This window comes from Streptomyces sp. NRRL F-5122, from assembly GCF_001507435.1.
Taxonomy (GTDB): domain Bacteria; phylum Actinomycetota; class Actinomycetes; order Streptomycetales; family Streptomycetaceae; genus Streptomyces; species Streptomyces lannensis.
Window position 1 is genome coordinate 1 of the sequence record NZ_LMWH01000251.1, and the last position, 54,482, is coordinate 54,482.

56 protein-coding genes and 5 pseudogenes (1 of these 61 running past the window's edge) are annotated in these 54,482 nt (G+C 69.1%); 30 read left to right on the plus strand and 31 right to left on the minus strand.

All coding sequences use genetic code 11. The features are described 5' to 3' along the window. The 5 genes from ADL25_RS49250 to ADL25_RS31180 all read right to left on the minus strand — a co-directional run. The coding region (locus ADL25_RS49250) for a VOC family protein (protein ID WP_199839233.1) at positions 1-103 on the minus strand (103 nt) is incomplete at its 3' end. Positions 104-353: 250 nt separating this feature from the next. Then, positions 354-677, minus strand: coding sequence for an ANTAR domain-containing protein (locus ADL25_RS31165; protein ID WP_079050688.1), 324 nt, complete (start codon positions 675-677; stop codon positions 354-356). 218 nt (positions 678-895) lie between these two features. Continuing rightward, positions 896-1,747 carry an aldo/keto reductase gene (locus ADL25_RS31170; protein WP_059131229.1) on the minus strand — a complete coding sequence of 284 codons (852 nt, stop codon included), beginning with the start codon at positions 1,745-1,747 and terminating at the stop codon, positions 896-898. A gap of 17 nt (positions 1,748-1,764) precedes the next feature. After that, complete coding sequence (locus ADL25_RS31175; protein WP_059131230.1) at positions 1,765-2,232, minus strand: alcohol dehydrogenase catalytic domain-containing protein; 468 nt, start codon at positions 2,230-2,232, stop codon at positions 1,765-1,767. Positions 2,233-2,294: 62 nt separating this feature from the next. Continuing rightward, positions 2,295-3,272, minus strand: coding sequence for an aldo/keto reductase (locus tag ADL25_RS31180; RefSeq protein WP_059131231.1), 978 nt, complete (start codon positions 3,270-3,272; stop codon positions 2,295-2,297). Between the two features lie 216 nt (positions 3,273-3,488). Here ADL25_RS31180 and ADL25_RS31185 point away from each other — a divergent pair, with 216 nt between their 5' ends. Then, on the plus strand, positions 3,489-4,379 hold the full coding sequence (locus ADL25_RS31185) for a helix-turn-helix transcriptional regulator (protein WP_059131232.1): 891 nt from the start codon (positions 3,489-3,491) through the stop codon (positions 4,377-4,379). A 248-nt stretch (positions 4,380-4,627) separates the two neighbouring features. On the opposite strand, the gene phoU is transcribed toward ADL25_RS31185, so the two are convergent. From phoU to ADL25_RS31200, 3 genes are all read right to left on the minus strand, one after another. Beyond that, a complete protein-coding gene (gene phoU / locus ADL25_RS31190) occupies positions 4,628-5,296 on the minus strand; it encodes a phosphate signaling complex protein PhoU (protein ID WP_059131273.1) in 669 nt (222 codons plus the stop codon). 229 nt (positions 5,297-5,525) lie between these two features. Beyond that, complete coding sequence (locus tag ADL25_RS31195; protein ID WP_059131233.1) at positions 5,526-6,359, minus strand: cytochrome c oxidase assembly protein; 834 nt, start codon at positions 6,357-6,359, stop codon at positions 5,526-5,528. After that, the gene (locus tag ADL25_RS31200) at positions 6,359-6,925 is read right to left on the minus strand and encodes a DUF2243 domain-containing protein (RefSeq protein WP_059131234.1); all 567 of its coding nucleotides are present in this window, start codon (positions 6,923-6,925) and stop codon (positions 6,359-6,361) included. Before ADL25_RS31200 ends, ADL25_RS31195 begins: the two co-directional genes overlap by 1 nt. Before the next feature lie 494 nt (positions 6,926-7,419). Between ADL25_RS31200 and ADL25_RS50835 the strand changes: the two genes are divergently transcribed. Together ADL25_RS50835 and ADL25_RS31210 are read left to right on the plus strand one after the other, a co-directional pair. Further along, the gene (locus ADL25_RS50835) at positions 7,420-7,773 is read left to right on the plus strand and encodes a hypothetical protein (protein WP_234381106.1); all 354 of its coding nucleotides are present in this window, start codon (positions 7,420-7,422) and stop codon (positions 7,771-7,773) included. Between the two features lie 497 nt (positions 7,774-8,270). Further along, positions 8,271-10,700 carry a Pls/PosA family non-ribosomal peptide synthetase gene (locus ADL25_RS31210; RefSeq protein WP_059131236.1) on the plus strand — a complete coding sequence of 810 codons (2,430 nt, stop codon included), beginning with the start codon at positions 8,271-8,273 and terminating at the stop codon, positions 10,698-10,700. Positions 10,701-10,903: 203 nt separating this feature from the next. On the opposite strand, the gene ADL25_RS31215 is transcribed toward ADL25_RS31210, so the two are convergent. Further along, entirely contained in the window at positions 10,904-11,281 is a 378-nt protein-coding gene (locus ADL25_RS31215; RefSeq protein WP_059131237.1) for a hypothetical protein, read from the minus strand. Further along, complete coding sequence (locus ADL25_RS31220; protein WP_059131238.1) at positions 11,278-11,532, minus strand: hypothetical protein; 255 nt, start codon at positions 11,530-11,532, stop codon at positions 11,278-11,280. Before ADL25_RS31220 ends, ADL25_RS31215 begins: the two co-directional genes overlap by 4 nt. Positions 11,533-12,127: 595 nt before the next feature. Here ADL25_RS31220 and ADL25_RS31225 point away from each other — a divergent pair. The 5 genes and pseudogenes from ADL25_RS31225 to ADL25_RS31240 all read left to right on the plus strand — a co-directional run bounded on the left by ADL25_RS31225 (position 12,128) and on the right by ADL25_RS31240 (position 15,953). Continuing rightward, positions 12,128-12,880: an alpha/beta fold hydrolase gene (locus ADL25_RS31225; protein WP_059131239.1), complete on the plus strand. Its 753-nt coding sequence runs from the start codon at positions 12,128-12,130 to the stop codon at positions 12,878-12,880. Between the two features lie 195 nt (positions 12,881-13,075). Beyond that, a complete protein-coding gene (locus ADL25_RS31230) occupies positions 13,076-13,672 on the plus strand; it encodes a hypothetical protein (RefSeq protein WP_059131240.1) in 597 nt (198 codons plus the stop codon). Positions 13,673-13,749: 77 nt separating this feature from the next. Then, positions 13,750-13,963: pseudogene (locus tag ADL25_RS50840) on the plus strand (IS256 family transposase); the annotation flags it as partial. A 399-nt stretch (positions 13,964-14,362) separates the two neighbouring features. Next, on the plus strand, positions 14,363-15,133 hold the full coding sequence (locus ADL25_RS31235; protein WP_234381107.1) for a C45 family peptidase: 771 nt from the start codon (positions 14,363-14,365) through the stop codon (positions 15,131-15,133). 454 nt (positions 15,134-15,587) lie between these two features. Beyond that, positions 15,588-15,953 carry a hypothetical protein gene (locus ADL25_RS31240; protein ID WP_059131241.1) on the plus strand — a complete coding sequence of 122 codons (366 nt, stop codon included), beginning with the start codon at positions 15,588-15,590 and terminating at the stop codon, positions 15,951-15,953. Between the two features lie 130 nt (positions 15,954-16,083). Here ADL25_RS31240 and ADL25_RS52295 read toward each other — a convergent pair. Then, positions 16,084-16,467: pseudogene (locus tag ADL25_RS52295) on the minus strand (SUKH-3 domain-containing protein); the annotation flags it as partial. A gap of 141 nt (positions 16,468-16,608) precedes the next feature. On the opposite strand from ADL25_RS52295, the gene ADL25_RS31245 reads away from it, so the two are divergent. From ADL25_RS31245 to ADL25_RS31260, 4 genes are all read left to right on the plus strand, one after another. Continuing rightward, positions 16,609-17,208, plus strand: a complete 600-nt coding sequence (locus tag ADL25_RS31245; RefSeq protein ID WP_059131242.1) for a cation transporter — start codon at positions 16,609-16,611, stop codon at positions 17,206-17,208. Between the two features lie 347 nt (positions 17,209-17,555). Beyond that, positions 17,556-18,029 carry a carboxymuconolactone decarboxylase family protein gene (locus ADL25_RS31250; RefSeq protein ID WP_059131243.1) on the plus strand — a complete coding sequence of 158 codons (474 nt, stop codon included), beginning with the start codon at positions 17,556-17,558 and terminating at the stop codon, positions 18,027-18,029. A 161-nt stretch (positions 18,030-18,190) separates the two neighbouring features. After that, positions 18,191-19,114, plus strand: a complete 924-nt coding sequence (locus tag ADL25_RS31255) for an RNA polymerase sigma-70 factor (protein ID WP_059131244.1) — start codon at positions 18,191-18,193, stop codon at positions 19,112-19,114. Between the two features lie 224 nt (positions 19,115-19,338). Beyond that, a complete protein-coding gene (locus tag ADL25_RS31260; RefSeq protein WP_059131245.1) occupies positions 19,339-19,953 on the plus strand; it encodes an RraA family protein in 615 nt (204 codons plus the stop codon). Positions 19,954-20,231: 278 nt separating this feature from the next. On the opposite strand, the gene ADL25_RS31265 is transcribed toward ADL25_RS31260, so the two are convergent. Beyond that, the gene (locus tag ADL25_RS31265; protein WP_059131246.1) at positions 20,232-20,564 is read right to left on the minus strand and encodes a YciI family protein; all 333 of its coding nucleotides are present in this window, start codon (positions 20,562-20,564) and stop codon (positions 20,232-20,234) included. Positions 20,565-20,800: 236 nt separating this feature from the next. Between ADL25_RS31265 and ADL25_RS31270 the strand changes: the two genes are divergently transcribed. The 3 genes from ADL25_RS31270 to ADL25_RS49255 are packed head-to-tail and all read left to right on the plus strand — an operon-like array spanning position 20,801 to position 21,693. Next, positions 20,801-21,160, plus strand: a complete 360-nt coding sequence (locus tag ADL25_RS31270) for a hypothetical protein (RefSeq protein WP_059131247.1) — start codon at positions 20,801-20,803, stop codon at positions 21,158-21,160. 44 nt (positions 21,161-21,204) lie between these two features. Continuing rightward, positions 21,205-21,555, plus strand: coding sequence for a hypothetical protein (locus ADL25_RS31275; protein WP_147318091.1), 351 nt, complete (start codon positions 21,205-21,207; stop codon positions 21,553-21,555). Then, the gene (locus tag ADL25_RS49255) at positions 21,556-21,693 is read left to right on the plus strand and encodes a hypothetical protein (protein ID WP_159045045.1); all 138 of its coding nucleotides are present in this window, start codon (positions 21,556-21,558) and stop codon (positions 21,691-21,693) included. 84 nt (positions 21,694-21,777) lie between these two features. Here ADL25_RS49255 and ADL25_RS31280 read toward each other — a convergent pair whose 3' ends face one another. After that, positions 21,778-22,155: a winged helix-turn-helix transcriptional regulator gene (locus ADL25_RS31280; RefSeq protein ID WP_181923280.1), complete on the minus strand. Its 378-nt coding sequence runs from the start codon at positions 22,153-22,155 to the stop codon at positions 21,778-21,780. A 100-nt stretch (positions 22,156-22,255) separates the two neighbouring features. On the opposite strand from ADL25_RS31280, the gene ADL25_RS31285 reads away from it, so the two are divergent. Then, positions 22,256-22,903, plus strand: a complete 648-nt coding sequence (locus ADL25_RS31285) for an NADPH-dependent F420 reductase (protein ID WP_059131250.1) — start codon at positions 22,256-22,258, stop codon at positions 22,901-22,903. A gap of 237 nt (positions 22,904-23,140) precedes the next feature. Here ADL25_RS31285 and ADL25_RS31290 read toward each other — a convergent pair whose 3' ends face one another. After that, positions 23,141-23,809 (minus strand): histidine phosphatase family protein, encoded by a 669-nt coding sequence (locus ADL25_RS31290; protein ID WP_059131251.1) that lies wholly within the window; start codon positions 23,807-23,809, stop codon positions 23,141-23,143. Between the two features lie 183 nt (positions 23,810-23,992). Here ADL25_RS31290 and ADL25_RS31295 point away from each other — a divergent pair, with 183 nt between their 5' ends. Continuing rightward, on the plus strand, positions 23,993-25,012 hold the full coding sequence (locus ADL25_RS31295; protein WP_059131274.1) for a hypothetical protein: 1,020 nt from the start codon (positions 23,993-23,995) through the stop codon (positions 25,010-25,012). A 157-nt stretch (positions 25,013-25,169) separates the two neighbouring features. Here ADL25_RS31295 and ADL25_RS31300 read toward each other — a convergent pair whose 3' ends face one another. Together ADL25_RS31300 and ADL25_RS31305 are read right to left on the minus strand one after the other, a co-directional pair. Continuing rightward, positions 25,170-26,855: an LCP family protein gene (locus ADL25_RS31300; protein ID WP_063805779.1), complete on the minus strand. Its 1,686-nt coding sequence runs from the start codon at positions 26,853-26,855 to the stop codon at positions 25,170-25,172. Positions 26,856-27,492: 637 nt separating this feature from the next. Continuing rightward, positions 27,493-28,578 (minus strand): hypothetical protein, encoded by a 1,086-nt coding sequence (locus ADL25_RS31305; RefSeq protein WP_059131252.1) that lies wholly within the window; start codon positions 28,576-28,578, stop codon positions 27,493-27,495. Between the two features lie 665 nt (positions 28,579-29,243). Between ADL25_RS31305 and ADL25_RS31310 the strand changes: the two genes are divergently transcribed. Continuing rightward, positions 29,244-29,675 carry a DUF6896 domain-containing protein gene (locus ADL25_RS31310; RefSeq protein WP_059131253.1) on the plus strand — a complete coding sequence of 144 codons (432 nt, stop codon included), beginning with the start codon at positions 29,244-29,246 and terminating at the stop codon, positions 29,673-29,675. A 178-nt stretch (positions 29,676-29,853) separates the two neighbouring features. Here ADL25_RS31310 and ADL25_RS31315 read toward each other — a convergent pair whose 3' ends face one another. Next, entirely contained in the window at positions 29,854-30,249 is a 396-nt protein-coding gene (locus ADL25_RS31315; protein WP_059131254.1) for an HIT family protein, read from the minus strand. A 1,164-nt stretch (positions 30,250-31,413) separates the two neighbouring features. Between ADL25_RS31315 and ADL25_RS31320 the strand changes: the two genes are divergently transcribed. Beyond that, the gene (locus ADL25_RS31320) at positions 31,414-31,713 is read left to right on the plus strand and encodes an antibiotic biosynthesis monooxygenase (RefSeq protein ID WP_059131255.1); all 300 of its coding nucleotides are present in this window, start codon (positions 31,414-31,416) and stop codon (positions 31,711-31,713) included. 647 nt (positions 31,714-32,360) lie between these two features. Here ADL25_RS31320 and ADL25_RS31325 read toward each other — a convergent pair. After that, the gene (locus tag ADL25_RS31325; protein WP_079050690.1) at positions 32,361-33,230 is read right to left on the minus strand and encodes an SDR family oxidoreductase; all 870 of its coding nucleotides are present in this window, start codon (positions 33,228-33,230) and stop codon (positions 32,361-32,363) included. A 144-nt stretch (positions 33,231-33,374) separates the two neighbouring features. On the opposite strand from ADL25_RS31325, the gene ADL25_RS31330 reads away from it, so the two are divergent. Then, the gene (locus ADL25_RS31330) at positions 33,375-33,779 is read left to right on the plus strand and encodes a winged helix-turn-helix transcriptional regulator (protein ID WP_059131256.1); all 405 of its coding nucleotides are present in this window, start codon (positions 33,375-33,377) and stop codon (positions 33,777-33,779) included. 293 nt (positions 33,780-34,072) lie between these two features. Here ADL25_RS31330 and ADL25_RS50845 read toward each other — a convergent pair. The 4 genes and pseudogenes from ADL25_RS50845 to ADL25_RS31345 all read right to left on the minus strand — a co-directional run. Then, a pseudogene (locus ADL25_RS50845) lies at positions 34,073-34,213 on the minus strand (transcriptional regulator); the annotation flags it as partial. A gap of 74 nt (positions 34,214-34,287) precedes the next feature. Beyond that, on the minus strand, positions 34,288-34,947 hold the full coding sequence (locus ADL25_RS31335) for an MOSC domain-containing protein (protein WP_059131257.1): 660 nt from the start codon (positions 34,945-34,947) through the stop codon (positions 34,288-34,290). A gap of 365 nt (positions 34,948-35,312) precedes the next feature. Further along, positions 35,313-35,633 carry an NIPSNAP family protein gene (locus ADL25_RS31340; protein WP_059131258.1) on the minus strand — a complete coding sequence of 107 codons (321 nt, stop codon included), beginning with the start codon at positions 35,631-35,633 and terminating at the stop codon, positions 35,313-35,315. A 30-nt stretch (positions 35,634-35,663) separates the two neighbouring features. Next, complete coding sequence (locus ADL25_RS31345) at positions 35,664-36,629, minus strand: NADP-dependent oxidoreductase (RefSeq protein WP_059131277.1); 966 nt, start codon at positions 36,627-36,629, stop codon at positions 35,664-35,666. 128 nt (positions 36,630-36,757) lie between these two features. On the opposite strand from ADL25_RS31345, the gene ADL25_RS31350 reads away from it, so the two are divergent. Both ADL25_RS31350 and ADL25_RS50850 read left to right on the plus strand, forming a co-directional pair. Beyond that, positions 36,758-37,738, plus strand: a complete 981-nt coding sequence (locus ADL25_RS31350) for a GlxA family transcriptional regulator (protein WP_059131259.1) — start codon at positions 36,758-36,760, stop codon at positions 37,736-37,738. A gap of 97 nt (positions 37,739-37,835) precedes the next feature. Next, positions 37,836-37,910 (plus strand): annotated as a pseudogene (locus ADL25_RS50850) (integrase); the annotation flags it as partial. Positions 37,911-37,920: 10 nt separating this feature from the next. Here the strand turns inward: ADL25_RS50850 and ADL25_RS31355 are convergent. Then, positions 37,921-38,517, minus strand: a complete 597-nt coding sequence (locus ADL25_RS31355) for a TetR/AcrR family transcriptional regulator (RefSeq protein ID WP_059131260.1) — start codon at positions 38,515-38,517, stop codon at positions 37,921-37,923. Between the two features lie 335 nt (positions 38,518-38,852). Between ADL25_RS31355 and ADL25_RS31360 the strand changes: the two genes are divergently transcribed. The 5 genes from ADL25_RS31360 (at position 38,853) to ADL25_RS51640 (ending at position 42,237) form a co-directional block, all read left to right on the plus strand. Further along, positions 38,853-40,325: an MFS transporter gene (locus ADL25_RS31360; RefSeq protein ID WP_107116752.1), complete on the plus strand. Its 1,473-nt coding sequence runs from the start codon at positions 38,853-38,855 to the stop codon at positions 40,323-40,325. Between the two features lie 255 nt (positions 40,326-40,580). Then, positions 40,581-41,483, plus strand: coding sequence for an NmrA family NAD(P)-binding protein (locus ADL25_RS31365; RefSeq protein WP_059131262.1), 903 nt, complete (start codon positions 40,581-40,583; stop codon positions 41,481-41,483). A 212-nt stretch (positions 41,484-41,695) separates the two neighbouring features. Further along, the gene (locus ADL25_RS49260; protein WP_159045046.1) at positions 41,696-41,872 is read left to right on the plus strand and encodes a hypothetical protein; all 177 of its coding nucleotides are present in this window, start codon (positions 41,696-41,698) and stop codon (positions 41,870-41,872) included. A gap of 41 nt (positions 41,873-41,913) precedes the next feature. After that, the gene (locus tag ADL25_RS49265) at positions 41,914-42,072 is read left to right on the plus strand and encodes a hypothetical protein (protein WP_159045047.1); all 159 of its coding nucleotides are present in this window, start codon (positions 41,914-41,916) and stop codon (positions 42,070-42,072) included. 42 nt (positions 42,073-42,114) lie between these two features. Then, positions 42,115-42,237 (plus strand): hypothetical protein, encoded by a 123-nt coding sequence (locus ADL25_RS51640; RefSeq protein WP_267889286.1) that lies wholly within the window; start codon positions 42,115-42,117, stop codon positions 42,235-42,237. Between the two features lie 321 nt (positions 42,238-42,558). Here ADL25_RS51640 and ADL25_RS46735 read toward each other — a convergent pair whose 3' ends face one another. From ADL25_RS46735 to ADL25_RS31390, 4 genes are all read right to left on the minus strand, one after another. Beyond that, positions 42,559-44,568, minus strand: a complete 2,010-nt coding sequence (locus ADL25_RS46735; protein WP_079050692.1) for a SpoIIE family protein phosphatase — start codon at positions 44,566-44,568, stop codon at positions 42,559-42,561. Between the two features lie 156 nt (positions 44,569-44,724). Further along, positions 44,725-47,040, minus strand: a complete 2,316-nt coding sequence (locus tag ADL25_RS31380) for a bifunctional polysaccharide deacetylase/glycosyltransferase family 2 protein (protein WP_059131264.1) — start codon at positions 47,038-47,040, stop codon at positions 44,725-44,727. Between the two features lie 13 nt (positions 47,041-47,053). Next, complete coding sequence (locus ADL25_RS31385) at positions 47,054-47,863, minus strand: hypothetical protein (RefSeq protein ID WP_059131265.1); 810 nt, start codon at positions 47,861-47,863, stop codon at positions 47,054-47,056. Positions 47,864-48,230: 367 nt separating this feature from the next. Then, positions 48,231-48,794: a TetR/AcrR family transcriptional regulator gene (locus ADL25_RS31390; RefSeq protein WP_059131266.1), complete on the minus strand. Its 564-nt coding sequence runs from the start codon at positions 48,792-48,794 to the stop codon at positions 48,231-48,233. A 139-nt stretch (positions 48,795-48,933) separates the two neighbouring features. Here ADL25_RS31390 and ADL25_RS31395 point away from each other — a divergent pair, with 139 nt between their 5' ends. Together ADL25_RS31395 and ADL25_RS31400 are read left to right on the plus strand one after the other, a co-directional pair. Then, on the plus strand, positions 48,934-49,662 hold the full coding sequence (locus tag ADL25_RS31395) for an SDR family oxidoreductase (RefSeq protein WP_059131267.1): 729 nt from the start codon (positions 48,934-48,936) through the stop codon (positions 49,660-49,662). Positions 49,663-49,730: 68 nt separating this feature from the next. Continuing rightward, the gene (locus ADL25_RS31400) at positions 49,731-50,795 is read left to right on the plus strand and encodes an aldo/keto reductase (protein ID WP_059131268.1); all 1,065 of its coding nucleotides are present in this window, start codon (positions 49,731-49,733) and stop codon (positions 50,793-50,795) included. A 189-nt stretch (positions 50,796-50,984) separates the two neighbouring features. On the opposite strand, the gene ADL25_RS51645 is transcribed toward ADL25_RS31400, so the two are convergent. The 3 genes and pseudogenes from ADL25_RS51645 to ADL25_RS51655 form a co-directional block, all read right to left on the minus strand. Continuing rightward, the gene (locus ADL25_RS51645; protein ID WP_267889287.1) at positions 50,985-51,110 is read right to left on the minus strand and encodes a hypothetical protein; all 126 of its coding nucleotides are present in this window, start codon (positions 51,108-51,110) and stop codon (positions 50,985-50,987) included. A gap of 269 nt (positions 51,111-51,379) precedes the next feature. Continuing rightward, positions 51,380-51,783: pseudogene (locus ADL25_RS51650) on the minus strand (Tn3 family transposase). Further along, positions 51,770-52,072 carry a Tn3 family transposase gene (locus ADL25_RS51655; RefSeq protein ID WP_159045049.1) on the minus strand — a complete coding sequence of 101 codons (303 nt, stop codon included), beginning with the start codon at positions 52,070-52,072 and terminating at the stop codon, positions 51,770-51,772. The pseudogene ADL25_RS51650 and the gene ADL25_RS51655 overlap by 14 nt, the downstream one beginning before the upstream one ends. 735 nt (positions 52,073-52,807) lie before the next feature. Between ADL25_RS51655 and ADL25_RS31410 the strand changes: the two genes are divergently transcribed. Then, a complete protein-coding gene (locus ADL25_RS31410; protein ID WP_059131269.1) occupies positions 52,808-53,503 on the plus strand; it encodes a hypothetical protein in 696 nt (231 codons plus the stop codon). 183 nt (positions 53,504-53,686) lie between these two features. Here ADL25_RS31410 and ADL25_RS31415 read toward each other — a convergent pair whose 3' ends face one another. Continuing rightward, positions 53,687-54,482 carry the 3' end of a SpoIIE family protein phosphatase gene (locus ADL25_RS31415; protein WP_159045050.1) on the minus strand. The gene runs 923 nt beyond the window's last position, so only the last 796 of its 1,719 coding nucleotides appear in the window; its start codon lies beyond the right edge, outside the window; the stop codon is at positions 53,687-53,689.

Below are 54,482 nucleotides of genomic sequence, written 5' to 3' on the forward strand. Positions count from 1 at the left end.
AGGTGCTGAGCACCAGGGTGCCGCCGAAGACCTCCTTGTAGAACTGAAGGGCCTGCCGGGCGTCGCCGGCGAACATCAGGTACGGGTTGAGGCGTGAGGCCATGATTCCTCCCGGTTGTGGGGCATGCGGTCAGTTGCGCCGCACACTAGCCGCGGCCACTGACAACGGCTCGGGCCACGCAACGCGCTCCGACACGTTCGGCACCCGAGGAGCCGGCCCGGACCCGGAGCCCGGATATCGTGCCGTCCACACATGCCCAGGTCGGGTCCTGCTTCCGGTCGTATCCGGGGGGCTTCAGGAGGGACGCCGTAGCAGCCCGGGGGCTCGAAGAACCGGGCCGGACGGTATGAGATCAGAGGTCGCCGCTCAGCCTGCGGGCCAGTTGCTCGCGGATGTCTGCCGTGAGGTTGCCGGTGACACCCAAAGTGATGACCAGTTCGGCCACGTGCCGCAGTTTGGTGTTCGTGCACATGGACGTCTCGCGGAGCAGGTCCCAGGCCTCGGCGGGGGTCAGACGTTCCGCGGCGACCACGACACCGATCGCCTGGTCGATCACGGCGTGGGAATGCACAGCGCGCTCAAGCTGGGCGACCTTGGTCTGTAGTTGCTGGATCTCGCAGGCAGGGCTTTGCGGCTCCTGAACTGCGGCAGCAAACTTGTGCGAGTGGCTCTGCACGTTGCCTCCGAAGGAAAGGGGGCGTCCGCATTTCTGGTACGTCTGTCCTGTCTTGGGCCAGTTACGCCCGCTCCCTTCTTACCTTCACATTGAAGGGCACCAGGGGGCAACAGCGACACCACCCATGCCGCGGGGAGCAGCCGATCGGTGACAGCGCCCTCAGAGGGGCGGGCGGCGGCCGTCGGTCGGCCTGCCGCTCGCCCTGTCGTTGGTGCGGTTCAGGCGTCCAGGCGTCGCGCGGCGAGCCAGGCGACGATCTCGGGGTCATGGTGGTCGAAGAACAGGGAACCGCCCGTGTCGAGAGTGGCGATCTGGGCCATGTGCTCGTCGGTGAGCTGGAAGTCGAAGATGTCGATGTTCTCCGCCATGCGCTCGGGCCGGACGGACTTGGGGATGGCGATGACGCCGCGCTGGGTGAGCCAGCGCAGTACGACCTGCGCGACGGACTTGCCGTACTCCTTGCCGATCTCGGCCAGCAGCGGGTTGGTGAACAGGTCGTTCCTGCCCTCGGCGAAGCCGCCCCAGGACTGGATCTGCACGCCGTGCTCGCGCATCAGTTCGTGGTAGTCGGCGCGCTGGAAGAACGGGTGGGTCTCGATCTGGTTGACCGCGGGCACGATGTCGTTGTTGACGATCAGGTCGATCAGCCGGTCCGGGTAGAAGTTGGCGACGCCGATCGCTTTGGCGCTGCCTTCGCGGTTGAGGTCTTCCATGGCGCGCCACTGGCCGTATACGTCGCCGTAGGGCTGGTGCATCAGGTACAGGTCGAGGTAGGCCGAGCCCATCTTGTTCAGCGAGGTCTCGAAGGCACGCCGGGTGTTGTCCTCGGCCGGGGTGTCCTGGACCCACAGCTTGGTGGTGATGAACAGGTCCTTGCGGGCGACGCCGCTGGACTTGATGGCGCGGCCGACAGCTTCTTCGTTGCCGTAGGCGGCGGCGGTGTCCAGCAGGCGGTAGCCGGCGGCCAGCGCGTCGGAGGCGGCGCGCTCGGTGTCCTTGGCGGGAATCTGGTACACACCGAAGCCGAGCAGCGGCATCTCGATGCCGTTGTTGAGGGTGACGCACTGCATGAGCGGTGATCCTTGTTCTAGGGGCGTATGAGGGCCTTGAGGACGTGCCGGTCGGCCATGGCCCGGTAGGCGACCGGCGTCCGGTCGAGGGTGAATTCCTGGTCGAAGACGCGGCCGGGAGTGATCGTGCCGTCCAGGACATCGGGCAGCAGCTGCTCGATGTAGGCGCGGGCGGGGCTGGCGCCCCCGGTCAGGGTGATGTTGCGGTCGCAGGTGTTGTCGCTGTAGGTGAACGGCGCGACGACCAGGTCGCCCGCCGTCAGGCCGGTCACGTCCGCACCGGCTTCCTCGACGACGCCGAGGAACTCGTGGCCCATGGGACGACCGGTGTCGGCCGCGGGCATCGACTGGTACGGCCACAGGTCACTGCCACACACGCAGGCAGCCACCGTGCGCACCACGGCGTCGGTGGGCTGCACGATTTTCGGGTCGAGCCGGTCCTCGACGCGGACGTCTCCGGCTCCGTACATCACCGCTGCACGCATGAAAGGGGGTACTCCAAACGAGGGGACGGCACCGCACCGGGCGGCGGTGCGGCAGGGAAGTATCAGCGTTCGAGCATCTGTGCCTGCGCCTCGGTGTGGGTGTTTCCTGCGGCGGGCGGCAGGCTGCTCAACGTGTTGATCTGTTCGCTGGTCAGCGTGATCGCATCGGCGGCGGTGTTCTCCTCCACGCGGCTGACCCGCTTGGTGCCGGGAATCGGGGCGATGTCGTCGCCCTGGGCCAGCAGCCAGGCCAGGGCCACCTGCGCGGATGTGGCACCGACCTGGGAGGCCAGGGCCTGCACCTCGTCGGCGAGCGCCAGGTTGCGCTGGAAGTTCTCGGCGGAAAAGCGCGGGTTGTCACGCCGGAAGTCGGATGCGTCGAACTGGTCGGTGGATCGGACCGTGCCGGTCAAGAACCCGCGTCCGAGCGGGGAGAACGGCACCAGGCCGATGTTCAGCTCCCGAAGGACAGGCAGGATGCGCTCCTCGATCCCGCGCGTCCACAGCGAATACTCCGACTGCACCGCGGTGACCGGCTGGACGGCGTGGGCGCGGCGAATCGTGTCCGGGCCGGCCTCGGAGAGACCGAAGGCGCGCACCTTGCCCTCGGAGATCAGCTCGGCCACGGCGCCGGCCGTCTCCTCGATCGGCGTGTTCGGATCCACCCGGTGCTGGTAGTACAGGTCGATGTGGTCGGTGCCCAGCCGCTTCAGGGAGCCCTCGACGGCAGTGCGGAGGTTGGCCGGGCTGGAGTCCAGGTTCCACGCGCCCTCACCGGCGTGAGAGACCAGGCCGAACTTCGTGGCCACCACCACCTGGTCCCGGCGTCCCTTCAGGGCCCGGCCAAGCAGTTCCTCGTTGGTGTAGGGGCCGTAGATCTCGGCGGTGTCGATGAGCGTGACGCCCAGCTCCAGCGCCCGGTGCACGGTTTTGATCGACTCCGCCTCGTCGGTACCGGAGCCGGTGTACCCATGGGACATGCCCATCGCACCGAGACCGATCCGAGAAACCTCCAGGTCACGCAGCTTGATGTAGCGCATTTCGCCCTCTGCGGTTCGTGGCGTACCCGGCACCCTCGCTCCCGCCCGACCAGACAGATCGTGCCCGCTCTGGCTCTGGCGGCGGCCGGGGTACCGGCATCTTGCTCATTCAGCTTCACCCGGACCGCGCCGGCGAGGCAGGGCGGGCTCTTCAGGGGTAATGACAGGGCCCCCTCCGCCCCGCGCAGCGGCGTACAACGGGTGAGACTGGAAGACATGGCATCCCAGAGTGCGAACAGCGAGGGCGCCGAGCTGGGCCGCTTTCTGCGCGCCCGCCGCACCCAGACCAGTCCCGAGCATGTCGGCCTCACCGTCGGCGCCGGCATCCGCCGCACCCCGGGTCTGCGCCGCGAGGAGCTGGCCACCCTCGCCGGCATCAGCATCGACTACTACGTGCGCCTGGAACGCGGCAAGGAGACCCGCCCCAGCCCCGCCGTCCTCGACTCCCTCGCCCGCGCCCTGCGCATGGACGACCAGGAACACCAGCACCTGCGCGAACTCGCCGCCCGGGCCGCCCGCTACACGCCCGAACCGCCACCCGTCCCGAGCCGCACCGTGCGCCCCCACCTCAAACTGCTGCTCGAATCGCTCCGCCCGAACCCGGCCTACGTCATCAGCCGTAGCATGGACATGCTCGCCTGGAACCCCGGCGGCCTCGCCCTTTATGCGGGCCTGGACGACTGGCCCGTCGTACAGCGCAACCTCGCCCGCTACCTCTTCCTCCACCCCGCCGCCCGTCAGCTCTTCACCGACTGGGACCGGCAGATCACCGCATGCGTTGCCCGCCTACGCGCCATCGCCGGTACCGCCCCGGACGCTCCCGACCTCACCAACCTCGTCGGCGAACTCCTCCTGAAGAGCCCCGACTTCGCGGGCCTGTGGGAACGCTACGAAGTAACCGGACGCAAGCCCGCGCACAAGACGTTTCAGCACCCCCAGGTCGGCACGGTCACCCTCACCTCGCAGTCACTGCACGTGGAAGGCACCCCCGGCCAGCGCATCGGCGTCTACACCGCCGAACCCGGCACCCCCGACCACGACGCCCTGCTCCTGCTCGACATGACCGCCCCCGCCACGACGCAAAACACAGCACACCAACCGAGCTGACCCCCGCTCGCTGCCCCGATGCCGTCGTCCGGCCGCCACGCAGAGCGCGCGAGGTGGGAGCGGGTAGGGGCGCGGACGCGGCAGGCCTGCCGCGCGCAGGCAATCCGTGAATGCACCCGGTGCCCGGCTCCCCACCCAGGCCCGCCGAACGGGATCAGGCCGCGTAGCTGCGCCGACGGCACCCGTCTGCGCGCCGCGCGACCGAGGTGAGTCTGATGAGCGGGTGCCCGTGCCGGGGCTGACGAAGGTCAGGCGGGCGCTTGCGTGATCAGTTCGTCCGCGTGTTCGCCCGTCACCAGGTAGACCACGCGCCGGGCGACGGACACCGCATGGTCGGCGAACCGTTCGTAGTAGCGGCCGACGAGCGTGACGTCGACGGCGGTTTCCACGCCGTGCTGCCACCGGTCGTCCATGAGGTGCTGGAAGATCATGCGGTGCAGTTCGTCCATGCGGTCGTCGTCCTTCTCCACCTGAAGTGCCGCATCGACATCCTGGGTGATTACCACCTCGGCCGCCTGCGCCATCAGGCGCTGCGCGAGCTGGCCCATCTCCAAAATCGTGCGGCGCAGATCCCGCGGCACCGCCTGCTCGGGATAGCGCATCCGGGCCAGCTTGGCCACATGCTCGGCCAGATCACCACAGCGCTCCAGGTCCGCGCTCATACGCAGCGACGTGACCACGATGCGCAGGTCCGTGGCGACCGGCTGCTGCCGCGCCAGCACCGCGATCGCCTGGTTCTCCAGGTCACGCTGGAGGTCATCGACCTTGTTGTCGGCCGCTATCACGCTCTCGGCAAGCTCCAGATCGGCATCCAAAAGAGCGGTCGTGGCCCGGCCGATGGCCGAGCCGACCAGGTTCGCCATCTCCACCAGACGATCACCGATCGCGGCCAGTTCCTCCTGATAGGCCTTCCGCATCATGTCCCCACCCTCCGTCGTGCAGGGCCGCCGCCGGCCCCTGCCATATTCGAACACATCATGCAGGAGCTGCTCGGTTTCTGCCCGGTTCCGGCAGGTCGGTCGTCCCGGCAGGAGTCGGTGTGGAGCGTTGTCGGCTGTCCGTGGTTGGCCGTCCTCGGACGGCTCGGACAGCAGTCGAGCGTCGGCCGCGACGGGGGCACGTGCAGGGCTTGGCGGCCGCCTTGGCCTACCGCGGTGCCGGTGCGCCTGCTCCCGGGGCCGGGGGCATCGTGACGGCCTTGGTGCGGCGCTCGGGCCGCCAGGTCGCCACCAGCGCGCCGGCCAGCAGGAGTTCGGCGATGTCCCCGCCGTAGTACATGATCTCCGCGGCCTGCTGCACCTGGTCGATGGGGGCGCGGATGTCGACGAAGAATCCGCCGTACATGGCTTGGGCGATCAGGGCGTGCGCAGCGATCGCCACGCCCAGGTATACGAGCCGGGCTCGCACACCCGGCCGAGCGGGCGCCGGATCAGGACTGGCGATGACGTGGGCGAACAGGCAGCCGGAGGCCAGGAAGTGCGCGTGCATGAGCCAGTGCCCCATCGGGTGGCTGGAGGCGGTGTTGTAAAGCGGGGTGAAGTACAGCACGCCCAGAGAGCCGGTACTCAGCGCCAGCGCCGTCGCAGGGTGCGTTGCCACCTGGGCCGGTCGGCTGTGCAGGACCGCCGTCACCTGGCGGGCCGTGGAGGCCGGCAGCGTGCGCAGCAGGAGCGTGACCGGCGCGGCAAGAACCAGAGCCAGCGGGGCGTACATGCCGATGAGCATGTGCTGGGCCATGTGCCCGCGGAAGTCGGTGTGCGCGGCGGATCCCAGCGGTGGCAGCAGCCCGACGGCGAGCAGGCACAGCCCTGCGAGGAACGATGTCGTCCGCCAGGTACTCCAGCCCCGTGCCCGGTTGCGGCGCTGAGCCTGTCGTGCAGCAAGCAGGTAGGTGCCGCCGGCCAGGGAGAACAGCAGCAGCGCGGTCAGCGACGTCCCCGGCAGGCTCGTTCCGCCGTTGTGGTGGTGCATGGCGCCCATCAGGCGCGGTCTTCGGGCGCCGCGGCGCCGCGGCCGGTCTCGGGGTCGAAGGGCCGACCGCTGCGCTGGAGCAGGTAGCCGCCGATCAGGAACAGCCCGCCCAGGACGAGGAAGCCCGCGTCCCACCATGCCTGGTAGGGGCCGCCGTGGACGTGGTGGATGCCCAGGATCTGATGGTCCAGGATGCCCTCGACCAGGTTGAACAGGCCCCAGCCGACCAGCATCCAGCCCCACAGGACCCGCGAGGTCCACACGGCCCGCCGGTTGTGGGTGACCCGTGCATACAGCAGGGCCAGGCCCAGCAGGACGGCGATCCAGCACACGGCGTGGAAGATGCCGTCCCACACCGTGTTCATCTCCAGCCCCGAGACGGTGTGGGGGTTGTAGTACTTCACCCCGATGCGGTCGTGGTTGGTGCTGGAGAGCATGTGGTGCCACTGCAGGAGCTGGTGCAGCAGGATGCCGTCGACGAACCCGCCGAGGCCCACGCCAAGGACGATCCCGGGCAATTGCAGACTGCTCGGTGCCGCCGGAAGTGCCCAGGCCGGGCCCGCTGTGGTGGCCATCCCAGGGCTCCATTCCGTCGACAGTGGGCATAAGAAACTTCCGGTTAGGGATTCCCGCACTTCCCTCCTCACTCACTCTGCGTGCGGGGCTTCAGCCATCTCGCCCATCCGCGCACCATCACCTCCCTCCCGTCCCCTTCCGTCCGCCGTCGCCGCCCACACCGGGGCGTGGTTTCCCGGGCGGCCCGGCGGAGCGTGACACGGTACGAACGAGAGCTGAGGAGGGCCCCCGGCGGACCGATCGCACCTGTGGCCCCCTCTTGCCGATAGCCGGTGTCGGGTGCCGTGCTGCGACATTTCGGGCCGTGACTGCGCCTGAGGTCGGCGTGGGGGACTGTCTGCGAGAGATCGAGTGCCTGGCGCACCGCGTCGGTGTGGAGGCGTCGGGGGGGCTGGGTGTGCGTTCCGGCTGACCCCGAGGATGCGACACCGCTTCAGGCGAGTGTGAACGCGCTGGCCCGGGCCCTGCGCAGCTACCACTTCCCGGGAGATGGATGCGCGGAGGAGGACCGGTCCTTGACCTGGCTGGTTGGGGCTGCTGTATTCGGGCCGCGGGTCATGCCGGCGGGGGTGGGGAAGAGCTATGGGAGGCGTGTGCGCGCCTGGGCGTCGCGCCCAGGTCCGAGGGCTGGGGTCTGTGGAACACCTGGGGTGAGGGGGATCTGGAGGTGACCTTGGTGGTGTCCGCGGTCGAGACGACGGTGGGGCTGCTGGAGAGCTGGTCACGGGGCAGGGGCGTGGACCCGGTATTGCCGCTGCCGTCCCAGAACCCCGTGATCCGCCATGGCTGGATCGGGCCGATGACGTTGGCGCCCCGGGCCGGCCTGGGCGGCCGGACGCTGTCCTAGGCATCCTCGCTCCTGCCCCGGGACCGCAGGCCAGGCGGGGCGAAGGCGCCGGATGCCGGGTGCCCAACGTCCCGGGTACCGGTCCCGTACCCGGGCGGGTGCCGCCCGCACCCGCCCGTAACCGGGCCGGGCCGGTGGCGGCCCGGGGGCCCGGAGGGTGGATCGGCCCAGGCAGGCCTGCGTTCCGGGGGTGCGGTACGGGGTCCCGGTGGCCGTGTGGGGGGTGATGGCGGAGACTGGGGGTGTTCTCGGTGCCCGGCGGAGTCGAGCTGGCAGTTCCCCGTCCGGGCCGGAACGCCCGCCGGGGGGTGGTCGTGTGGAGCCGTAACGGCGACTGAGTATCTCGAGGGGCTTGTCATATGGTGCGTCCTGCCGGAATTTCGACATCTGCCACCGGTACATCATCTGCCACCGGTGCATCTGCAACCGATACATCGGGAAACGGCGACAAGGGGTATGTCGGTTCGCCGGCTGTTCTCCGGAGCCGGTTCGCCGACGTGCTCGCCGGGGTCCTGCAGACGGACCGGGTGGCGGTCGACAGGCACTTCTTCGAGGAGTTGGGCGCGAATTCACTGGTCATGGCGCAGTTCTGCGCGCGGGTGAGGAAGTGCGCGGACCTGCCCTCGGTGTCGATCAAGGACATCTATCAGTATCCGACGATCCGGAGCCTGGCCGCTGCGGTGGCCGACGCCGGCGCGGAGTCGGCGCCCGAACCCGAGCCGGGGCCGGTGGAGGTGCCGGTGCGGGTGAGTTCGTGCCGTTACATGGTGTGCGGGGCGGTGCAGTTGCTGCTGTTCGTCGGTTACGTCTTCGTCGTCGGGCTGGTGGCGGCCCGCGGCTACCACTGGGTGGCGGCGGGTGATGGGCTGGTACACATCTACCTGCGGTCGGTGGTGTTCGGTGGGGCCGGGTTCGTGGCGTTGTGCGTGTTCCCGATCGCGGCCAAGTGGATCCTGGTGGGCCGGTGGAAGGTCGGCGAGTTCGATTTGTGGGGGCTTGCCTATGTGCGGTTCTGGATCGTGCGGGTGCTGGTGCGCGCGAATCCGATGTTCTTCTTCGTGGGTAATCCGCTGTATGTGCTGTATCTGCGGCTGCTGGGTGCGCGGATCGGCAGGGGTGTCACGATCCTGTCGCGCCGTATACCGGTGTGTACCGATCTGTTGACGGTCGGGGATGACACGGTGTTGCGCAAGGAGTCGTTCTTCCTGTGCTACCGGGCGCAGGGGGGCCGTATCCAGACCGGTCCGGTCACGTTCGGCAGCGGTGTCGTGGTCGGTGAGAAGACTGTCTTCGACATCGACACCTCGGTGGGTGACGGTGCCCGCCTGGGTCATGCGTCCTCGTTGCACCGCGGGCAGCGTGTCCCGGGGGGTGAGTACTGGCATGGTTCCCCGGCGCAGCGGGCCTGTTCCGGTATGGCGTTGGTGCCGCCGGCGCGCTGCGGCACTGTGCGTCGTATCGGGTATGCGGTGATGACGTTGGCGCAGGTGTTGTTGGTGGTGGTGCCGCTGGCGGTGGGCGGTTCCTACATGCTGCTGGCCACGTCCCCGGCGATCGCCCGCACGGTGGGCACGACCGCGACAGCCAGCCCGGGTATCACGACGGCCGGTTTCTACACGGATGCGCTGCGGGTGTCGGCGGTGGTGTTCTTCGGGTTCGTCGTCCTGGGGACCACGGCGTTGTGCACGGTGCCGCGTCTGTTGAACCGGCTGGTCAAACCGGACACCGTGTATCCGCTGTACGGGGTGCATTATTCGGCGCACCGGACGATCGCCCGTACCACCAACATCAAGTTCTTCAAGCGGCTGTTCGGTGACAGTTCCTACATCGTGCACTACCTCAGGGGGCTCGGCTACCGGCTTGCCCCGGTGCAGCAGACGGGTTCCAACTTCGGTACCGAGGTGGAGCACGAGTCGCCGTTCCACAGTGCGGTGGGGACCGGCACGATGGTGGCCGACGGGCTGTCCGTGGTGAACGCCGACTTCTCCTCCACGTCCTTCCGTGTCGGTGAGGCGCGGATCGGCCGGGACAACTTCATCGGCAACAACATCGCCTTCCCCGTCGGTGCCCGCACCGGCGACAACTGCCTGCTGGCGACGAAGGTGATGGTGCCGCTGGACGGTCCGGTCCACGAGGGGGTCGGTCTGCTGGGCTCGCCGCCGTTCGAGATCCCGCGGTCGGTGGAGCGCGACAGCCGCTTCGACCACTTCCTGTCGAGTGAGGAACTGCCCCGCCATCTGGCGGTGAAGAACCGCTACAACCTGGCCACCATGGGCCTTTTCCTGGGCGCCGGCTGGCTGTACTTCTTCGCCATCACCCTGCTGGGCACGGCGACTCTCGCCGCCCGCGGCCTGGCGGGATCGGTGATGGTCGCCGTGTCCACGGCGCTCACCGTGGTGTTCACCGCCTTCTACCTCATCCTCGTGGAACGCCTGGTGGGGCGCTTCCGCCCGCTGCGCCCGCAGTTGTGCTCGATCTATCACCGGGACTTCTGGCTGCACGAGCGGTTGTGGAAGCTGCCGGTGGAGTACTTCCACGTCTTCAACGGCACCCCCTTCAAACCGCTGGCCTGGCGTTTGATGGGGGCCCGGGTGGGCCGGCGGGTTTTCGACGACGGCTGCTATCTCACTGACCGCACGCTGGCCGCGATCGGCGACGACTGCACCCTCAACTTGGCCAGCAGGATCCAGTGCCACTCGCAGGAGGACGGCACGTTCAAGTCCGACCACAGCACCCTGCACGCGGGCGTCACCCTCGGCGTGGCCGCCCATGTGCACTACGGGGTGAGCGTGGGTCAGGACGCCACCTTGGCGCCCGACTCGTTCCTGATGAAGGGCGAGGAAGTCCCAGCCGGCGCCCGCTGGTACGGAAACCCCGCCACCGAGACCAGGAGCACCGAACGCTCCTGCCCCGTCCCCGCGTCCTGACCCACCCACTCCCACCGCAGACGAACCCGCAACCCCTCCACGCGGGCCCTCCGGTGCGGGCCCGCACGCTGCGCGCTCGTGCGGCACGCCCGGCCGGTGCTCCCGGCCGACAGAGCAGATGCGAACAGGACCGCACCCATTCCGCGCGTGCGATGACGAACCACCCAACCGTACGGGCTGTCCTCTTCTGTATTCGCTGGTGTCTACTCTGCGGGATTCAGCGCGATAGTGCCGGTGCCTGCATACAGCCGGGGATCGAGGGAGAGGACGGTGACGGGATCACCTGCTTTCGCGGCCTGCCGGGCGATTGCCGCACAGTGGGCCACCGGCCACTGGGTGTCCGGCCACGCCGTGGCCTCCAGGGCGTGGATCGAGGTGAACGGCACCTGTTCGGCGAAGCGGAGCGATGCGGCGTGGGCGCCGGAACCCGGGAGGTGGCGCTCGGCGGCCAAGGCGGCCAGGGACGGGACGAGGACGTGCCCGGTGCCCCGCGAGGCCTCGATGTACAGGCCGGTGAAGAAGTGGTCCGCCCGATACAGGGCGGTCAGGGCGGTGTGGTCCAGGACGGCTGTCGGACTCACGCAGCAGTGCCGCTCTGGTGTGCGCGGATCTTCTCCCAGGCCGACCGGCCTGCGTCCTCGACCTCGGGGGTGTAGTCGACACCGAGTTCCCGTGCGGCTTCAGCGGCGCGTTCTGCCCGTTCGGCCTCGGTGAGTTCGCCTGCGGCGAGATGCTCCAGCAATTCCGTGATCGTCGTACCGCGTTCCGCTGCGAGAACACGCAGTCGGTCGCGTACGGCCTCCGTGGTCTTGATGCTGGTCGGCTTGCTCATACCGGGATTCTACCACCGGTAGAATCAGCATCGGGTGTGCCTGTCGAACCATCAGATCGGGGAACCGTCCCTGTGGCGGAGCATCCACGGCTCGCTGGGGAGTCGGGCTGGTTGCTTGTCTCCCGCGCCCTGGCCGTCTGCCTTCGGAACGCCGTCGCCGGATTCCCGGGATCGCGCACGCCGGTGGGGTGCAGCCGGCGGAGGCGGGCTCGGACCCTAGGCGACGAACCCGTACCCCGTCGGCGGCGTGCCGGCGCCACCGGACCGGGAGGGCTCGGCGCCGCACCCCCTCCCGCCGACGCGACCCCGACCTCACTCGCGTGGCCGTTCATGCTCCACTCGTGCAGCCGTTCAGGCCTGACTCATGTGGCCGTCCAGGCCTGCCGTCGGCCGTCACGACGACCGGACCCCCGTGGTGCGACACCCGACCCCGGCCCGCACCCACTCCAGGAACTCTCACGCGATTAGATTGCGCACAAGATAAACGTGTACTAGGTTTCTCCGTGTCGCCCCGGGCCGGCAGGCCAGGGGAGCAGGCAGTGCCCTAACTGCGCCGTCCGCGGCGTGCCCGTGATGTGAAGGAGAGTGTCCTGTCATGAACCTCAAGCCCGTGAACCATTCGGCCGGTGCCCCGGTGCTTCCGACGATCGTGCTGGTGCACGGCGCGTTCGCGGACTCCTCCAGCTGGAACGGTGTCGTGGAGCGTCTGCAGCGCGCGGGATATCCGGTTGTCGCCGCCGCCAACCCGCTGCGTGGTCTGGCCGATGACGCCGCCTACGTCGCGAGTGTGCTGGAGGGTGTGCAGGGGCCGGTGGTGCTCGCCGGCCACTCCTACGGTGGCGCCGTGATCAGTGAAGCCGCGGTGGGTAATGCGCAGGTGAAGGCGCTCGTCTACATCGCGGCCTTCACTCCCGACGAGGGTGAGAGCGCGCTGGAGCTGTCCGGCAGGTTCCCCGGCAGCACCCTGGGTGCCGCCCTCACTCCCGTCCCCTTCCCGCTTCCCGGCGGCGGTACCGGCACCGACCTGTACATCGAACCCGCCAAGTTCCACGACCAGTTCGCCGCCGACGTGCCCGAGCCGGTCACCGCCCTGATGGCCGCCACCCAGCGCCCGGTGGCCGCCTCGGCGCTGGAGGAGAAGGCGAGCGCGGCCGCCTGGAAGAGCATCCCCTCCTTCAGCCTGATCGCCACCGAGGACTACAACATCCCGCCGGCCGCCCAGCAGTTCATGGCCCAGCGCGCCCACGCGCACACCGTCGAGGTGAAGGCCTCCCACGCGGTCGCGGTCTCCCAGCCCGACGCGGTCGCCCGCCTGATCGAGCAGGCCGCCCAGTCCCTCGCCCACTGACACCCGCCAGACCCGCCCGCCCGGCCGGCGCCGTGCGGGCGGGATCGTCGTCGGCCCGACATCTGGTGCCGGGTGGTGCTGCGCCGGTCCGGGGTCACGGGCGGCGTGCAGTGGCAGGGCGGATTCCAGCCGCCACCGGCTGGCCGGGCCCGGGCCCCTGTCCTGCACCCGGCGCAACCTCGTAGCATGGCCCGTATGACGCAGCCGGAACCGGTCACGGCCTCGAGCCCGGTGCGCGTGGACTTCCATACGTTCGAGCTGACCGACTCCCACCGGCGCGCCCCAACAGGGTTGTCCACGTCCAACGGACTGGTCTGCTCACAGCCCGGCATGGCCGTGATCTGCACCGGCATCAGCATGGGCTGGGTAAACGTCCAGGTCCGCGTGTGCCGGCGTCCCCCCATCCGCGTGGACACCGGCGCATGGGACGAGATCGTCGACCACAGCTTGGAAACCACCACCGGCGCGCTGTATGTCACTAGCGTCATGAGCGATCCCCCTCAACTGCCCCTGCTGACTCCGCAGGGACCGGGCACGTATCGCGTCCGGGTCCACGCGCGGGGCCGTGACACCGCCCCCGACGGCGTCGCCCACGAACCCGTCGAGGACTACCTGCTCATCGTCTGGCCGGCCGCGTCGCAGCCGGACGAGATCCATCAACGCAGGGACCGGTACGGCGCCGAACTGAGAGCCCTACCGGACCGGCCTGCGCCCCCGCGAGCAATGCTCAAGGTCTGTGGATCGGCCTCGGGTTGGGACGTGAGAGGGCGTACCTTCCCGAGTGATCGATAGGTCACCGAATAGACCGACGTTGCACCGTTGGGAAAGTACGCCCATGCTCAGCGGAGGGGATGGCTCTTTGGAGGGCCGAGTCCACATTCTCCACGGTCAAGCTGCGGACCAAGGTCACCCCGCGGGGCCGGCAGCCCGGCCGCCGCCCTCGCCATGGTATTCAAGCTGGTCGAGTCCGCCCAGGGGCGCTGGCGCGCGGACACCGGCGCCTCCCTCGTCGCCCTGGTCCGCTCCGGGGCCAAGTTCGAGAACGGCTTCCTGGTCGAGCGCGACGAGACCGTCGCAGCCTGATCACACGTCACCGAGCCACACCGATCGACAATTGTTCTCGCCGCCGGCCTTCTTGACTCCCGGCTTCTCCATCGCAGGACAAGTTCGCCTACTTGGCATGGGCCACGCTCGCGTTCAGCGGTTTCATCAGATCCAGCGCCTGGCCGTCGCCGATGGCGGCCACCTGGTGAATACCTGCCCAATTGGCTAGGTTGCCCTCACCTCATCCGATTCTCGCAGGGGAGTGGCAGCCGTGCGGCAACAGCACAAGACCTTCCAGGCGATCGAGGTCGGCGACGGCGGCGACGGGCGGTGGGCCGCCTACGCCCTGGCCCTGTGGCAGGAGATGGAGGGCCTGCTGACCGCGGAGGGCAGGATCCGGAGGGCGCGGATCGTGTTCGGGCGCTGTTCCGTGCGCACATGCCGGAACTGGTCCCGGTTCTGGACCGCCTGGCCGGCCAACTCGACCGGCCCGAGGCGGAAGCCTTCCTCACCCACGCGGCACTGCGGCCGTTCTCCCCGTCCTGCACCCAGATCGGCCAGAACGGCACTCTGCTGCGCAACTATGACTTGCCGCCCGATCAGTGCGAGGGGACCATCGTCTCCTCCTGCTTCCTGCGTCCCGTGATCGGGATGCAGGACGTGCTGTGGGTCTTGCTGGACGGGATGAACGACGCCGGTCTCGCGGTCTCGCTAGGCGGACGTTCCGTCTACGGACCTGGCTTCGCCATTCTCATCGTGGTCCGCTACCTGCTGGAGACGTGTGACACCGTTGATGAGGCGGTCGGCAGACTGCGGTTCCTGCCGGTCGCCGTCCCACAGAACCTCACCCTTGTCGATCCCATGAAGGCGGTGACGGTGTTCGTGGGGCCGGATATGCCGCCGACGGTGGCGCCGGATGCCTGCGCCGCCAATCACCAGCACCTCCCGGTGACCGACGAGCAGGAGCGGGCCTTGCGGACGCAGGAGCGGCTGCGCGCCATTCGCGCCGCGGGTGCGGACGTGGCGGCGATGCTGAAGCCGCCGCTGTATCGATCCGTCGACGAGCAGGGGTCGAGAACGCTCTACACGGCCCGCTACCGGCCCGGCGAGGGCCGTGTGACGTACTACTGGCCCGGTGAGTCCTGGCAACAGTCCTTCGGTGACTTCGCACCCGGATCCCGCACCGTGACCTTGGGCCGGGCCAGCTGAGAGGCTTTCCGAACTCCTGCTCACCCTGTACGAAGATCTTGCAAGAACGTGATTTCAGTCGCCGCCGACAGGCCCTCCCTCGGCCGACCCTGCCACAGCCGCACGGTGGACCGGCAGGGGCTCGGCACCGCTCCACTGGTCGGACGAGCGTCCCGCTGATACACCCCGACAAGGCGCCTCTCGCCACGTGGTCACCAATCCACAGGTCTTGACAATTGCTCCGCCCCCCGCCGCCGGTCAGTGATGCCGAGGACGACATCCGCCGGCGTCTACGCGCACGGCTTCTCCGCCCCCGCACACCCTGAACCCTCTCCTCTCGGGCGAGCCGCACCCGCAGCCCCTGACGCAATCGGCTCGAGCCGAGGTCCGCTCCAATGTCCCTGGCGGGGCCGGGGCTTTCTTCGGCGGGCCGTCTATCCTGAAGCCGCAGCAGGACACGGGGGAAGGAGCAGTGATGGACTGGTTCTGGTGGGTCCTCATCATCTTCTGGACGGGCGGCTTCGCGTGGGTGGCCGACAACATTCGCACCGCGCTGCGCAACCGGCATGAGCGCAGGATGCAGTTGATGGAGGCGGCCCGGCAGGAACGCCTGGCCATCGAGGCGGCGCACCAGCCGCCGGAGCCGGTGTGCGGGTGCACGCACCATCTGGCCAAGCACGACAAGCAGGGCCGGTGCCACGAACGCGTCGAGGTGCCCACGGCGTGGGACGAGAACAAAAAGCCGCTGCGCTACGAGGCCGGACAGTGCAACTGCCAGCAGTACGTGGGTCCGCAGCCGCTGTCGCAGGTGTTCGCGGAGGAGTTGACCGACCGCGCCTGACCGGCCGGCCGCGGTGGACCGGGCTTCGGGGCGGACGGGGGAGTGCTCCGGCCGCCCCTGGAGCCCCCGGCCGGTCTTCCGGCACCTGGAGCGCCATGGCGTGCGGCATCGGTCCGAAGCCGGCAACCCACGTCTCGACGAGATAGATCACGCCCGCTTCATCGATGCCCAAGAATAACCGGCCGTGGTCCAGCTCGCCGAGGGGGTAAAGATGGCGTCCGATCGCTTCGCCCCACTCCGCGAATCGATCATCTTCGCCCCAGGTCAGCTCGGGGTCCAACTCGAACGGCGTGCGTGCACAGCTGATCCCCGGTCCGCTGACGTTCACAGTCAGACCACCGAACACTTGCGGGAAGGCTTCCGCAGCGTCGTGCATGGCGAGGCCGACTGCTTCGAACATGGATGGCCAGCGGGCCGTGTCTACCTTTCGTCCAGGAGTCCATCCCGAAGCCTCCAACACCTCATCTACCTCTGGCGACCAGCTACTCATCTGGGGCCCCGACTCCTCAGCCATGGGTGAGCAGTGATCATCTCAGCGGCCGACGTCACTGAACAGTGTGTGACCGCTTCACGGAAAGCGAGCCAGAACCCGAGCATTGACAGCACGGCCCGAGACGCTTGCAGGTCCGAGGGGCAGGTCTGAGAAGATCTTCCGGTGACCGGCACTGATGACGCCACCCGCCAGAGGCTTGTCCGTCGTGGCTTCGCTCTGGAGTACGCCACTCTCGGCTGGAATGTGATCGGCATCGTCGTGCTCGCCGTTGCCGCGACCGCGGCGAGGTCCGTGGCGTTGGCGGGATTCGGCTTGGACTCCCTGATCGAGATCGGTGCTTCTACCGTGGTGATCTGGGAGCTGTCCGGTACCGGCGAGGACCGCCGGCGTCGTGGCCTGAAGATGATCGGTGTCGGCTTCGCGCTCCTGGCGGTGTACCTGCTGGTGCAGTCCACTTGGGTGCTGGCCACCGGCTTTCGGCCCCACCACTCGCCGCTGGGCATCGGCTGGACTGCGGTGACGGCCGCGGTGATGTTCGCGCTCGCTGCCGGCAAGGCACGCACCGGTACCGCGCTGGACAACCCGGTGCTGAAGACCGAGGGCCGGGTTACCCTGGTCGATGGCCTGCTGGCGGCCGCCGTGCTACTCGGCCTCCTGCTGAATTCTCTGGCCGGACTGTGGTGGGCCGACGCGGCCGCCGGGTACGTGCTGGTCTACTACGCGCTGCGCGAGGTCATGGAAATCTTCGCCGGCGCGCACTGACGGCTCTGGAGCGGCGAGCAGCACGCCTCACGGTCAACGATGCGGTTCTCTGGGCGCCTGGCCTGGGGCGCGAAGAGGCGATGCAATCGGCGACCCCCGGTGTTGTCATCTCCCGTGAACATCGGACACGACGAGACGTGCCTGCCTGTCGAAGTGCTGAACATGTGTTGCTGACTGTTCTCGTGAACGGAGTCACCCCGGGGAGGCCTTGCGGGTCGAGGGGCCTGGGCGGTCGTGAGGAACTGAACTGGTCTCAGACCGTCGAGTGAGCGTGCCGCCGCCGTGTCACAGGGAGCCAGGCTGTCTCGTCTCGGGTGTAGTCACCGACGATTGCCGAGGAGCGTGTGATGGACGCACGAGTGAATTACTTCGCCAGCCCGGTTGCTGGTAAGGCTCTCAAACATCTGATGTCCGCGGGCAGGGCGCTCAAGGAGTCGCCGTTGCCGGCCGCGACGCAGGAGCTGGTGGCGTTGCGTGTCAGTCAGATCAACGGCTGCGCCGTCTGCATCGACATGCACACCAAGGAAGCCACGGTGGCCGGTGAGAGCGCGGTGCGGCTGCATCTGGTGGCGGCTTGGCGGGAGGCGACGGTTTTCACCGAGGCCGAACGGGCGGCTCTGGAACTGGCCGAGCAGGCGACCCGGGTCGCGGACGGGGCCGGCGGCGTCAGCGATGCGGTCTGGGCGCGTGCGGCCGCGCACTACGACGAGGAGCAGCTCGTCGCCCTGGCGGTCCTGGTCTCCTTCATGAACACTGCGAACCGGCTGAACATCATCGCCCGGCAGCCGGCCGGTGACTATGAGCCCGGACAGTTTCACTGAACCGCCGTCAGGCTCTGGCCGGCCCGAGAGGAGGTTGGGGCCGTGGCCGGGAGCCCGGGGGTGTTGCCCGGTTCCGCCGACGAACTGGGTGATCTTCGCAGACCGCCCCCGGCCGGCTCGAGGCCGGCCGGGGTGCAAGGACATGAAGGGGGCAGACAGTTGTGAGCAAGGTTGAGGAGTTCGAGGAGCTGCGGCCGCTGCTGTTCTCGATCGCCTACCGGATTCTGGGCAGTGTGGGCGAGGCGGAGGACGCGGTGCAGGAGAGCTGGCTCCGCTTCGATGCCTCGCCGACCCGGCCCACGTCCCTGAAGGCGTTCTTGTCCGCCACCGTGACCCGTATCGCGATCGACGTGCTGCGCTCCGCGCGGGTGCGGCGGGAGCAGTACGTCGGGCCGTGGTTTCCCGAGCCGCTGCTGAGCGATCCTTACGAGGATCCGGCACGCGCGGCCGAGCTGGCCGATTCGGTGTCGGTGGCGGCGCTGCTGCTCCTGGAACGGCTCAGCCCGCTGGAGCGGTCCGTGTTCGTACTGCGGGAGGTGTTCGCTTTCGGCTTCGACGAGATCGCGGCCGCGGTCGGGCGTTCGGAAGCGGCGTGCCGGCAGTTGCTGGTGCGGGGGCGGCGCCATATGAGGGACGGGCGGCCGCGGTTCGAGGCGGATCGCCAGGAGCGCCAAATGCTCGCGACGCGGTTCTTCGACGCCCTGCGCGAAGGTGACGTACACGGGTTGCAGGATCTCCTGGCCGCAGACGTGTCGATGGTCGGTGACGGCGGCGGCAAGGCCCCTCAGCTGGCGAAGGCCGTCAGCGGCGCCGACAAGGTGGCCCGGCTGCTCGCCTCCGTCTTCCCCCTGATGGCCCGGATCGACGTGACGTTCAGGCAGGCCGAGGTCAACGGCCAGCCCGGCGCGATCTTCCGCGACCGCGACGGCCGGGTGCTGCACACCCTGGCCCTGGAGGTGGCCGAGGGGCAGATCCAGACCATCCGCTCGGTGATCAACCCCGACAAGCTCCGCCACCTGGGGCCGGTCGCCGACGCCTTCGCCGTCGCCCGCGAGGTGAAGCAGGCCCGCCGGCACACGAACTGACCCGCCACCGGCCCGGACAGGCTCACCCCCGGCACCCCACGAGATCGGGCGGGGACGGCCGTTGCGACATGCGGCGAGGTCGAGGGGCCGGACCCAACAGTTCCAGGACAGTGATCATCGTCACCGGGCGGCACGCGCGTCCTCCGCCGCCGCGCGGAGGAGGATGGCGGCGGGCGGCGCGGCGCATTGCCGGGCCGGGACAACCCGCAGCGGGGAGGACAACAATGGGCAGCACTTTCGAGGACATTCCCACCACGGCCGTCGCGGACCTCGTGGGCCGCGAGCAGGTGATGGACATCGGTATCCGTCCCCTGTGGGGCGCACCGCACGTGACGGGGCCGGCGTATCCGGTGCGGTGCGAGCCGGGCGACAACCTGATGGTGCACGCGGCGATCTACCGTGCCGAGCCCGGCTCGGTGATCGTGGTGGAGTCCGGCGACCTGGACTATGCGCTGGCCGGAGGCAACGTGTGCGCTATTGCCCAGCGGCGGGGTGTCGCCGCTGTCGTGGCCGACGGCCTCATCCGCGACCTGGGCGAAGTACGCGAGGCCGGCTTCCCGGTGTTCGCGCGCGGTGTCATCCCGATCCCCGGCGCGAAACGCAAGCTCGGTAGTCTGGGTGAACCGGCCCGCGCGGGCGGGGTGCTGGTGCGCCTGGGCGACATCGTGATCGCCGACGAGGAGGGGGTCGTGGTGGTGCCCGCCGCCCGCGCGCAGGAGGTCTTGGCGGCGGCGCGTACACGGCTGGCGCGGGAGGCCGAGCAGTCCCTCGACGAGTGGGAGCAGGAGCACCGGGCCCGCGTCGACAAGGCGCTGGGCGAGGTCGGGTTCACCGGCTGAGCCAGGAGCGCGCCCGGCGCGCGAGCGCGCGCCGGCGGCGGCCCCGGCACGGCAGTTGAAGGGCCAGCAGGGAAGTCCGCGGCCTCGAACGGCCCAGCACTCACTCACCGCGACGGGGCGGCACCGCCGGCCGGCTCCGACCGGTTCGGGCCTTCGCCACCACGGCGGTGCTCCACACGGCAGGCGTCACCGTCCTGGCCGCAGAATTCGGGCCGCTGCGTGAGGCGGTGTTCTGCGACGGTGAGATCACGGCCGGCATCGACGCCAACTTCACGGTCTTACGGCGATTCCTGCAGCGGCCAGACCTCGACCACGCCATGGGCAACGGCGCAGGGGGTCTTGGAGGCGAGTTCGACGGCCTCCTCGATGGTGGCGGCTTCGATGATCCCGAACCCGGCCACCGGGAGGGTGGAGGACAAGAAGGAGCCGGGCTCCACGGTCATGCCGGCGCCGTCGTGGTTGCGTACCTGTACCGGTGTGCCGGCGATGCCCAGAACGGTCCCGGCCTCAAGCAGGCGGGCGTCATGCGCATGTGCCTTGTTGCGTACCGCTGCGTCGGTGCGGTCGTAGCCGTCCTCGTCCCCGTATCCGATGGTCACGAATTTCGCCACAACAGGTCCCTCCATTCGTTCGTAGGCAATGCTCACCAGTACCGACTCTCGGCCGTGCCCGAACTCATCGTTGTGCCGGAGGATCAATACATCACCGACAAGCTGAACGTCACTCGCGCAAGTGCACCCGCCCTGGCTGACGCGGTGGAGCATGATCACCGGCGTTGACCGCGTGCCTGCGGCAGGCCCACAATCTGCGGGCCTGCGAGGGCCGTCGGCGAACACAGTGGGCCCCTATGCGTGGAGATCACGATCACCGCGAGATCATTGCTGCGATCGCGCGGAATCCTGCGGCGCCGGCCGAGGTCTTGGTCAGGCTGCTGTGCGAGGAGGCCAAAGCGGCCTGGAACGTGATCGCTTGGCGTGCTCTGCCGGACGAGGTGATCGACGCCGTCGTCGCGCATCCCGACCGCAGGATGCGGTCGGCGTTCGCCGAGAACGCCATGGTGAGGGGGGAGCAACGCGCCCGGCTCGTGGACGATCCTGATCCACGTGTCCGCCAGGCTCTGGCCGACGGGCCCGGCTGGTTCCGCATCCCGGCGCAGCCGTTGCCACCGCCACTACCGGCACTTCCGCTGGACCTGCCCGCCGACTGAGGCAGTTCCACCGGCTGGCACAGCACCGCCCACGCTGCCTGGGAGTGCAGAACCGAGTCCTTCCCCTCTCCAAGCTTCAGACCGATCCCAAGGGGGAGATGCTCGTTTTCGGCGAAGAGAACCAGGGAGGATTCTCCTGGTCGTTGCTGTGGACGCTTGACGGCGCCGAGGCCGATCCGACCGTCTGGTTCCGCGAGTACGACGAACCTGCGATCGCCGAGCAGGAACCCCTCAACGGTTTCCTCATCCAGTTCTCGCTCTACGAGGCCTCCATGGGCGCCGACTACCGGGCAGTGTCCCACTCGCTCACCGGCGAGCAGGTCGACCGGCTCGCCGAGGAACTCCTCCCCGTGCCCTTGCTCCCGTTCTGGCCTGGGGCCCCCACGCGCTTCTAGGTGGCTCCCGGACTCGTCCTGCATGTCTCCGACGAAGGAGGTGACAACGGATTCAGCGCCTGGGCCGGAGCCAGCCACCGCAGTGCTCTCGCCCCCTTGGCCGACGTCCCGGTCGAGTGGGACAGATTCGACGGCTGACATCGCGAGCCGCGTCGTCGGCTTCGCCGCCAGACACCGGTAGAGGGCTGTGAGCGAGGCTTGACGACCCACGTCAAGCCTCGCTCACAGCCCTCTACCCGGCTCTGTCTCCTGGGCCTCAAGAAGTTCGTCACCGTGCTCGATCGCCCAGCGTCCGAGCGCCATCATCGGGCCCTCGACCAGGCTCTGCCCCGAGCTGGTCAGGGCATAGTCGATACGCGGCGGCGCCTCGGCATGTGCGTGCCGCTCGACCAGTGTGGCCGCGAGCAGACGGTGCAAGGAGTCGCTCAAAACCTTGTCGCTGATGCCGCCGATCGCGGCCCGCAGGTCCCGGCGTCGGCGCGGTCCCATGCGAAGCGCCGCCAGTACAACGGGATCCCAGGTATGGGCGAAGAGATCGGTGGCCGCGCGCAAACGGCAATCGGCGACCAGCTCATAGCAGTGGGCGTCGTGATCAGTCATATCGCAGCCCATCATCGCGCGTCGGCCACGCACCGAATGGTGCGTAACGCCTTCCCTACCGTAGCCACCCGACCGACCACTGTTGGAGAGGAACAGGCAGATGCGTATCGGAATCCTGGGAACAGGGACACTGGCTGCAGCTCTGGGTGAGGGCTGGGCACGTGCGCGACATGAGGTGGCGATCGGCGGACGGTCGCAGGTCAAAGCGGAGAAGCTCGCCGAGCGGCTGGGCGACGGGGTGCTCGCTGTCACGCCACGTGAGGCGGCCACCGGGTGCGATGCGGTGCTGCTCGCCGTGTCCTGGGACGGCGTCGAGGACATGCTGGAATCAGTGGGTGCGTCTGACGGCGTGTTCGAAGGGATGCCGTTGATCGATCCCACGAACGCCGTCAGCCATGGCGTCGGCGCTCTGCTCACCGAGCGCGGCGAGTCGATGGCCGAGCGGATCACCGGGCTGGCTCCGGGAGCCAGGGTCGCGAAGGCGTTTCATCTCTTCCCCGCCGGCCAGTGGACGAGCGCGCCCGGTGGTGGTGCGTCCCGTGTGACGGTGGTGATGTGCGGCAATGATGCGACGGCACTGCACGTCGTCGGCGAACTGGTCCGTGACGTCGGCGGAGTCCCGGCGACCTTGGGGGCGCTGGATCGCGCGCGCCAGATGGAGGAGGTGGCGGGTTTCGTCATCGGTTTGGCCTTCGCAGGCTTCGACCCCAGATCCGCCCTCCCCCACATCCCCTCGAACAGCAGGTGAGCCAGCTCACAGAGGGAGCTGTATCTCTCACACGCCCGGTGGTCCACCACGGACAGGGTCTGTGAAAACGGCTTGATGACTCATGTCATCCGATCCCGCTGCCACATTGCCGGGAACGGCCCTCCCGAGCGGTCGGCAGACCGATCTTTGGCGCGTAGGCCGGTAGAGGGGGACCGTGGAGTCCGTTGCGAAGGCGCACGTGCGGGCCTGACCACGGCGTTGACAGTCGACGCGGGGTCAGTCGTCGGTAACGTCAACGGCTTCTCCCGCGGGCCCGCTGGCCTGGGGGACACGGTCGTCGGGGCCGAGGGGAAGGCCGGCCCAGGACACGACCCGCCAGCCGCTGTCCGGGGCGCCGGACAGGATGACGATTCCGGTGTTGCGCAGTTCGTGGGTGGAGGCGAATTCGACGTCGATGTTCTCCGCCCGGGCCGCTGCCCACATGCGGATGACGGCGCCGTGACTGACCATGGCCACGGTGTGTGCCGCGGTCGCGGCGGCCTCGGCGACGACCGTGTCGAAACGCTTCAGGGCCTCCACACCACTTTCCCCGCCCGGCATCCGGCGTTCGGTGTCGCCCGCGGACCAGGCGAAGGCAGTGGTGAGGTAGGTCTCGACGGCTTGGTGGTCGCCGCGCATCTCCAGATCACCGGCCGCCAGCTCGCGAATACCGTCGCGCACCTGCACCTGGAGCCCTCGGTGGGCTGCCAGAGGCGCAGCGGTGAGCTGGGTGCGCACCAGCGTGGACGCATACAGGGCGCCGATGTCCTCGGCCGCCAGCGCCGCGGGCAGTGCGGCCGCCTGTTCCTCGCCCAGGGGGGTCAGTGCGGGCCCCGGCACGGCGGTGTCCAGGAGGTGCTTGACGTTGGAAGGGGTCTGGCCATGGCGGATGAGGAGCAAACGCATGCGGGGGCCTGTCTCCCGGGGTAGCTGGGTGCGGTCCCCTCACTGTGCCATTGCTCAGGCCCGCCCCTTTCGGCGGGGTCCGCGCACCCACCCCGCAGCCTCGCGTTCGCACGGCCGTCGGCCCGACGCCACCGACGGGGGGTGCTCGATGACCGGGGTTGTCAGGTGTCTAAGGTCGCGACCATGACGAGGACCACCCCGACGCGCCCTCTCGATGTCGAGGCGCTCTTCCCGGAACTGGCGTCCTTCCGAGGGACGACAACTCGGCTTCATCCGCGGCCGGGCAGACCCGATCCGTCGGATAGTTCCGTGGGCGGTCCTATGCTGTGGCCGGCGGACGAGCCATGGCCGGTGTGCGGCGAGGCTCACGGCCGTGGGCGTGGGCGACACCCGTCCGACATCCGCCGCTACCGGCAGATTTTGGCTTCCGCATGGGCCCGCGAAGAGGCCCCCGGCCCTACCGACGAGGAACGGGAGCTCCTGAGCGAGTTGCACCGGGAACACCGGATCCCCGGGATATCTGAGACGGACCCGCTGCCTCTGATCGGCCTCGTGCAGCTGTACTGGCGGGACGCTCCCGACCTCCCGGCGGGGCCGGGCGGCTGCGATCTGCTCCAGGTGTTCTGGTGCCCCTTCAACGCGCACGGCCCGGGCCGGTACGGCCTGGAGCTGCACTCGCGCTGGCGCCGGTCGTGGGAGGTCGGCGAAGTGCTGACCGCGCCGCCGCAGCCGCTGGTGGTCGGGGCCGACGGCTTCGTGCCCGAGCCTTGTGTACTGCACCCGGAGCAGGTGGTTACCTACCCGTTTGCCGACCTTCTGCCCGAGGAGCTGTGCGCTCGGATCGACGCCTGGGAGGAGGCCGAGCAGCCGGCGGACCGGAGCACGGTACTGCCGCTCGCCTACCAGTACGACCTGTCCATTCCGCCGGGCTGGCGGGTGGGGGGCTTCGCCTCATGGCACGCGACCGACCCGTACCCGATGGACTGCCTGACGTGCAGGACACCCATGCACCTGCTGCCGACCATCGACAGCTCAGAGTGGGACAACGGCAGCGGCAGCTGGAGCCCCCTGGAGGAGGACCAGGCCGAGCCCGCACACCGGTCCGCCACCCCTACCGAGGTCACCGTGGGCCGCTTGGGTGCGCTCAACGTCTTCGCCTGCCCCGACAATCCTGAGCATCCGCACCGCTGGAGCATCCAATAGCTTGCGCCCAAGTGCCGACGCTTCCCGTAAACATCTAACACGCCGCGGATTCCGTGCCGTCCCAAGGCACTCCATAGCTGCTGTCGAAACCGGTGAACACAGCCACAGGAATCCTGTTCGACCCGGAAAGCCCACTGACGGAAAAGCGGATGGCTGCTCAGGGCGCCGAGTCCTTCACCTCTGGGCTGAGGGCGTAGGCGCGCGTCGGGGTGGTGCTGGAGGTCGGACGGTCCGAGGAGGTGGGCTTGCCGGACGCGTCCAGTCCGATCGCTGTCTTGAAGGTGCTGACCTGGGCGCACGTGGCGTTGTCGTTGCCAAGCTTCACATTGGCGCCGTCGAGGGTGGCCTGGGTGTCGACGGGTGCCGGGGCGGTCTTGCTGCCGGGGAAGCTGGTGCCGCTGGGCCAGTCGGTACCGATGACCAGGACGATCCCGGTGCCGGATTGCTGCTTGAGTACCGATACCGGCAGGCCGAGCGCCTCGGCAACGGCCTTGGCCTGCCGTATGTGGCCGGCCGGGTAGGCCAGCGACGTGGCAGTGGCTGGGGTTCCGTTGACAGCGGCGGTCCGCTCGCTGAAGCCCCGGCGCAGGAGTTCTTGAGCGATCGTGTTGGCTCGGCCGCGGACGATCGTGCCGTTCTGCACCTGTACGGCGATGGCAGAGGTCGCTACGGCCGTGGCGGCGGGAGCGATGGACGGCGACGCCGGGCTGGCTGCGGCCGTGAGCGACTGATCGTTCGCGATGCTCTTGAACATGTTGTTCGCGCCCGGATTGGTGACCAGTGTCTGCCAGACTCCGTTCACCTTGAGGTCGTGCGTCTGCATGGTGGCGAAGGTGACGCGGTTGGCGGGGACCTTGTTGAGGTCGCCGGCCAGGCCGACGAGCTTGGTGGGGGAGTTCAGCGAGCTGTCGACAGTCAGCGACTGGGTGGCGGCGTTGGCGATGGCCCACATTCTGGTGGGGCTGCTCAACGTGCCCTTGGTCTTGAGCTGGTTGAGCAGGGAGCTGAGGAAGATGTGCTGCGCGGCGGTTCGTCCGCGGCTGTCGCTGGAGTCCCCGAAGCCGTGCCGGGTACGCACGAACTCCAGCGCGGCCTGGCCCTCCAGCACGTGCGGGCCCTCCTTCAACTTCAGGTGGCTGTAGGGGTCGTATATGTCGTGGTCGACGCAGATCGGGACCCCGCCCACCGCGCGGGACATAGTCACCACTCCGGAGAAGTCGACCATCATGAAGTGGTCGATGGGGATCCCGGTAAGTTCGTGCACGGCGACGACACTGCAGCCCGGCCCGCCCTCCAGCGCCGAGTTGATCATCTGGCTGGACTGGGGGCCCATGCTGGGGTGGTGCGCTGCGTGGCAACCGTTCCAGCTGCTGCGCAGGTCGCGGGGGATGCTCATCACGGTGGCGTTCGACCGGTCGGCCGATATGTGCACAACCATCTCCACGTCGGCCCGGGCGCCGCCGGCTGTCCCGCAGGCGCCGCCGAGCTTGCAATCCGAGGCGGTCGCGCGGGCATCCGAACCGATGACGAGGATGTTGATCGGGCTGCGTCCGAACGCGTCCGGTGTCTCGTGTCCCGCGCCGTCCTTGCCGTTGGCGGACAGCTCGTCGGACTTGATACCGCTGGTCAGCTTCCAATACGCGTACGCCGCCGTGCCGATACCGAGCAACAGCACGAAGCCCATCGCCAGCCCGACGACATTCAGGACCCGCCTTCTCCCCGACTTCCTCCTGGCCTGGCGCAGGGCCGTCCGGCCGCCGGCAACCGGCGGCGCTGACTCCGCCCCCTCCGCCCTGCTCCGAGGGGCTCCGCGCCTGCGCGATCCACTGGAGGACTTCGTCATGGGCACTTCCTCGCACGTCGGGCCGATGAATCATGGAACGATCGAGGAGTACGACATTCCGAACCCGTGATGGGTTGCCCCAGCGACCCTTCAGGTCGCCGGGTTCCTGCTCCGGCGCAACGCTCGATGAAAAGGCACGCAGCGACGCTGCGGGCCAGCCTCCACTGGCCCGACCGTGCTCCTACTTGCGGCGCCACATGTGCCTGCCCACGGACGGCACGATGAGAAGCGACAGAACGAGCGCCCACAGGGTCGTTGCCGCATCGTAGGACCAGTGCACCAGGGCCGGCATGCATGGACGGATACCCGGCCTGCGGCCCGGCAGCCCCGCCCCGCACAGGACAACGGGCAGTCCCGGTGAAGGTGAGTCGCCCGCCGGACCGTGCCGTCCCCTCCCGCACGCGCCGGTGGTGCCTGCTTCGGCGACTGGAGGATCAGCGTGACCAGTAACGAAGCGGCGGCGGAGGCGAAGAGGCCGGCGGCCCCTGGGACGCGATGGAGGAGCGGGCCCGGGCCCGCTCAGGCCTCACACCCCAACGCCTCACGGCGGGGTGAGAGACAAGCCCTGCGTGCGCAGCCTGATGTGATGCGACGTCAGGCCAATTTCGTGTCACGCCCAGAGGGGTGCAAGCAGTGCCTAGCCGGCCATCAGGTCGTTCTCCACGGCGGGAGCCAGCCGGGAGAGCCAGTGCCGCGTCTGGGCCGGTTCCAGGATCCGGTCGAGCCGGAGGGTCGGTGTCATGTGCTCGAACACTCGACCCGCGCCCATGCCGAAATTGCCGTTCGGTGGGTGCAGGACGAGGACGCGGGTGCCGTCGAGAGGTTTGATGTCGGCAGGCACGCCTTCCGGGCTGATGTAGGTCCCCTCGCCGTCGAAGAGGCGGAAGCAGCGGATCGCCGGGTCGTCGGGGCCGAGGTAGGGGTTGCCGCTGGTCGCGGCCTCGACCCAGGACCGCGCTGGGCGATCCCCGGCGACCAGGCCTTGTTGGGGGTCCCCGACGAGCCGATCGGCCAGGAGGATGTGCAACTGGCCGTTGTCCCCGATTCCGCTCATCGTGAGGGCGTATCCCCGGTTTGTGCGAGGGTCGATGACGATCAGCGGCTCGTCGTCAAGGACGGCGGCCAGCGCGCCGACCCAAGCAGCCGGCTGGGACCGGTGTGCGACCGCGGCGGCACGTTCGCGCAACTCGGCTTTGACGTCGCTGGAGAGGGCCGCACGGAAACCTTCGTCCGCCATGACGGTGATCAGGGCTTTGAGCCAGTCCTCCATGTCGAACCAGGACATGGCGATACGCGTCATCGTGACCTTGTCGACGCCCCGGCGCCACCGGGCCGCTCTGGTCAGCGTCCGCACCAGCTGAGGGCTGCTGGCACTCACCGGTTCGGGCAGCGGCCGCCCGCGGGCTGCTTTGGCCCAGAGTTCCGGCACCACCTCGTTGAGCATCATGGCTTCCGAGGCACGCTGCGGCAGCACGTCGACGAGAGCGGTGGGGGACGCACCCCACTCGACGCAGGCGCCCGCCAGAACCGCGGTCATGGCGAAGTCCCCGCCCAGACCCGGGAGCAATGGGGCGAGGGCTTCCACGGTGGCCGTCAGGCTCTCCGGGCCCCCGGCCTGAGCGGTGTCGGCAAGCCGCTGCATTCCGGTTCGGTAAGCGGGAGCGGAGCCGGACTTCATGAGTGCGACGAGTTCGTCGACCAGGCGGGGTATCTGCGAGGGCACGTGGGGACGTTAGCAGGGGTGACGGTCCGCCCAGAGCCGCTGTATCTGGAACAGCCATGTGGCAGACGAGGTGAGGCCGAACCAGCGTCTGCAGTGACATCCAACGCAGACAGCTGCCGCTGGCCGGTGACCGGCCGGGCACGACAGGCGCGTCAGGTGTGCAGCCACCGTACTTGAAGAGCGTTCTGTCCTGCCAGGTGTTTGGTAGTCGCGGCAGGTCACACGGTTAATGGGCGTGTCAGGATGCGCTCGTGGAGTGCGTTGTGTGTGGGCAAGCGATGCGGCGATGGCCAGTGTCGGCGACCGAGTGGACGCCTTCGGCTTCTTGGGCAGGACCCTTTGCGGCATTCGGGAAGCCGACATGTCACCATCCGACACCTTGTGGATGCCGGAACGGGACAACGCCTGCAGTGCCTGCCGTGAAGCGGCGGTGGCCATCGACGAACGCCGGCCGCTGGCCATGAGGGGCGAGGACGCGCGGGTCAGCGTGGCTCGAGGGCCAGGTGCCCGATAGCAGTGTCCGAGTTCTCTGACGTGGACTGGCGGCTGTGAGTCCTCCAATTCGGAGTCGACTCCCGGCTGAGCCTGCGACTCATGCCGCTGGACGGAGATGACGCACGCCTGCGTGGGACAATCGATTCCAGCGCGGACCGGGAGGAGGTCTCATGGAACCGGGCTCGGCTGCGGAAGAACCGAACGCGGTGACAGCGTGTGATCTTGTGGTCGGTTACATCGATGCCCTCAACGCGGTTGGTATGGCCATGAGAGCGGCGATCACCCCGCTTGAACGGCTGGGGGACATGCTCACCTTGGCCCGTTCGCACCGGATCATCGGCCGGAGCGGAGAGGTCGGTCCCTACTCCTACCAGGTCCACGGAGTCGGCTGCCTCTTCATCTGCGACAACGGTACCGAGATCGACGTGGACTTCACGGCCGACGGTAGGGAGATCTTCGATTTCTGGCGACTGCGCCGCTATGGGCAGAGCCTGCCTGAGCCTCATGTCGTAACGGAGCAGGACCTGCGGTCCGCAGTGGAGTCGCTGAAGCCCCCGCTGATCGAGGTGCGGCCAGGATGGTTCAGCACGGCTTCAGCATGAGAGCGGCGCGTCGGCTGACAGTTGGTGAAGGCTCCCCCTGGGGAGCGCACGGCTGAGACAAGCGGTATCAGCGTGAGGTGAAATGTCCGCAGCCGTGCGCACCGGGACCCCGGGGGTACAGGGCGGGCTCGGCGCCCGCCCAGTACCGCGGTGCGCACACCGGCCCGGCTGCGCCGGTTCAGTCGAGGGCGGCGATGATGCGCGATTGGGCTTCGTCGAGTTCCGTGGTCGGCACGTCGCTGTTCGCGCGGCGGAAGTCGAAGTCCTCCAGTCCCCAGGCGGGGAAGACGTGCAGGTGGCAGTGGGGGACTTCGAAGCCGGCCACCACCAGACCGGCCCGCGGGGCGTCGAAGGCGCGCCGCTGGGCGGCACCGATCTGGGCCCCGACGGTCATGAGATGGCCCATCAGGTCGGGCTCGAGCGTGGTCCAGTCGTCGACTTCGTCCCGCGGGACCACGAGGGTGTGCCCCATGGTCAGCGGCGCGATGGTCAGGAAGGCGACCGCCCGGTCGTCGGTCCACACGAACCGGCCGGGCAGCTCACCGTTGATGATCTTGGTGAAGAGCGTGGGCATGAGGCCATTGTGGCGGTCGCCGGATACCGGCGACCGCCGGGCCGGCGGGCCCCGGCGACACGTCGCGGACCTGGCACGTCCCGTGCCTTGACGACGGGCTACGTGGTCGCCCGTCATGACATCCTGACGGGCGGTCAGCCGCCCGCTTTCGCCGAATGCTCTCCACCACGGCCTGACGGCGATCCTCTATCACCTTCACTGGCTCGGCAGTTGAGCGAGGTCGTTGCGCTTCGGGCAACCGCTTTCACCACGCGTTCGGTTGACCGTGACATGCGTGCAACTGGCCGTTGCGGAGTGGGAGTTCATCGCGCCGTGCCTGGTGTGTGGTCGACGGCGGACGGAGTGGGAGACGTAGTGGGTTGAAGGGAGGTGAGCAATCAGCCGTTGAGCGTGTCTGCGAGAAGCAGGATGCCCCCCGTGGAGAATCCCGCTCGCCACAGCATCAGGAAGTACGGGAGGGCCATGGTGATGAATCTCTGAGCGGATTGACGGCCGCGTGGGTCAGGTCCGGTCGGCTTCGGGGGTGGGCCGTCCCGACGCAGTCTGCGGTGCAGGGCCACGCCGAACCCGAGCGCGGCCACCCCGAGCAGAAGGAACGGAAGATCTAAGGAAAGGGGCGGCGCCCCCACGATTTCGCAGTGCCCGTTCTGCCACACCGTTCCGTCTGCGCACTCAGACACGTATCCGTCCCTCCCGCTGATGGACCGGGATCGTAGCCCTGCGGGAGTCGTCAGCACATCGTCTCGGTGAACAAACGTCGCCCGTGAACGGCTTGCGTGCCTGAAGGGGACACGCTTCGCAGGAGGCTGCCCCAGATTCCGGGCGACTGTGGCCCAGGCGTGCCCGATCCAGTGGGCGACGACGGGGAACCGCGGGCAGCCGCAGGGCTCAGGTGTGAATGCGACTCCCGTATCTTGGCGTGGTGCCGGTCGCAGGTGCTCACCCGGTGACGGCCCGGCCTGATCGGCGACGATTGTGCAGCGGTCTGCCTCGGCGGTGTGCACGCTGCCCACCGCGCCGGGCGGCAGGTGCCGCCGTCTCCGCCCGGGCCGCAGCGGGCCTGCTCACCCCCCGTCCTGTCGGGCTAAGGCGCCGGCGCCCGCGGTACGGTTCGGTTCTGATCAAGGAAATGGACAGTCGTCGGGGCAGAGGTGAGGTCGGGTCATGTTCGCGGTCATCTACCGGTGGCGGCTGCATCCGGGCATGGAGGAGCAGTTCGCATCCAGTTGGCACCGGATGACGCAGGAGATCCACAGCCGGTGCGGCAGTTATGGATCGCGCCTGCACCAGGCCGACGACGGTACCTGGGTCGCGTACGCACGCTGGCCGGACGCCTCGACCCGCGAGCGGTGCCAGGGCGTCGATCCCCAGGCCCTTTCATCGATGCGGGAGGCGATCGCGGAGTCGTTTCCTGAGATCCGCTGCCATGTGATCGATGATCTGCTGGCCGAACCGCTCGGCTGAGGACTGCCCCGCACAGGTCCAACTGACCGCCGCAAGCCTGACGAGCGCTGCCGACGGATCCGAGGTGGTGCGCCGGCACGCAGCCTGACGGGTCCGGGGGTGTCACTGGCGCGGGCAGGTCGGGAGCACGGCCGACGGCGGAGGTGGCGGGGGTGCCGTGATCGGGCAGGTCCGGGCGGCCCAGGCGGCGACGCGGTCTGCGGCACGCGACCGCGTCACTGCGACAGTGGCTGTGGACCGGGTAGATCGCGGCGACGTCTGCACTCGGGCGCTCCGTCGCCCATGAGGCGCCGCCTGCCGTGCCCACGTCTACGAGGTTCCTCGAAACGATCAGTTGGTCGTGTGCCCGGGCAGGATCTGAACCTGCGACCCCCGCCTTATTAGGAGTTCGATCGCTACTCGACACTGGCGGGAAGTCCCCGGGCCAGGGTGGCCATGTCAGACCGCCTAGGGGCGCTGGCGTCCGGCGCTGTTGATGACACTCGTGGATGTCGAAACGGCGCCACCGTGTGCGTTCGCCGGCATGATGGTTCCGTGGTTGACCTGGAGTACATCAGAGCAGAGACGGTGGCGTACTTCCGGGAGTTCGATGAGGACGCCACGCTGCGGCACCACTTCCGCCACCTCGCAAAGTCCCTGGCCCTGGGTCAATGCGGCGCGACCGCGAGTGCCTCGGCCAGGGTCACGGGCCGGCGGCCGATCAGGCGGCGCAAGTCGCCGGAATCGGTGTACATCTCGCCGCGGCTCATGCCGAGGTCGGCGTCGGCGAGGACCTCCGCCAGCTCGGCGGGGAGGCCGGCGGCGGCCAGTACCTGGGCGAACTCGGTCACCGGGAGGTCGGCGTAGGCAACCTGTTTCCCGGCCGCAGCGGAGATCGCGGCGGCGAGCTCGCTCAGCGTGAAGGATTCGTCGCCGCCGAGCTCGTACACGGCGCCGGTGTGGCCTTCGGCGGTGAGGACGACCGCCGCGGCCTCGGCGTAGTCGGCGCGGGACGCGGCGCTGATCCGCCCCTCGCCCGCGGCGCCGACGACGGCGCCGTTGTGCAGGATCTGCGGCAGTTGACTGGTGTAGTTCTCCAGGTACCAGCCGTTGCGCAGCAGCACGCTGGGGATTCCGCGGTCCCGCAGGTACTCCTCGGTCTCGCCGTGCGTGGCGCCGATGATGGTGGTGGCCGTGTCCGCGTGCGTCGTGCTCGTGTACGCCACCAGCGACACGCCCGCGGCCACTGCGGCGTCTATCGCGCGGCGGTGATTGGCGACCCGTTCGTCCACGGGGACCGAGGCGGAGATCAGCAGCAGTCTGTCCGCCCCCGCGAAGGCCTCGGTCAGGCTGTCGGTGTCCGCGAAGTCGGCGCGGCGTGCCGTGACGCCTCGGTCGGCCAGATCCTTGATCCCGGCGATGTCCCGGCCGGTCGCGATGATGTCCGCGGCCGGGATCCCACGCCGCAGCAGCGCCTCGACGGTGAGCCTGCCCAGCTGGCCGGTGGCTCCGGTGACGACGATCGACATGATGGTCATTCCTTCCTTCCGCGCGTGCCTCGCGCCCCTGTCGCGGTTCGTCCGCGGCGGGATGGAATTAACAGTGGCCTGCACACTCTCTGTTGGGAAGTGGCAACTTCTTGGTACGGTACTTACCCGAGCGAAAGCGTAGAGGTGAGACGTATGGCGACTGTCGAGAACGTGACTGGACCCATACCGTCATTCGATCCGTACGAGCGTGGCTGCCCGTCGCGGGACCTGCTCGACCAGATCGGCAGCAAGTGGGCGGTCCTCGTGCTGGGCGAGCTCGGCCGGAACGGGGCCTCCCGGTTCAGCCAGCTCCGCAAGGCGCTGGCGGGCGTGAGCGAGAAGATGCTCACTCAGACGCTGCGCACCCTCGAACGCGACGGGCTGGTCAACCGGACCGTCTACCCAGAGGTGCCGCCGCACGTGGAGTATGGACTGACCGCCCTCGGCCAGACGCTGAGGGAACCGCTGAAGGCGCTCACGGAGTGGTCGGTGCGGCACATCGAGGAAGTCATCACCGCCCGCGGGGAGTACGACGACCGCACAGAGCGCACCCGGTAGGCAGCGGCGGCCGGCGACTGACCACCCTCCTGTGTCAGACGCCACGGGCGCATCGAGCACCTTTTGCCTCAGTCCGGGTCGGCTTCGGCCACCACCCGGGCCACCTCAGTCAGCGCCCATGCCCGCCCGCCGGGGCGGATCAGCACCTGGCGGCGCGGGCCGCACTGCCGGATGGCACCTACATTGAGTTGGCTGGGCGGGTGCCGGCGAACTCGCAGATTGTCCAGCGACGCGGCTGCCAGTGCGGAAGGGTGCGGGTGTTCTGGTTGCGACGCTGGGACGGTGACTGTTCGTCAGGGTGTCTTGGGGAGCGGGTCATCCGCCGGTCGCCCGTGTGCCGTGCCAGCGGACTCGGTGTGTGAGTGTGCGGCGAGGAGCCGCAGTTTCTCGTCGCTGTCGCTGTCCTTGTCGGGGTAGTAGACGACGAAGACGACGCCCTAACGGCCGCACGCGCAAGGGGGGTCCGGCCGGAGCGGGTGAACGGTCAGCGGTCCGACGATGGAGCGGATCAGGCCCGGACCGGCAGGGTCAGCCGTTTGCGGGCCGACTCGCTCTGCGACGGGGACAGCGCGTCGGCCTCCAGCAGGCGCGGCAGCAGCTCGCGCTCACCGGTCAGTGCGCGCAGTACCATCGCCGACGTCACCCCGTGATCCGGCCGCGACAGCAGCGTCACAGGGGCCCCGGCCGCGACGTGCCCGGGTACGACCACCCGGAAGTACACCCCGGGCAGGGCGCGCCGGCCAAACCGCTTGATCCAGGACTCCTGCCCCAGCCGGTCGGCGAAAGTGCGGCAAGGGATCCGGGTCGCCGACGCCTCCAGCACCACCACGTCGCCCACCCGCCAGCGCTCGCCGATGACGGTGCCGGAGACGTCCAGCCCACGTGTTGTGAGGTTCTCGCCGAACACCCCGGCGGAGCGCTCCCGTCCGAGCTCCCGCTCCCACAGGTCCAGGTCCTCGCGGGCATAGGCGTAGACGGCCTGGTGGTCGCCGCCGTGGAAGCGTGCATCGCAGACGGAGTCACCGGCCATCCCGCTGACCCCTTGGGGGCCGGGCGCCGACACGGCGACCGGGTGGGAGACGGGCCGCTTGTCGATGCCGGTGAGCCCGGCACCCGAGTGCGCGGTGACCCGGCTGCTGCCGATATTGACGGATTCCACGATGCCCATGGCAGCCGACCTCAGCCTTGCCTTCTGTTTCGGTTCGCATCGGCTGCTCCGGCGTGATCCCTGTTTCGCAGGCCGTGAAGCTGCCGTCGGATGTTGGGCATGCCGAGGGCCCGGCGCGGTGGCCGGGTGCTCCTGGGCCCTCGGGTTGTGGGTGGTCGAATGCCTTCAGATGCACGCGCTGGTCGGTGACGATGGCCGCCGCGAAGCCGATCCGGGCAGCGGCGGTGTGTACCGCCGCGATGAGTGCGCCGACGGCGGCCTGGGCGACCGGCAAGGGGGCACCGACGCCTGCAATGTGCCGGTGCTCATGAAGGTTCCTTTGTCGCGGTGCCGTGCGGTGGCGGATGAAGCGGCCGTAAGCCGGGTCACCGCAGAGGTGAGGCCGGGGTGGGGGCCACGCGGGTGACGACGGTCTTCTCGGGGATCAGCAGGCCGTGGACGACCGGCCCGATCTCGTTCTTCCAGCGGTCGTGCTGGTAGACGGCCGCGTACAGGGCCTCACTCTGGGCCTCGTCCTCGAACCTGCGGATCCACACGTAGCCGTCCTCATCCTGGGCATCGACGAAGGAGGCCGTCACGTCCATGCCCAGCGAGGCCTGAAACGGGATGACCACGTCCTCCATGTAACGCACCCACTCCTCGCGACGTCCGGGCTGGGCCTGGTAGCGGCGGATCTCGTAGTGCATGGCGCTGCTCCAAACTGCTGGCGAGAGTGGTCAGTTGGCGACGGTCAGGACGACCTTGCCGCGGGTGCGGCCGGCCTCGACGCGGGCGTGGGCCGTGCCGGCCTGCTCCAGCGGGAAGGTTTCCTCCACCTCGACGGCGACCTCGCCGGCGTCGATCAGGCCTGCGATCGTGGTCAGCCCCGCGCCGTCCGGCTCGACCAGGTACGGGGTGACCCGCACGCCTGCCGCCTCGGCGGCCTGGGCCAGTTCGGGGGAGACACCGGCCGGGACGGCGACCAGCAGGCCGCCCGGGCGCAGGACCTTGAGCGAGCGGGTGCTGGTCTGGTCGTGGGCGTCGCCCACCAGGTCGATGACGACGTCGACGTCCTTGGTGGCGTCCTCGAAGCGGGTGGTGGTGTAGTCGATGGTCTCGTCGGCGCCGAGCTCCTTGAGCCAGGGGTGGCGTGCGGCGCTGGCGGTGGCGATCACGTTGGCGCCCAGGTGCCGGGCGAACTGAACCGCGAAGTGGCCCACCCCGCCGGCGGCGGCCGTGATCAGGACGCGCTGGCCGGCCTGCACGTGGGCGGTGTCGACCACGGTCTGCCAGGCGGTCAGCGCCGCCAGCGGCGCGGCGGCCGCGTGCACGTGGTCAAGGGTGGCCGGCTTGCGGGCCCACTGACGGGCCGGGGCAGTCACGTACTCGGCGTAGCCGCCGGCGGCGCGCGGGAACCACGGCATGCCGTACACCTCGTCGCCGGGCGCGAGCGTGGTGACGCCGAAGCCAACCTCCTCGACGACGCCGGAGATGTCCCAGCCCAGGATCAGCGGGAACGTCTGCAGTCCCGCCATGCCCTGACCTTCGCGGGTCTTCCAGTCCACCGGGTTGACGCCGGCGGCGTGCACTCGCACCAGCACCTCGGTCGGCAGCGGCTCGGGGCGCGCGACCTCCTCGGCGGTCAGCACCTGCGGGCCGCCGAACTCCGTGACGGTGACAGCCCGCATGGTGTGCTCACTCATCTTGTCCTCGCTCATGTCAGTCTCACTGTTTCTTTTGCCGGGACCGTGGTCCCGGCAAAAGAAACAGTGGCGTGTGCTTGCGGAGGCGGGTGAGTGGCCGGAGAGCCACCTGTCGTACTATTCCGGCCATGCCGCATCGTGTTGCCGTTCTCGCCCTCGACGGAGTCCTGCCGCTGGACCTGGGCATCCCGGCGCGCGTGTTCAACGAGGCCTGTGAACCGGACGGGACTCGTCTGTACTCCGTCGTCACCTGCTCCCTCGGCGGCCGGCCGGTACGCACGCACGAGGACTACCGGATCGTCGTCGACCACGACGAGTCGGCGCTGGAGACTGCGGACACCGTCGTTCTGGCCACGCAGGAGCCCAGCGAGCGCCTGCTCGCGACCGGCACGCTCCCCGAGGAACTCGCTGCGGCGCTGGACCGAATAGGGCCGTGGACCCGCATCGTCAGCCTGTGCACGTCGGCCTTCCTGCTCGCGGCAGCCGGTCTGCTGGACGGTCGGCGGGCCACCACGCACTGGGCGCTGTGTGATGCGCTGGCGCGGCTGTTCCCCGACGTCGACGTCGATCCGGACGTCCTGTTCGTCGACAACGGACGCATCCTGACGTCCGCCGGCGGAGCGGCCGGCATCGACCTGTGCCTGCACCTGGTCCGTCTGGACCACGGCGCGGCGGTGGCCTCGGCCGCCGCGCGCCGCTGCGTGGTGGCGCCGTGGCGCGAGGGCGGGCAGGCGCAGTTCATCGAGCACCCGGTTCCGCAGGACACCGACCGTTCCACTTCGGCGACCCGGCAGTGGGCGCTGGACCGGCTCGCCGAGCCGATCACACTGGAGGACATGGCCCGGCACGCGCACATGAGCGTGCGCACCTTTACCCGGCGGTTCCGCAGCGAGGTGGGCAGCAGCCCGCTGAAGTGGCTGGCGCAGCGGCGGCTGGCCCACGCGCGTCTGCTGCTGGAGTCCACCGACCTCACCGTCGCGCGGATCGCCACCGCTTGCGGCTTCGGCGACCCCGTCGCACTGCGCAAGCACTTCCACACGCACCTGGGCCTGTCCCCACTGGCCTACCGTCGCGCCCACAACGCACCGGAGCCTATGACGGCACAATGACCACCCAGCCGGGCCATGGCCGCGACAACACCCCACCAATCGCCCGACGGGTCAAGTGGCCCACGCAAAGGAAGGCGCGAGACTCGTGGCGCTCAGCGTGATCGACCAGATCATGGGATGGGAGCCGGGAGGCGCCGCCAGGATGCGGGCGCGGTACCTGCAGGTGACCGACGGGCCCCCGCTCAGTTTGTGCGGTGCTGCGGTGCCAACTGCCCGGTGCCGCTCTTGGTGAGAGCCGTGCGTGCGGCCTGCAGCAGTTCTTCGGAGATCGGGTTGCCCCGGGTGGCGCGGGCAAGCACGAGGGCACCGACCATGGTGCAGAGCTGGGCCATGCCGTCGTCGTCGCCGGTGGCCAGCCGGGCGGCGCGGTTGCGTACCCCGTTGATGTAGACGTGCCGGGAGCGGGCGGCCTGCTCGGGTTCGCGCCCCAGGTCAGTGGCGAATCCGGAGACGGGGCAGCCGTCCCCGGCGTCATCGCGGTGCCAGAGCGAGAGGTAGTGCTCGATCAGCGTCCGGCGGGCGGCCTCGTGGTCCTTGGCGGGTTCCTCCAGCCCGGCCGGCGAGTGTGCCGCCGGATCCTCGAAGGCGTGGGCGATGGCCTTGTCGACCAGGTCCTCTTTGGAGTCGAACTGCTTGTAGAACGCGCCGTGGGTGAGCCCGACGGCTTTCATCAGGTCGGCGATGCTGACCGCGGTGCCTTTTTCGCGGAACATCCGGGAGGCGGTGGCCACGACGTGCTGCCGGTTCTCCTGCGCCTGCGCCTTGGACACTCGGCCCACGGGATCACACTCCTCAAATAAATGTCGCTTGTAATCTATCCTATCCCGCGTTTAGTGTGATTGCGACATCTATTTTTGCGTCGCCATCCCCGGGCCGGGCAGGGCCGTGCGCTGCCTGCCGCCGTCCGAGGCTGACGGCCTGCGATGGGAAATCGCAGTACCACCGACAGCACTGGAGACCCCCTGTGGCATCACCGCCCACTCCCGCCGGGCCCTCGACACCCGCGCCGTCCACGCCACCCGTGCCGCCCGCCCGGCGGCGAAGGGTTTCCGGGGTGGTCCACCGCCGGCGCTGGGCCATCCTGTCCGTGCTCGCGTTCAGCCTCTTGGTGGTGATGCTGGACAATTCGATCCTCAACGTGGCGATGAAGACGATCGCCCAGCCTGCTCCCACCGGACTGGGCTCCACCCAGGGCCAGTTGGAGTGGGCAGTCAACTCCTACACGCTGGTCTTCGCCGGACTGCTCTTCACCGCGGGCCTGCTCGGTGACCGGCTCGGCCGCAAGAAGGTGCTGCTCTTCGGCATGGCCGTGTTCGGCGCGGGATCCGTGCTGTCCGCGCTGTCGGATTCCTCCGGGCAGCTCATCGCCTTCCGCGCCGTGATGGGCTTCGGCGGTGCCTTCATCCTGCCCGCCACCCTGGCGATCATCATGAACGTCTTCGAGCCCGAGGAGCAGCCCAAGGCCATCGGCATCTGGACCGGTGTGGTCGGTTTCGCCATAGCCGCCGGCCCGATCGCCGGCGGCGTTCTGCTGGAACACTTCTGGTGGGGCTCGGTCTTCCTGGTCAATGTGCCGATCGTCGCCGCCGCGATGGTCGCGATGGCGGCGATCGTCCCCGATTCCAAGGACCCCAGGCCCGGCAGGCTCGACCCGGTCGGCGTGCTGCTCTCGATCGTTGGTCTGGCGGTGCTGGTCTACGGCATCATCAAGGGTGGCCAGCTGGGCGACTTCACCCGGCCCGAGGCCTGGGCGACGATCCTGGGCGGCTTGGCGGTCCTTGCCGGTTTCGTGGTGTACGAGGCCCGCAGCGACCATCCGGCCCTCGACGTCACCTACTTCCGCAACCGGCGGTTCTCCGCCTCCGTCGCCGCCATCGGCCTGGTCTTCTTCGCGCTGATGGGCGTCACGTTCTTCAGCGTCTTCTACAACCAGAGCGTGCGCGGCTACAGCGTCCTGCAGTCCGGTCTGCTCGTGCTGCCGCTGGCCGCCTCCCAGATGTTCTTCGCCCCGCGGGCCCGGCTGGTCGTGGGCCGCTTCGGTGCCCGAGCCGTGTGCGCCGCCGGCCTCGTCCTGACCGCCGTGGGCTTCGGCGGCTTCCTGCTGCTGGGCCAGCACACCCCCATCTGGGTGCTGGAGATGCTGTTCTTCCTGATGGGCACGGGGATGGCGCATGTGATGCCGCCCGCCACCGTCATGATCATGTCGTCACTGCCGCGGGAGAAAGCCGGCTCCGGATCCGCGATCAACAACACCTTCCGGCAGGTCGGCGGAGCCATGGGCGTCGCCGTGCTGGGGTCGCTGCTGTCCACCACCTACCGCAGCGGCATCGACGGCCACCTGGACGCACTGCCCGCCTTTGACCGGCACACCGCAGGTGAATCCGTCCAGGCGACCCTGACCGTCGCCGAGAAACTGGGACCGGCCGGCAGGGCGCTGGTGCAGCCCGCACACGACGCCTTTCTCCACGCCATGCACATCACCGCGGCAGGGTCCGCAGCCGTCGCCCTGGTCGGCGCGGCCGTGGTGCTGGTCCTCCTGCCGGGCAAGACCGCCAGCGGTGCCAAGCCCCGGCGCCGGACCTCCTGAGCCCGACGGTGACCACGAACCAACCCGGCGGGAGACCGGAGGCGACCGCATGCCGGGGACGTCCCCGCAGTGTCCTCGCCGAAACCGCTGACACCCACAGGGCACCGCGGCTGCTCGACGAGGCCACCCGTGTGGCATCGCCACACGGCCCCACGGTGACACCGCGGGAGCCAACGCCATGCCGGCGGCTCCGCTGACGCTCCGACCACACCTCAACTCGGATATGTTCCGCTACCTTTCGAAGGAGACCGCCTGATGGTTGCCAACAACCTTGTTCTTGTCCCCGGTGCCGGCGGCGTGGGCCGCACCGTCTTCGAGCATTTGCGTGCCAAGGATGTGCCGGTGCGTTTCATGGTCCGCCGCGACGATGAGCGTGCCGCTGAGCTGCGGGCACTGGGCGCGGAGGTCGTCATCGGTGACCTGACCAGGCCCGAGACGGTTGCGGCCGCGCTGCAGAACGTGACGCGCATGTACTTCGGGATGCGCGTGTCGCCGGACCACCTGCTGGCGGCGACCGTGGTGGCTTCCGTCGCGAAGGAGCACGGAACGCTGGAGGCCCTCGTCGACCTGTCGCAGATGACGGTGTCACAGATGACCGCCACCAGCACCGGGGAGTCGCACCAGCAGCGGCTGCACTGGCTGGCGGAGCAGGTGCTGAACTGGTCGGGTCTGCCGGTGGTGCACATCCGGCCGACGGCGTTCCTGGACACTCCGCTGTTCACCACGATGGCGGCGCGCTCGATCCGAGAGAACGGCACGATCGCGCTGCCGTTCGGCACCGGACGCACCTCGCCGGTCGCCGTGGACGACGTCGCCCGGGTCATCGCCACCGTGCTTTGCGACCCGGCCCCCCACATCGGGCAGGTCTACGAGCTGACCGGGCCGCGCTCGGTCGACATGACGGATCTGGCCGCGGAATTCTCACGGGCGCTGGGCCGTCCGGTGTCCTATGTGGATATGCCCGCTGAGCGATGGGAGGCCCGGCTTCCGAAGCTGGGAATGCCGACGCACCTCGAACGGCACGTCGCCACCATGGCCCAGTTGCACCGGGAGGGCCGTTACGACCGCACCGCCGACGGCGTCGAGCGTGTGACGGGCATCCCCGCCCAGTCGGTCGAGGCGTTCGTAACCGCCCGAAAGGACTTCTACCTGGGCTGAACCCCCTCCGCCCAGCCCTCCCGGCGATGCCGTCACCAGCGCAGATGGTGACCGTTGCCTGTGCGGCGGGACGATGACACGGCCGATCGTTGCTTGAGACAGTGGTGGAGTTGGCCGGCCCACCCCGGCTCGCGGGCGAACGCACCGGTGTGCTCGGGTACAGCCCGCTGATCCGCCGCCTTCGGTCCCCGGCTCGCCTCATGTGCCCGCGCATGGCCTCGACGCAGACGTCCTCGCCGGTGCTGCACGGCAGACGCCGTGCCTCCGCCCGGCTGCGGGAGAAGACGGTGTTGCTGGAGGCGGACGGTGTGCGGCGCCGGATACCGGTGGCGGCGATAGAACGGGTCGTGGTCCACGGCGCCGGGGGCGGCGGCTGCCCGTCGTGCTGACCGGCGACGAACGCCGTCGGCGCCTGGGGCGTGTTCGCCGGATGGCGGCTGTTTTGGGCCGGCTGGGTGCTGCGTACGCGGGGGTCACCGTGGAGGGGCGGCTGCAGAGCTCCCACTGGTCCGGCGATGTCAAGCAGTACGCCTACGTCGACAGCCGCGAGGCGCGGTGTGAGCGCACGGGCGCGGAGGGCGGCGCCTAGCGGGCCGAGATCACCTACGCCCCCGCGGACCCCGACAACACGATGGTCGGTCGCCGAACGACGGGACAGCTCGTGTTCGGCGTGGTGCTCATCCTGCTGCTGGGTGCTGTTGTGCCGGCCGGGGTCGCGTCCGTGGCGGCGGCGGTGGTGGTGCTGTTCGTCTGATCGCGCGGCTCCTCGCGGCGGCCTGGAACGGGCGTTTCCGTCGTCGAGCGTGTGGTCATAGTGCCGCCTGCCCGTGACGGCGTTCCCCGCGCCCTTGCAGGGAACACAGGATTAGCCGCGGGCTTGCCGGCCCGAAGGGACAAGCAGCATGCCCCCGCATGCCCGATCGCGTGGGAGATCATGGGGAGCAGCGGGGAACCACGGTGAAACGGCCCTGCGCCCCGCCGGCGTGCCTGGGTCATTGAGGCTGCGCCGCTCACCCTCACCACAGCGTCTCGTGCCAGGTAGCCGGCGTCGGAGTCGGGAGGCGCGGGGGAGCTGTCATGTGCGTCGGATGACCAGGACGGCCACGTCGTCGAGGTGGTCGACTGCGACCGCTGCGTCGAGGATGCGGTCGGCGGTCTCGTCGGCGTTCAGTCCGTCGTGGATGGCTTGCGCGGCCGTTGCTCCGGTTTGTTCCAGTCCGGTCTCCAGGGGCAGGCCCGGTCCTTCGACCACGCCGTCGGTGACCATGACCAGCGCACTGTCCTCGTCCAGGGTGAACGTCTCGTCGCGGTAGTCGGTGCCGGTCACCACTCCCAGCACCGGCCCGCCCGGCAGCTCACGGACCTCGTGGCTGCCGTCCTTGTGGGCGCACAGCACCGGCACGTGGCCGGCGCTGGTGCCGGTGACCTGTCCGTCGTGCGGATCGACGTGCAGGATGGTGCAGCTGGCGAAACGTGCGGGGGCCAGCGTGAGGAGCAGCTCGTTGGTCCGCTTCAGCACGGCTCTCGGATCCGGCTCCTGGGCGGCGATGGCACGCATGGACAGGCGTACCTGTCCCATGAAGGCGGCGGCGTCCACGTCATGTCCCTGGACGTCGCCGATCTCCAGGGCGATCGTGCCGTCGGGCATGACGAAGGCGTCGTACCAGTCTCCGCCGATGTCCAGCCCGTCGCGGCTGGGCCGGTAGCGGGCGGCGACGTCCAGGCCCGGGAGGTGCTCGGGCAGCGTGGGCAGCATGGTCTGCTGCAGTGCCGTGGCCAGCTCCACGCGTGTCTGCTGCAATCTGATGCGCCGCAGCGCCTGGCCTGCCAGGTCGGCGAGCGTGCCCATGAGGGTCCGCTCTTCCAGCGAGGGCCGGTGCCCGCTGCCGTAGGTCAGCATCCATGCCCCCAGGGGTTGATCGCCGCTCTCGCTGAGGGGGGTGATGGACACGGTGTAGTCGAAGCCGAGCGAGCCGAGCCACGGGAAACCGACCCCGTCCGGCCAGCGGCGGGTGTAGTCCTGCCGGTCGGGGATGAACAGCGGCTGGCCGGTGCGGATCGCCTCGGGTATCGCGCTGGGATGGTCCAGTGGCAGGCCGTGCCGGGCCTGGGCCTCCCGCATGGATATTCCGGCGTCGGTGGACACGCGCAGGCGGCCGTCGACGACGAGAGCGAGCAGGGCACCACTGGCGCCGAAGGTCGCGGCCAACCGGGTCAACACGACCTGCTGCAGTTCCTGCTCCGTGGCCGCGGTGATCAAGGCGGAGGAGAAGTCGGCGACCTCCTTGGCGCGCTGTCGCTCTGCAGCCAGTGCCGTCTGCGCCTGCTTCCTGCGTTTTTCCTGCTTGGTGTCGTCGCGGACCAGCCCGAAGATCCGTTCGGGGCCGTCATAGCCCAGCTGGATACGGCGGGTCTGCACGGCCAGGTGGTGCCAGCCGTCGTGTGCGGTGAGATACCGCAGTCTGACCCATGGGGACTGGGCGGGGGCGGAGCGCAGGAGCTGCCGGAAGGACTCGCGGTCGTCCGGGTGCACTGCCGCGATCACTTTGGAGAGCGGCGCGGTGGGATCAGGGTAGAGCGCAACCAGAGCGGCCAGTCCACTGAGCCACTCCATCTGGTGCTCATGGGGTGAATACATCCACAGGCCGAAGTCGGCGGCCTCGGTGGCCAGCCGGAACGGGATCAGCAGGCTGGCCAGGTCGTTTCGCGCATCCAGGGCGTGCACCCATGCCAACTGCTCGTCACCGCAGGGATCCTTCACGGGCTGCGCCTCGAGCAAGCAGGCAACGGATGCTCCGCCGCGCCCGGGGAACTCCAGCACCCGCATCGCGACCGCCTTCGTCCTCGCGGCGGTCACCACGAGACTCCGGGCCGACATCCGCTGGCCTGCGGGCCACAGGTCGCCGAAAGCACGGCCCAAGCAGTCTTCCGCGGGCCTGCCCAGCGCTATGGCCATGGCAGTGTTGAGACGGCGGATTGCACCGTCCAGCGTCAAAAGAGCCGCCGGGTCAGCCCCTCGAAGAAGTTCGTCCGAGGCGTCCATCTGTGGCTCCCTGGTACATGCCAATACAGCCTCTCCACTCATGTTCGCGCATTTGGGTGCGATGTCTCGGCGAGAGATGTGTCTGACTGGCTGCGGCGAGTGACGCGATCGGCGTCATGGCCGCCGTGGGGCGTCCGATACGGGCCGATGCATGGGATCTGTTCCCCGGGACGTTCATGAGGCCGCCTGCGAAACCTCTCAGTACAGTTGCGATGTTTCCTGCGATGCCGGCTGCCGGAAACCGTTGTGGGGTGTGGACTGCGGAGGCCCGTCGTACGGTGCCGGATGCTGGAAGGCGCCGTGCGCTGCCTGCGGCCGAAAGTCCGGCTCCAGCGGGGTGCGTTCGTTTAGTGCTGTTGCAGCCTCCGTGCCTGTGGGGGCTTGCAGGCTGCCGTATCGCTCCATGCGCTGCCAGCGCAGCCGTGAGCCCGATACTGCGGTGAAGACGGACTGGATCACGACCAGGTACATCAACTGCCTGTAGACGAACTGCTGCAGCGGCAGGCTCCACAGCGGTCCCGGGCGCTCTGCGTCCAGGCGGAACGCGTACAGGCCCATCATGAGTTGCAGCAGCAGGAAGGCGAGCCAGAGCCCGATGATCCGGACCGGGTCGAGGAAGATGAGCCCGTACAGGGCGAAGATGTCGACGGCGGGTGCGAGCAGGGGCAGCAGGACCTGGAAGAGCAGCAGGTAGACCAGGCCTCGGCGACCCAGTTTTCCGGCCGGGCCGCGCTGTGCCAGGCCGCCGCGGTGTTTCCACATCGCCTGCAGGGTGCCGTAGCACCATCGGTATCGCTGTCGCCACAGGGCGTCGAGTGATGCGGGCGCTTCGGTCCAGGCCTTGGCTTTCTCCTCGTACACCACGCGCCAGCCGTTTCGGCACAGTGCCATGGTCAGGTCCGTGTCCTCGGCGAGGGTGTCGTCGCTGACGCCGCCGAGGTCCAGCAGTGCCCGGCGGCGGAACGCGCCGACGGCTCCGGGTACGGTCGGCATGCATTCGGCGAGGTCGAACAGGCGACGGTCGAGGTTGAAGCCGACCACGTACTCGATGTGCTGCCAGCGGCCCAGCAGGCCACCGCGGTTGACGACCTTGGCGTTGCCCGATACGGCGCCCACGCGGGGATCGGCGAAGGGTTGCACGATCATGGCGACGGTGTCGGGCTCGAAGACCGTGTCGCCGTCGACCATGACCACCAGATCGCAGGAGGCGGCTGCGAGCCCGGTGTTGAGGGCGGCGGGCTTGCCCGCGTTGTGCTGGCGGATCACTCGTACCGGAAGGTGAAGCGATTGCACCAACTCGGCGGTGCCGTCGGTCGAACCGTCGTCCACCACGATGATCTCGACCGGATGGTTCGAGGCGAGCAGTGAGCGTACGGCTGCCTCGATGCCGGCGCTCTCGTTGTAGGCGGGGACGATGATGCTGACGGGCTCGGTGACCGGTGGCCCCCAGGGTCGTCCCCGGCGTGGCCTGCGCAGGCGCCGGTGCCGTCGAGCGGCGATTAGCACAACTACCGCGCGCAGCACGCTGATCGCTCCGGCGGCGTACATCAGCAGGCCCAGCAGCCGCACGACCCAGTCGCCGCCTTGCAGCACCGTGACGAGGGCCAGCCCTTGCAGGTGGTCGGCGAACCCGGCGGGGTGGACGGGCGCGGCCATGCCGACCGCATCGGAGACCGTCGCGAGCGTGTAGCCCTGTGCCTTGAGCCGCGGGAGCAGGATGTTCAGCGCGGCGACGGTCTGGGACCGGTCACCGCCGGCGTCGTGCATCAGCACGATCTGCCCCGTGCGGCCGTGTGGTGTGGCCTGGGTGAGGATCCGCTTCACGCCCGGGCGCTGCCAGTCATCGGCGTCCTGAGTGGCGAGCACCGTGACATACCCTGCCCCGTCGGCCTGCTGGAGGACGGACCAGTCGGTGTTGTCCAGTGCGTTGTTCCGCGAGGAGTACGGCGGCCTCAGCAGTGCGGTGGTGACCCCCGCGGCGCCGGCCACCGCGAGCTGCGTCTCGCGCAGTTCCAGGGAGCGCTGCCAGGGGGCAAGGCGAGCCAGGTCGGGATGGGTGAAGGTGTGGATGCCGATCTGGTGGCCCTCTGCGACGATCCGGCGTACCAGTTCGGGGTGGGCCACGGCCTGGGTTCCCACGATGAAGAAGGTCGCATGCACATGGTTGCGGCGCAGCACGTCCAGGATCCGTGGCGTCCAGACAGGGTCCGGGCCGTCATCGAAGGTCAGGGCGATCGTACGGGGCTTCACCTGGGCGGTGTGCGCGGTGGTGGCGGCGTTCGCGATCACGGGGCCACCGCGCATCACCTGGCTGGGAACCATGTCGGTGCTGCCACGAGCGCCGGTCACGCTGTCCGAGGTGATACCGAACATGTGATGGGTGTAGCCCTGCAGCACAAGGGCCGTCGCCAGGGTCACCGCCAGCACACTCAGCAGCAGCCAGTGAGTGCGCGGTGTGATCTGGCGGGTGCGGCTGCGCCGACGAGGAGCGGTGGAGCGTGTGCGGTTGCTCATCAGGGGTCTTGGATCACTTCACGGGATTGTGGGACGAGCCGACCGCGCGGCCTTTGGGCGTCCGGGTGGGGGTTGCGGTCGGGGTCGAGTTCGGGGCCTCGATGGCCGTGTGTGTGGGTGTGGTGGGCGCGGGTGTTGCCACGGAGGTGGCCGGGCGGCCGGCGGAGCCGGACGTCTTCTGCGGCGGCGTGGGGCGCACGTTCGCCTGTCTCGCCGCGGAGGTCGCGCTTCCCGCGGTGTGGCCGGGGCCGGCGGGGGTGTCGGGCGCGGTCGCCCGGGGCGAGTCCGGATGGGTGGAGTCCGGTTGCGGGACGAAGGGGGCGCTGAGGCTGGGGCCACCCAGCACCGCGCTGATCAGTAGGGCCACGTAGCCGCCGGCGGGAATCACCAGTAGGCGGGCGGCGCGCAGCACGTGGCGTTGGCGTCGCCCCGTGGGATCGACGAAGACGGGCCGTGTCGAGTCACCCTCCGGTGTGTCCGGTCCTGGCGCGGGAAGATCCGGCGTGTTGTTTTCCGGGGGCGGCACGGTGAGCACGTCGCCGTGGCCCGCGTCCCACCCCGTAGTGTCAGGGCCTGGCCCGGCGGCGTGGGTATCCGGCGTGAGGACGTAGAGATGCGGCCAGGCGGTGTAGGGGTTCGGCCCCGCCGCATCGACATAGCCCGTCGGCTGGGCCGAATGCGCGGACTCCACCGGCCCGCTGGGCATCGCGGCGGTATCGACGGTGGTGCTGCCGCCGTACTCGTCGCCGTACCCGTACGTGTACCCGGCGCCGCCGTACGGATCCGCGCCGTACGGCGCGTCGCTTTCGTTCGTCCACTGCACGGTCGTGCCTCCTTGCCCTGGCCGACCGACACAGCCGTCCGCTTGGAGAGAGCGAACGAGGCCGGAAGTGTTACACCTGAGCCCTGCAGCGCAGAACGAATCGACCAGACAGGGCGAATGGGCCGACCGTGGAGTCGACAGGAAGACGGCATGCGGTCGCCGGCTGCTTCAGGCGGCACGGCTCGCGGCGACTCGATGGGCGGTCAGGACGGCAGGAGCACCTGACGAGCCGTTTCGGGCGTCGTCGCGAGGCGGGGAACGAGCCGAACCGTGGGTCCTCGCCAACGCCTGGGGTACCACGACCGCCGCGGCGGCAGCCATGTCGTCCGGCATAGGCCGACGCCTCGCCGAACCGCTGGCGTATCGCTTAGCGGGGCCTGAGTCCGTCGACGACGACGTCCAGCATGCGGTTCAGTTGGGGGCGCTGCTCGGGTGCGCCGGCTACGGAAAGCAAACCGGCGAGGATGCCGCCTACGTCGGTCGGGGAGATGTCGCTGCGCAGTTCTCCTGCTGTGGCGCCGGCCTTGAGCACCATCGCCAGGACCTGCTGGACCTCGTCACAGACCGGTCCGGTGCCGAAGCGGCCGGAAGCGCTCATGGCGACCAGGGCCTCACAGATGCCGCGTCGTTCGCCGGCCCAGTCGGCGAATCGGAGCATCCACGCGTGGAGGGCCTGTGCGGGCGGCTCGGTAGCCAGCAGGGTGTGCGCGTCTTCGCGCAAGGGGCGGATCTGGTCACGGTAGACCTCTTCGACGAGATCCTCTCGGGTGGGGAAGTGCCGGTACAGGGTGGCGTTCCCCACTCCCGCGCGCTTGGCGATCGCATCCAGGGAGATCGCGCGTCCGGATGCGAAGGCTTCGGCGGCTGTGGCGATCAGCTGCTCGCGGTTGCGCTGCGCGTCGGCGCGCAGGGTGCTGCGTGGAGGTGTCATGACCTTCGCGATCGTGAGTGTCGGATGAGGCTCGGGAGCGAATTGGGGATGTCCCCGGTTCAGTGTACGGTGAGACAACCGGGGAGTTCCCCGGTTGTGAAGTGGTCTCGCCTACTGCTTCAGCGACGAAAGGTTTGCCATGCCTACAGCACTCATCACCGGTGGGACGACCGGGATCGGCAGAGCGACGGCCGAGTTGCTGCACGCCCGCGGCTACCAGGTCGCGGTCACCGGACAGAATCCTGATTCCCTCGCACGGGCACGGTCCGAGCTCCCCGATGACGTGCTCATCGTCCGAGCCGATGCGCGGGTGCTCTCCGACACCGACGCTCTGATGTCAACGGTGTCGGCGCGGTTCGGGTCACTGGACCTGCTCTTCCTCAACGCCGGGATATTTCGCCCGGCACCGGTGGCCGATGTGACGGAGGAATCGTTCGACGAGCACGCCGACCTCAACTTCAAGGGCCAGTACTTCACCCTCCAAAAAGCCCTTCCCCTCATGAACGACGGCAGCTCGATCGTCCTGACCGTGGGCATCGGATCCCGTCGCGGCAGCCCTGGCGCCACAGTGGGGGCGGCGACACGCGGCGCGCTGCTGGCGATGCTGCCCTCGCTCGCGCTCGAACTGGCTCCGCGCAGAATTCGCGTCAACGCCGTGAGCCCCGGGGCCACCGACACCCCACTGTTCGACAAGCTGGGAGTGCCCCAGAGCGGCCGGGACGCCATGCGCGCGAAGATCCCCTTCGAGCGCTTCGGATCCAGCCAGGAGGTCGCGGAGGCAGTCGCCTTCCTCGCCTCGGACGCCGCCGGCTATATCACCGGCCAGGACGTCACCGTGGCCGGCGGCTACGGGCTCGGAGCCGGATGAGCACCCACGGGCCCACGACCGGCCCGCACGCAACACACGCCAGGAACCACACTTCACAGGAGAATACGATGGCGCTCACGCTCGACACCTACCGGCAGCTGGGACATTCCGGCCTGCGGGTCTCACCACTCGCGCTCGGCGCGGCCACCTTCGGCAACGACTGGGGCTGGGGCGCGGAGCAGGACGAGGCGCGGAAACTGTTCGACCTCTACGTCGAGCGGGGTGGGAACTTCATCGACACCGCTGTCACCTATACCAACGGCACCTCCGAGCGCATGCTCGGCGAGTTCGCCCGTAACCGGCGCGACAGTCTGGTCCTGGCGACCAAGTACACGACGCTGCGCCGGCCCGATGACCCCAACTCCGGTGGCGCCAGCCGAAAGAGTCTGTTCGGCGCGGTCGAAACCAGCCTGCGGCAGCTGAACACCGACTACATCGACCTGCTCTACCTGCACGTGTGGGACTCCACCACTCCCGTGGAGGAGATCCTGCGCGGCCTGGACGACCTGGTGCGCGAGGGCAAGATCCTCTACGTCGCCATCTCCAACACCCCGGCCTGGCAGATCTCACGCATGCAGACGATCGCCGACCTGCGCGGCTGGTCGCCACTGACGGCGCTACAGCTGGAGTACAACCTGGTGGAACGCACCGGGGAGCGTGACCTTCTGCCGATGGCCCAGGAGCTGGGACTGGGAACCGTGCTGTGGTCCCCCTTGGCGGGTGGGGTCCTCACCGGCAAGTACAGCCGCCAGGACTTGACCGCACCGGCGTCCGACCAGAGTGAGAGCGCCCGCAAGAGCTTCAACCTGGCCCTGGGCGGAGTGACCGAGCGCAACCTCGCCATCGTGGACGTCGTCAAGGAGGTCGCGGCGGAACTGGGCCGGACCCCTGCACAGGTCGCACTGGCCTGGACCTTGCACAACCCAGGGGTGACCGCGCCCATCATCGGCGCGCGAACTGTCGAACAGCTGCAGGAGAACCTGGGAGCCCTTGAGGTCGACCTAACCCGGTCCCAGATGGCGCGCGTGGACGAGGTCAGCGCGATCGACCTCGGCTTCCCCCACGCCATGCTCGCCAGTGACCACATTCGCGCACAGACCCGCGGCGACCTGAAGATCCAGGCCCACCATTGACGGACGCGCACAGGGCGGCAACTCGCCGCCCTGGTGCGCGTCGACAATCAGGCTTTGCCCCCTGTTAGGCGGTTAGAGCGTCATGTAACTCCCACGGGAAGGGCGCGCAGAGGTGGCCGCTTCCACGGGCCGTCAGGAAGCCATCGGTCCCCGCGGGGGCTGAGGAGCGGCGGGGGGCCGGGCCGTGGATCAGGCGCCGGTGGCGGCGAGATCGCGCAGACGCTGGTCATCGTTCATGGCGAGCATGTCGCGGTGCTCGGGATGCCGGCCCAGTTCCTGCGCGCGGACGGCGCAGATGCGGCGGGAAGCGGCCATGATGAGGTCGCCGAAAGGCCCACACCTCCTCGGCTGCTGCGAGTCCTCACGGTGAGGTCCTCGGCGACCTTCTCCGCGCGTCGTCATGCCACCGACGGTGAGAGGATGCAGGCTCAGCGGCGCATCAGCCCGGCCACGCCGCCCCAGTCACACGGGGGCCGTCGCGCTCTCACTCTCGAGGGCGCGCGGGCCGGGCAACATCGCAGCCCGGGCGGTCAGGTCCAGCTCTGGGCGGCTGTTCATGTCCAGCTCGAACCGGCCGTAGGGGTTCACGTGCGTCCAGAACAGGGGTACAGCGCCCGCCGGTCCGCGTCGGTGAGCGTGTCGGCCCACTTCGGATCAGCGAGGATCTGCTGCATCAGCAGCGTGTTGACGTGGACCAAGGCGGACTGGAGCAGATGGAGGGCGAGCATGGACACCTCCTGGGACTCCTTGTCCTGCCGGCCAGGTCACCGTCCTTGCCATAGAAGAGGTCCTTGTTCGCGCTGTTCCAGTTCTCCACGACCGGCAGGCCCTCGTGGATCTCCTGACGCGGCTCGATGTCGGCGAGGTAGTCGCAGACGAACGCCGTGCGCACGGCCCGGCCCAACTCCTCGATCGCCTGGTAGGTGGGGTGCTTGGGGTAGCCGCGGGTGAAGCGGCGCAGGACCTGCTCGTCCTCAGGGGTGCCCAGGCGGAGCGCGGCGGTACTTCACGATCTGGTTGTACTGCCGGCGGATCAGGTCCCAGTTGATCGTCTTGGTGGACAGTACCGGTGCGGGGTTCGGCCAGCTGTCGTCCTCGCCCGCGGCTGGCCTGTACAGCCGGGCGGAGTCGATGTTCTTCAGCCTCGGCATGAGCTTGAAGCCGAGAATGTGGGCGAAGGCGAAGCCGACGATGGACGCGCCGTGGGTGTCGGTGTACTGCCGGTCCACGCGGTCTGGGGGTGCGCGGTTCGGCGACCTGGTCAGGGGCCCGGCCACCTGGCTTCCTTTGCACGCGTTCGGCATTCACAGAGCGCTCAGCCGACGTGAAACATCACCCTGGGTGGCGCCGGTCGGGCACTGGACCGGCGGGCATGGATGAACCAGCACACCTTCCAAGCGCGCCCGCGGTGACGTTTCGCGCCGGCTGTGCGCAAGCGGGGGCAGCGCTCGTGTGAAGGGCTCTTGAAGTGCTGTGACACTTCTGTGTGCCTCTGCGCTGGTCACCATGAGGCCGCTGATGCGACCGAAGCGTGTGTGGCGGCGGACTCGGAATGGATCCGGTGCAAACGAGGACTGTGTTGGGCCAGGTACGGAGGCCGCGGTGCGAACAGGCGGGGGAAGGGCTGGGGCTTTGGGCTACCACCCTGGTGGGGCGAGCAGTGCGTCCGGACAGGCCGGAGCAGCCGAGGGCAAGGCCGAAGAGAAGGACATGTAGAGGGAGGTCCGGCGGCAGGGGGATGCCCCAGAAGCTCCGGATCTTCTCTGCGCACAAGCCGCGGTGGCTGCTGTATCGCGGAGGAATGCAGCAGCCACCGCAATCGATGCCAACCAGCGCCGCCGTCATGACGGCCCGCGCAGCGCGAGGACGTCTGCGGCGTCTTGAGGTGGCTTCTATGCCGGCAGCAGGCCCTTGTCGTTGCCGGATCGTGCTTGACCTTTCGTCAGGACGGGCAGGAGGCTGAGCCGCCCTCTCCACGTCTTCCCGTTCGTATATCGAAGATGGACCCATTCATGCCTATTCTTATCCGTGTCGGCGCGCTGGCCGCCGGCGTTTCGACCGTGCTGCTCCTCGCGCCGGCCGCGCACGCCACCGCTCCCGGTGACAACGGGACGGTGAAGATCCATGACGCCAAGACGGGCGAGGAGTTGCGTCGTAACGAGCCGCACGTTTGCACGTTCTACCTCGATGCGTTCGGTTTCGACGCGGTCCAGAAGGTGGACTGGCACATCGAGGCGTGGGCGCCGACCGCCGCCACCAAGGGCGAGAGTGTGAAGTCCGGGGCCATCGCTCTGGATACCGAGGGCCACGGCCGTACGGCGGATCTGTCGCTGCCCGACGGGCACTACAAGCTGTTCTGGAACTTCGACGGCGAGAAGGGAGCCGCGAAGCATAAGGTGTTCTGGACGGACTGCAAGGGCTCCGGGGGCGGTGGTGGCGGCACGGCACCGTCCGCCTCGGTGTCGCCCTCCTCGTCGGCGTCGTCCTTGCCTTCTGGGCCGGCGGGTGCGACCGCTGCACCGAGTGCCTCCTCTGGTGAGGGTGGGGCGGCCCCCTCGGCTGTCGCCTCCCCGTCCGCGCAGGGCGGCGGTGATCTGGCCGCTACCGGTAGCGGCATACCGGTGGGCCTGCTGTCGGGTGTTGCGGCGGCGCTGGTGGCTGCGGGCGGTTACCTGGTGCTGCGGCTTCGTAGGTCGTCCCGGGGCTGACGTCTGCTGGGCATGATGGGCCCCGTACTCGTGTGAGTGACGGATACGGGGCCTGTCCTGCACGGGGAGGAGCCAGCCGGTGTCGCGGGGTCGGCCGCCACTTGCGGTGCGCGAAATCGGCACGTGCCGCCAGGACACGGTCTGACAACAGAAGGGCCGTCAGCCGCACTGACCCTCGGGGGGTCAGCTGTTGTGTGGCCGGGTGGGGGTGCGGGCGGCGATGAGGGTGATGTCGTCGCGGGGGTCACCGAGATCGCGGGCCAGCGTGGCGCACAGCTCGCGCAGTGGTAGGTGGCGGTGGGTGGTGGCGTGTTGGCGGAGGCGGGTCATGCCGTCGTCGAGGGAACGGGTGCGGGATTCGACCAGGCCGTCGGTGTAGAGCAGGAGTGTGGCGCCGTGGGGCAGAGGTGTGTGGGTGGTGGGGCGCTCGGTGGTGGGGCGTAGGCCCAGGAGCATGCTGTGTGCCCCGGTGAGGTAGTGGGCGTCTGCGTCGGCGGTGATCAGCAGGGGCGGGGGGTGGCCTGCTACGGACCATGACGCCTGCCAGGCCCCGCTGGTGGTGCGGTGCAGGCGGGTGAAGATCGCCGTGGCGGAGTCGGCGAGGGTCAGACGGGCCTGGGCGGTGTCCAGGCGGCGCAGGATCTGGCCGGGCAGTTCGTGGGGGCGGTCGACGGCCAGGGCGCGGAGCATGTTGCGTAGTTCGCTCATGCGTGAGGCGGCCTGCATGTCGTGGCCGGTGACGTCGCCGATGACCAGGGCGAGGTCACCGTCGTCGAGGAGGAAGGCGTCGTACCAGTCGCCGCCGACCTCGGCCGTGTGCTGGGCCGGCTCGTAGTGGGCGGCCAGTTCGATACCCGCAACGTCGGGCAGGTCGGTGAGCAGGGCGCGTTGCAGGGCTGCGGCGATGTCGGCCTGGGCGGCGTGCAGGCGGGCGTTGTCCAGGCCCAGGCTGATGCGGCGGGCCACCTCGTCCGCCAGG

What these genes read in the sequence shown, in the direction of transcription:
- ADL25_RS31170 (WP_059131229.1), bottom strand. Translation starts at nt 1,747, where the DNA reads ATGCAGTGCGTCACCCTCAACAACGGCATCGAGATGCCGCTGCTCGGC.
- ADL25_RS31175 (WP_059131230.1), bottom strand. Translation starts at nt 2,232, where the DNA reads ATGCGTGCAGCGGTGATGTACGGAGCCGGAGACGTCCGCGTCGAGGAC.
- ADL25_RS31180 (WP_059131231.1), bottom strand. Translation starts at nt 3,272, where the DNA reads ATGCGCTACATCAAGCTGCGTGACCTGGAGGTTTCTCGGATCGGTCTC.
- ADL25_RS31185 (WP_059131232.1), top strand. Translation starts at nt 3,489, where the DNA reads ATGGCATCCCAGAGTGCGAACAGCGAGGGCGCCGAGCTGGGCCGCTTT.
- phoU (WP_059131273.1), bottom strand. Translation starts at nt 5,296, where the DNA reads ATGCGGAAGGCCTATCAGGAGGAACTGGCCGCGATCGGTGATCGTCTG.
- ADL25_RS31195 (WP_059131233.1), bottom strand. Translation starts at nt 6,359, where the DNA reads ATGGGCGCCATGCACCACCACAACGGCGGAACGAGCCTGCCGGGGACG.
- ADL25_RS31200 (WP_059131234.1), bottom strand. Translation starts at nt 6,925, where the DNA reads ATGGCCACCACAGCGGGCCCGGCCTGGGCACTTCCGGCGGCACCGAGC.
- ADL25_RS50835 (WP_234381106.1), top strand. Translation starts at nt 7,420, where the DNA reads ATGCGCGGAGGAGGACCGGTCCTTGACCTGGCTGGTTGGGGCTGCTGT.
- ADL25_RS31220 (WP_059131238.1), bottom strand. Translation starts at nt 11,532, where the DNA reads ATGAGCAAGCCGACCAGCATCAAGACCACGGAGGCCGTACGCGACCGA.
- ADL25_RS31225 (WP_059131239.1), top strand. Translation starts at nt 12,128, where the DNA reads ATGAACCTCAAGCCCGTGAACCATTCGGCCGGTGCCCCGGTGCTTCCG.
- ADL25_RS31230 (WP_059131240.1), top strand. Translation starts at nt 13,076, where the DNA reads ATGACGCAGCCGGAACCGGTCACGGCCTCGAGCCCGGTGCGCGTGGAC.
- ADL25_RS31235 (WP_234381107.1), top strand. Translation starts at nt 14,363, where the DNA reads ATGCCGGAACTGGTCCCGGTTCTGGACCGCCTGGCCGGCCAACTCGAC.
- ADL25_RS31240 (WP_059131241.1), top strand. Translation starts at nt 15,588, where the DNA reads ATGGACTGGTTCTGGTGGGTCCTCATCATCTTCTGGACGGGCGGCTTC.
- ADL25_RS31250 (WP_059131243.1), top strand. Translation starts at nt 17,556, where the DNA reads ATGGACGCACGAGTGAATTACTTCGCCAGCCCGGTTGCTGGTAAGGCT.
- ADL25_RS31260 (WP_059131245.1), top strand. Translation starts at nt 19,339, where the DNA reads ATGGGCAGCACTTTCGAGGACATTCCCACCACGGCCGTCGCGGACCTC.
- ADL25_RS31270 (WP_059131247.1), top strand. Translation starts at nt 20,801, where the DNA reads ATGCGTGGAGATCACGATCACCGCGAGATCATTGCTGCGATCGCGCGG.
- ADL25_RS31280 (WP_181923280.1), bottom strand. Translation starts at nt 22,155, where the DNA reads ATGACTGATCACGACGCCCACTGCTATGAGCTGGTCGCCGATTGCCGT.
- ADL25_RS31285 (WP_059131250.1), top strand. Translation starts at nt 22,256, where the DNA reads ATGCGTATCGGAATCCTGGGAACAGGGACACTGGCTGCAGCTCTGGGT.
- ADL25_RS31290 (WP_059131251.1), bottom strand. Translation starts at nt 23,809, where the DNA reads ATGCGTTTGCTCCTCATCCGCCATGGCCAGACCCCTTCCAACGTCAAG.
- ADL25_RS31295 (WP_059131274.1), top strand. Translation starts at nt 23,993, where the DNA reads ATGACGAGGACCACCCCGACGCGCCCTCTCGATGTCGAGGCGCTCTTC.
- ADL25_RS31300 (WP_063805779.1), bottom strand. Translation starts at nt 26,855, where the DNA reads ATGACGAAGTCCTCCAGTGGATCGCGCAGGCGCGGAGCCCCTCGGAGC.
- ADL25_RS31310 (WP_059131253.1), top strand. Translation starts at nt 29,244, where the DNA reads ATGGAACCGGGCTCGGCTGCGGAAGAACCGAACGCGGTGACAGCGTGT.
- ADL25_RS31315 (WP_059131254.1), bottom strand. Translation starts at nt 30,249, where the DNA reads ATGCCCACGCTCTTCACCAAGATCATCAACGGTGAGCTGCCCGGCCGG.
- ADL25_RS31320 (WP_059131255.1), top strand. Translation starts at nt 31,414, where the DNA reads ATGTTCGCGGTCATCTACCGGTGGCGGCTGCATCCGGGCATGGAGGAG.
- ADL25_RS31325 (WP_079050690.1), bottom strand. Translation starts at nt 33,230, where the DNA reads ATGACCATCATGTCGATCGTCGTCACCGGAGCCACCGGCCAGCTGGGC.
- ADL25_RS31330 (WP_059131256.1), top strand. Translation starts at nt 33,375, where the DNA reads ATGGCGACTGTCGAGAACGTGACTGGACCCATACCGTCATTCGATCCG.
- ADL25_RS31335 (WP_059131257.1), bottom strand. Translation starts at nt 34,947, where the DNA reads ATGGGCATCGTGGAATCCGTCAATATCGGCAGCAGCCGGGTCACCGCG.
- ADL25_RS31340 (WP_059131258.1), bottom strand. Translation starts at nt 35,633, where the DNA reads ATGCACTACGAGATCCGCCGCTACCAGGCCCAGCCCGGACGTCGCGAG.
- ADL25_RS31345 (WP_059131277.1), bottom strand. Translation starts at nt 36,629, where the DNA reads ATGAGTGAGCACACCATGCGGGCTGTCACCGTCACGGAGTTCGGCGGC.
- ADL25_RS31350 (WP_059131259.1), top strand. Translation starts at nt 36,758, where the DNA reads ATGCCGCATCGTGTTGCCGTTCTCGCCCTCGACGGAGTCCTGCCGCTG.
- ADL25_RS31360 (WP_107116752.1), top strand. Translation starts at nt 38,853, where the DNA reads ATGCTGGACAATTCGATCCTCAACGTGGCGATGAAGACGATCGCCCAG.
- ADL25_RS31365 (WP_059131262.1), top strand. Translation starts at nt 40,581, where the DNA reads ATGGTTGCCAACAACCTTGTTCTTGTCCCCGGTGCCGGCGGCGTGGGC.
- ADL25_RS49260 (WP_159045046.1), top strand. Translation starts at nt 41,696, where the DNA reads ATGGCCTCGACGCAGACGTCCTCGCCGGTGCTGCACGGCAGACGCCGT.
- ADL25_RS49265 (WP_159045047.1), top strand. Translation starts at nt 41,914, where the DNA reads ATGGCGGCTGTTTTGGGCCGGCTGGGTGCTGCGTACGCGGGGGTCACC.
- ADL25_RS51640 (WP_267889286.1), top strand. Translation starts at nt 42,115, where the DNA reads ATGGTCGGTCGCCGAACGACGGGACAGCTCGTGTTCGGCGTGGTGCTC.
- ADL25_RS46735 (WP_079050692.1), bottom strand. Translation starts at nt 44,568, where the DNA reads ATGAGTGGAGAGGCTGTATTGGCATGTACCAGGGAGCCACAGATGGAC.
- ADL25_RS31380 (WP_059131264.1), bottom strand. Translation starts at nt 47,040, where the DNA reads ATGAGCAACCGCACACGCTCCACCGCTCCTCGTCGGCGCAGCCGCACC.
- ADL25_RS31390 (WP_059131266.1), bottom strand. Translation starts at nt 48,794, where the DNA reads ATGACACCTCCACGCAGCACCCTGCGCGCCGACGCGCAGCGCAACCGC.
- ADL25_RS31395 (WP_059131267.1), top strand. Translation starts at nt 48,934, where the DNA reads ATGCCTACAGCACTCATCACCGGTGGGACGACCGGGATCGGCAGAGCG.
- ADL25_RS31400 (WP_059131268.1), top strand. Translation starts at nt 49,731, where the DNA reads ATGGCGCTCACGCTCGACACCTACCGGCAGCTGGGACATTCCGGCCTG.
- ADL25_RS51645 (WP_267889287.1), bottom strand. Translation starts at nt 51,110, where the DNA reads ATGGCCGCTTCCCGCCGCATCTGCGCCGTCCGCGCGCAGGAACTGGGC.
- ADL25_RS31410 (WP_059131269.1), top strand. Translation starts at nt 52,808, where the DNA reads ATGCCTATTCTTATCCGTGTCGGCGCGCTGGCCGCCGGCGTTTCGACC.